The 50,402-nt window shown below is 62.5% G+C and carries 51 protein-coding genes; 25 read left to right on the top strand and 26 right to left on the bottom strand.

What is annotated here, in order from left to right; translation table 11 throughout:
- Positions 1-186: 186 nt before the first annotated feature.
- Positions 187-525, bottom strand: a complete 339-nt coding sequence (locus NKI41_RS27415) for a co-chaperone GroES (RefSeq protein WP_352685912.1) — start codon at positions 523-525, stop codon at positions 187-189.
- A 242-nt stretch (positions 526-767) separates the two neighbouring features.
- Between NKI41_RS27415 and NKI41_RS27410 the strand changes: the two genes are divergently transcribed.
- Together NKI41_RS27410 and NKI41_RS27405 are read left to right on the top strand one after the other, a co-directional pair.
- Positions 768-1,040: a hypothetical protein gene (locus NKI41_RS27410; protein ID WP_352471005.1), complete on the top strand. Its 273-nt coding sequence runs from the start codon at positions 768-770 to the stop codon at positions 1,038-1,040.
- Positions 1,037-1,303 carry a DUF1488 family protein gene (locus NKI41_RS27405; protein ID WP_254819951.1) on the top strand — a complete coding sequence of 89 codons (267 nt, stop codon included), beginning with the start codon at positions 1,037-1,039 and terminating at the stop codon, positions 1,301-1,303. Before NKI41_RS27410 ends, NKI41_RS27405 begins: the two co-directional genes overlap by 4 nt.
- A gap of 30 nt (positions 1,304-1,333) precedes the next feature.
- Here the strand turns inward: NKI41_RS27405 and NKI41_RS27400 are convergent, their stop codons facing one another.
- Positions 1,334-1,525 (bottom strand): hypothetical protein, encoded by a 192-nt coding sequence (locus NKI41_RS27400; RefSeq protein WP_352471006.1) that lies wholly within the window; start codon positions 1,523-1,525, stop codon positions 1,334-1,336.
- Between the two features lie 43 nt (positions 1,526-1,568).
- Positions 1,569-1,784: a hypothetical protein gene (locus NKI41_RS27395; RefSeq protein WP_352471007.1), complete on the bottom strand. Its 216-nt coding sequence runs from the start codon at positions 1,782-1,784 to the stop codon at positions 1,569-1,571.
- Between the two features lie 276 nt (positions 1,785-2,060).
- Between NKI41_RS27395 and NKI41_RS27390 the strand changes: the two genes are divergently transcribed.
- From NKI41_RS27390 to NKI41_RS27325, 14 genes are all read left to right on the top strand, one after another.
- Positions 2,061-2,471 carry a DUF3168 domain-containing protein gene (locus NKI41_RS27390; protein WP_352471008.1) on the top strand — a complete coding sequence of 137 codons (411 nt, stop codon included), beginning with the start codon at positions 2,061-2,063 and terminating at the stop codon, positions 2,469-2,471.
- A 380-nt stretch (positions 2,472-2,851) separates the two neighbouring features.
- Positions 2,852-3,151, top strand: a complete 300-nt coding sequence (locus NKI41_RS27385) for a hypothetical protein (RefSeq protein WP_352471009.1) — start codon at positions 2,852-2,854, stop codon at positions 3,149-3,151.
- Positions 3,152-3,215: 64 nt separating this feature from the next.
- Positions 3,216-3,881, top strand: a complete 666-nt coding sequence (locus tag NKI41_RS27380) for a response regulator transcription factor (RefSeq protein ID WP_023718390.1) — start codon at positions 3,216-3,218, stop codon at positions 3,879-3,881.
- 10 nt (positions 3,882-3,891) lie between these two features.
- The gene (locus NKI41_RS27375) at positions 3,892-5,319 is read left to right on the top strand and encodes an ATP-binding protein (protein ID WP_352471109.1); all 1,428 of its coding nucleotides are present in this window, start codon (positions 3,892-3,894) and stop codon (positions 5,317-5,319) included.
- Between the two features lie 121 nt (positions 5,320-5,440).
- Positions 5,441-5,875 (top strand): RT0821/Lpp0805 family surface protein, encoded by a 435-nt coding sequence (locus tag NKI41_RS27370; protein WP_352471010.1) that lies wholly within the window; start codon positions 5,441-5,443, stop codon positions 5,873-5,875.
- 276 nt (positions 5,876-6,151) lie between these two features.
- Positions 6,152-7,288, top strand: a complete 1,137-nt coding sequence (gene ccmI / locus NKI41_RS27365; protein WP_352685910.1) for a c-type cytochrome biogenesis protein CcmI — start codon at positions 6,152-6,154, stop codon at positions 7,286-7,288.
- A 3-nt stretch (positions 7,289-7,291) separates the two neighbouring features.
- The gene (gene ccmE / locus NKI41_RS27360) at positions 7,292-7,735 is read left to right on the top strand and encodes a cytochrome c maturation protein CcmE (protein ID WP_352471012.1); all 444 of its coding nucleotides are present in this window, start codon (positions 7,292-7,294) and stop codon (positions 7,733-7,735) included.
- Positions 7,736-7,749: 14 nt separating this feature from the next.
- Positions 7,750-9,738, top strand: a complete 1,989-nt coding sequence (locus NKI41_RS27355) for a heme lyase CcmF/NrfE family subunit (RefSeq protein WP_352471013.1) — start codon at positions 7,750-7,752, stop codon at positions 9,736-9,738.
- On the top strand, positions 9,735-10,199 hold the full coding sequence (locus NKI41_RS27350; protein ID WP_084641257.1) for a cytochrome c-type biogenesis protein: 465 nt from the start codon (positions 9,735-9,737) through the stop codon (positions 10,197-10,199). The genes NKI41_RS27355 and NKI41_RS27350 overlap by 4 nt, the downstream gene beginning before the upstream one ends.
- A gap of 116 nt (positions 10,200-10,315) precedes the next feature.
- Positions 10,316-11,872, top strand: coding sequence for a Do family serine endopeptidase (locus tag NKI41_RS27345; protein WP_352471015.1), 1,557 nt, complete (start codon positions 10,316-10,318; stop codon positions 11,870-11,872).
- A gap of 399 nt (positions 11,873-12,271) precedes the next feature.
- Positions 12,272-12,946 carry a response regulator transcription factor gene (locus NKI41_RS27340; RefSeq protein WP_254819962.1) on the top strand — a complete coding sequence of 225 codons (675 nt, stop codon included), beginning with the start codon at positions 12,272-12,274 and terminating at the stop codon, positions 12,944-12,946.
- 6 nt (positions 12,947-12,952) lie between these two features.
- Positions 12,953-14,422: a sensor histidine kinase gene (locus tag NKI41_RS27335; protein WP_352685908.1), complete on the top strand. Its 1,470-nt coding sequence runs from the start codon at positions 12,953-12,955 to the stop codon at positions 14,420-14,422.
- Complete coding sequence (locus tag NKI41_RS27330) at positions 14,422-17,388, top strand: bifunctional [glutamine synthetase] adenylyltransferase/[glutamine synthetase]-adenylyl-L-tyrosine phosphorylase (RefSeq protein WP_352685906.1); 2,967 nt, start codon at positions 14,422-14,424, stop codon at positions 17,386-17,388. The genes NKI41_RS27335 and NKI41_RS27330 overlap by 1 nt, the downstream gene beginning before the upstream one ends.
- 145 nt (positions 17,389-17,533) lie before the next feature.
- Positions 17,534-18,013, top strand: a complete 480-nt coding sequence (locus NKI41_RS27325; RefSeq protein WP_352685904.1) for an EF-hand domain-containing protein — start codon at positions 17,534-17,536, stop codon at positions 18,011-18,013.
- Positions 18,014-18,063: 50 nt separating this feature from the next.
- On the opposite strand, the gene NKI41_RS27320 is transcribed toward NKI41_RS27325, so the two are convergent.
- Entirely contained in the window at positions 18,064-20,391 is a 2,328-nt protein-coding gene (locus tag NKI41_RS27320) for a PAS domain-containing sensor histidine kinase (protein WP_352685902.1), read from the bottom strand.
- Between the two features lie 188 nt (positions 20,392-20,579).
- Entirely contained in the window at positions 20,580-23,225 is a 2,646-nt protein-coding gene (gene pepN / locus NKI41_RS27315; RefSeq protein WP_352685900.1) for an aminopeptidase N, read from the bottom strand.
- 154 nt (positions 23,226-23,379) lie between these two features.
- Between pepN and NKI41_RS27310 the strand changes: the two genes are divergently transcribed.
- On the top strand, positions 23,380-23,604 hold the full coding sequence (locus NKI41_RS27310) for a hypothetical protein (protein WP_352685916.1): 225 nt from the start codon (positions 23,380-23,382) through the stop codon (positions 23,602-23,604).
- Positions 23,605-23,624: 20 nt separating this feature from the next.
- Positions 23,625-24,578: a DMT family transporter gene (locus tag NKI41_RS27305; RefSeq protein ID WP_352540752.1), complete on the top strand. Its 954-nt coding sequence runs from the start codon at positions 23,625-23,627 to the stop codon at positions 24,576-24,578.
- Here NKI41_RS27305 and NKI41_RS27300 read toward each other — a convergent pair whose 3' ends face one another.
- The 3 genes from NKI41_RS27300 to NKI41_RS27290 form a co-directional block, all read right to left on the bottom strand.
- Positions 24,579-25,394 carry a helix-turn-helix domain-containing protein gene (locus NKI41_RS27300; protein WP_352685898.1) on the bottom strand — a complete coding sequence of 272 codons (816 nt, stop codon included), beginning with the start codon at positions 25,392-25,394 and terminating at the stop codon, positions 24,579-24,581.
- A gap of 105 nt (positions 25,395-25,499) precedes the next feature.
- A complete protein-coding gene (locus NKI41_RS27295) occupies positions 25,500-26,381 on the bottom strand; it encodes a uracil-DNA glycosylase (RefSeq protein ID WP_352501793.1) in 882 nt (293 codons plus the stop codon).
- 37 nt (positions 26,382-26,418) lie between these two features.
- Positions 26,419-27,063: a hypothetical protein gene (locus NKI41_RS27290; protein ID WP_352501794.1), complete on the bottom strand. Its 645-nt coding sequence runs from the start codon at positions 27,061-27,063 to the stop codon at positions 26,419-26,421.
- On the opposite strand from NKI41_RS27290, the gene NKI41_RS27285 reads away from it, so the two are divergent.
- From NKI41_RS27285 to NKI41_RS27275, 3 genes are all read left to right on the top strand, one after another.
- Positions 27,014-27,196, top strand: a complete 183-nt coding sequence (locus NKI41_RS27285) for a hypothetical protein (protein ID WP_198023574.1) — start codon at positions 27,014-27,016, stop codon at positions 27,194-27,196. The genes NKI41_RS27290 and NKI41_RS27285 overlap by 50 nt on opposite strands.
- A gap of 105 nt (positions 27,197-27,301) precedes the next feature.
- Complete coding sequence (locus NKI41_RS27280) at positions 27,302-28,981, top strand: electron transfer flavoprotein-ubiquinone oxidoreductase (RefSeq protein ID WP_352471023.1); 1,680 nt, start codon at positions 27,302-27,304, stop codon at positions 28,979-28,981.
- Between the two features lie 111 nt (positions 28,982-29,092).
- The gene (locus NKI41_RS27275) at positions 29,093-29,689 is read left to right on the top strand and encodes a DUF922 domain-containing protein (protein ID WP_352501795.1); all 597 of its coding nucleotides are present in this window, start codon (positions 29,093-29,095) and stop codon (positions 29,687-29,689) included.
- Positions 29,690-29,719: 30 nt separating this feature from the next.
- Here the strand turns inward: NKI41_RS27275 and NKI41_RS27270 are convergent, their stop codons facing one another.
- The 5 genes from NKI41_RS27270 to NKI41_RS27250 all read right to left on the bottom strand — a co-directional run bounded on the left by NKI41_RS27270 (position 29,720) and on the right by NKI41_RS27250 (position 33,364).
- A complete protein-coding gene (locus NKI41_RS27270; RefSeq protein WP_352501796.1) occupies positions 29,720-30,757 on the bottom strand; it encodes an endonuclease/exonuclease/phosphatase family protein in 1,038 nt (345 codons plus the stop codon).
- A gap of 80 nt (positions 30,758-30,837) precedes the next feature.
- The gene (locus NKI41_RS27265) at positions 30,838-32,340 is read right to left on the bottom strand and encodes an AMP nucleosidase (protein ID WP_352685896.1); all 1,503 of its coding nucleotides are present in this window, start codon (positions 32,338-32,340) and stop codon (positions 30,838-30,840) included.
- A gap of 80 nt (positions 32,341-32,420) precedes the next feature.
- Entirely contained in the window at positions 32,421-32,615 is a 195-nt protein-coding gene (locus NKI41_RS27260) for a hypothetical protein (RefSeq protein ID WP_352454349.1), read from the bottom strand.
- 41 nt (positions 32,616-32,656) lie between these two features.
- A complete protein-coding gene (locus tag NKI41_RS27255; protein WP_023677802.1) occupies positions 32,657-32,809 on the bottom strand; it encodes a hypothetical protein in 153 nt (50 codons plus the stop codon).
- Between the two features lie 210 nt (positions 32,810-33,019).
- On the bottom strand, positions 33,020-33,364 hold the full coding sequence (locus NKI41_RS27250; protein WP_352645826.1) for a DUF2147 domain-containing protein: 345 nt from the start codon (positions 33,362-33,364) through the stop codon (positions 33,020-33,022).
- 459 nt (positions 33,365-33,823) lie between these two features.
- On the opposite strand from NKI41_RS27250, the gene NKI41_RS27245 reads away from it, so the two are divergent.
- Complete coding sequence (locus NKI41_RS27245; protein WP_010915070.1) at positions 33,824-34,090, top strand: SEL1-like repeat protein; 267 nt, start codon at positions 33,824-33,826, stop codon at positions 34,088-34,090.
- A 388-nt stretch (positions 34,091-34,478) separates the two neighbouring features.
- Complete coding sequence (locus tag NKI41_RS27240) at positions 34,479-35,600, top strand: branched-chain amino acid ABC transporter substrate-binding protein (RefSeq protein WP_352471026.1); 1,122 nt, start codon at positions 34,479-34,481, stop codon at positions 35,598-35,600.
- A gap of 98 nt (positions 35,601-35,698) precedes the next feature.
- On the opposite strand, the gene NKI41_RS27235 is transcribed toward NKI41_RS27240, so the two are convergent.
- The 12 genes from NKI41_RS27235 to NKI41_RS27180 all read right to left on the bottom strand — a co-directional run bounded on the left by NKI41_RS27235 (position 35,699) and on the right by NKI41_RS27180 (position 45,616).
- The gene (locus NKI41_RS27235; protein ID WP_352685894.1) at positions 35,699-37,687 is read right to left on the bottom strand and encodes an acetyl/propionyl/methylcrotonyl-CoA carboxylase subunit alpha; all 1,989 of its coding nucleotides are present in this window, start codon (positions 37,685-37,687) and stop codon (positions 35,699-35,701) included.
- Positions 37,688-37,798: 111 nt separating this feature from the next.
- Positions 37,799-38,185 carry a hypothetical protein gene (locus NKI41_RS27230; RefSeq protein WP_352685892.1) on the bottom strand — a complete coding sequence of 129 codons (387 nt, stop codon included), beginning with the start codon at positions 38,183-38,185 and terminating at the stop codon, positions 37,799-37,801.
- A gap of 30 nt (positions 38,186-38,215) precedes the next feature.
- Positions 38,216-38,596, bottom strand: coding sequence for a hypothetical protein (locus NKI41_RS27225; RefSeq protein ID WP_245274740.1), 381 nt, complete (start codon positions 38,594-38,596; stop codon positions 38,216-38,218).
- A 29-nt stretch (positions 38,597-38,625) separates the two neighbouring features.
- Positions 38,626-39,000 (bottom strand): hypothetical protein, encoded by a 375-nt coding sequence (locus tag NKI41_RS27220; protein ID WP_352685914.1) that lies wholly within the window; start codon positions 38,998-39,000, stop codon positions 38,626-38,628.
- Positions 39,001-39,116: 116 nt separating this feature from the next.
- The gene (locus NKI41_RS27215) at positions 39,117-39,647 is read right to left on the bottom strand and encodes an O-acetyl-ADP-ribose deacetylase (protein WP_352540759.1); all 531 of its coding nucleotides are present in this window, start codon (positions 39,645-39,647) and stop codon (positions 39,117-39,119) included.
- Between the two features lies 1 nt (position 39,648).
- Positions 39,649-41,256: a carboxyl transferase domain-containing protein gene (locus NKI41_RS27210; RefSeq protein WP_352540760.1), complete on the bottom strand. Its 1,608-nt coding sequence runs from the start codon at positions 41,254-41,256 to the stop codon at positions 39,649-39,651.
- A 4-nt stretch (positions 41,257-41,260) separates the two neighbouring features.
- A complete protein-coding gene (locus NKI41_RS27205; protein WP_023677795.1) occupies positions 41,261-41,644 on the bottom strand; it encodes a type II toxin-antitoxin system VapC family toxin in 384 nt (127 codons plus the stop codon).
- Positions 41,641-42,033: an AbrB/MazE/SpoVT family DNA-binding domain-containing protein gene (locus NKI41_RS27200; protein ID WP_352540761.1), complete on the bottom strand. Its 393-nt coding sequence runs from the start codon at positions 42,031-42,033 to the stop codon at positions 41,641-41,643. Before NKI41_RS27200 ends, NKI41_RS27205 begins: the two co-directional genes overlap by 4 nt.
- A gap of 82 nt (positions 42,034-42,115) precedes the next feature.
- On the bottom strand, positions 42,116-43,279 hold the full coding sequence (locus NKI41_RS27195) for an isovaleryl-CoA dehydrogenase (protein WP_352685890.1): 1,164 nt from the start codon (positions 43,277-43,279) through the stop codon (positions 42,116-42,118).
- Between the two features lie 47 nt (positions 43,280-43,326).
- Positions 43,327-43,989 carry a TetR/AcrR family transcriptional regulator gene (locus NKI41_RS27190; protein WP_352540763.1) on the bottom strand — a complete coding sequence of 221 codons (663 nt, stop codon included), beginning with the start codon at positions 43,987-43,989 and terminating at the stop codon, positions 43,327-43,329.
- A gap of 145 nt (positions 43,990-44,134) precedes the next feature.
- Positions 44,135-44,413: an acylphosphatase gene (locus NKI41_RS27185; protein ID WP_352501806.1), complete on the bottom strand. Its 279-nt coding sequence runs from the start codon at positions 44,411-44,413 to the stop codon at positions 44,135-44,137.
- A gap of 90 nt (positions 44,414-44,503) precedes the next feature.
- Complete coding sequence (locus tag NKI41_RS27180) at positions 44,504-45,616, bottom strand: pyridoxal phosphate-dependent aminotransferase (protein WP_352685888.1); 1,113 nt, start codon at positions 45,614-45,616, stop codon at positions 44,504-44,506.
- Between the two features lie 119 nt (positions 45,617-45,735).
- On the opposite strand from NKI41_RS27180, the gene NKI41_RS27175 reads away from it, so the two are divergent.
- Positions 45,736-47,388 (top strand): tetratricopeptide repeat-containing sulfotransferase family protein, encoded by a 1,653-nt coding sequence (locus NKI41_RS27175; protein ID WP_352685886.1) that lies wholly within the window; start codon positions 45,736-45,738, stop codon positions 47,386-47,388.
- An 80-nt stretch (positions 47,389-47,468) separates the two neighbouring features.
- A complete protein-coding gene (locus NKI41_RS27170; protein ID WP_352685885.1) occupies positions 47,469-49,121 on the top strand; it encodes a tetratricopeptide repeat-containing sulfotransferase family protein in 1,653 nt (550 codons plus the stop codon).
- Between the two features lie 160 nt (positions 49,122-49,281).
- Here NKI41_RS27170 and NKI41_RS27165 read toward each other — a convergent pair.
- On the bottom strand, positions 49,282-50,402 hold a 1,121-nt coding region (locus NKI41_RS27165; RefSeq protein ID WP_352685883.1), incomplete at its 5' end, for a porin.

The following is a 50,402-nucleotide window of genomic DNA, read 5'->3' as shown; positions in this document are numbered from 1 at the left end:
CCTTGACGGCGTTGTTGAGGATTTCGACGCCGCGCAGCATGCGGTCGCGCGCGTCGGTGGAGAATTTGATTTCCTTGGCAGACATGATCTTTTCCAGTTCGGTTGTCGTGGCAAGGCGCTTGCAGCGCCTGAATCAAAGCTCGGAGCGTCCTTTGCGCGCGCGCGGGAGGGCGCGCGGCCTTCCAATCAGGCGGCCTTCTTGGCAGCCACGGTCTTGTCGATGATGCCCGTCTCGCTTTTTTCGATGACGCCCATGATGTCGGCCTCCTTCATGATCAGAAGGTCCTCGCCGTAGATCTTGACCTCGGTGCCCGACCATTTGCCGAACAGGATCAGGTCGCCGGCCTTGACGTCGAGCGGAACAAGCGCGCCGCTTTCGTCCCGCGCGCCCGGCCCGACAGCGATCACTTCGCCTTCCTGCGGTTTTTCTTTGGCATTGTCGGGGATGATGATGCCGCCCTTGGATTTGGTGTCGCTTTCGGCGCGCCGAATGACGACGCGATCGTGGAGTGGCCGGAATTTCATGGGGACTCTTTCTGGGGCCAGCTTAGGCGGCCGCCCCTCTCTATAGGCGCCCTGGCACTCGATTGATAGGAGCGCCAAAAAATATTCATAGGGCACATGAAATATTGAACGTATTATCTTGCCTGGTTATCCCCTGGTGTTCGGGCCTTGCCGAATATTAATGAAATTGAATTTCTATCTTTGAACACCTATTTTATGGTGAATTCACATTCACGACTTTCGCTGCAAGGGAGATTTTACCGATGGCCGAAGGCAATCAGAACATCATGGAAAAAGCTCAGGCCCGCTTCATGGAAAATCAAAAGAAGACGGCGGAGCGGAACAAAGCAACTGCCGAATATCTCTCGGAAGCCAAGGCGAGGAGCATCAAAACGGCAAGGCTGAGGGAATTGCGACTGGCCAAGGAAGAGGCGGACCGCGCGGCGGAAGCTCTGAATCCGGTCGCACCAAAGAAGAAGCGGGCGTCACGGGCAGTCAAGAAGGCCGTATCTGCATCGACGGAGGCGAAATCATGAGCCTGACATTTCCCAATCCCAGCCGCAGCTACGACGAGGCAAGCAAACGCATCCGCTTCGTCGGCCATGACGGGATGTTCCAGATTTCCTTCTCTGTCGCAACCGATGCCATCTCCAAGATGCAGCCGGGAACGGCGGCCTCAGAAGCTACCTACCTGGCAGCCTTCGACACGGCTTCCAACTCGATCCACGATGTCGCCAGGAATGCCTATGCCCGCACCCGCAGGAGCATATATGTGCTGACTGCGGCCGATTTTCGCTAGTCCGTCGCGATCCGTCCACAAGACGCTTTGTCAGGGCTTCCGGTCCGCCTTCGCTCGCCGCTTGACGTCGCGACCGTTCAGCCGGTCGACCATCGCGTCCGCATCGCGCGTGTTCAAACTGGCCGTGAGTTGCTGCTTGAGCTCGGCCGGCTGGCCGGTGAAGACGTCGAAGACGGTCCAGCTGTGAGGATGTTCCATACGGAGCGCGTAGCGCTTTGCCATCTTGGGTCCTTTCGTTTCCGCCCAATCAATGAATGTCGCTCGATCAGGCCTGGGCGATGAAGAATACTGCCGCCACGACAAGCACCGTCCACAAAACGACGGACAGCTTCAGGGCCAGGCTACCGTACGCCGAGAGCACCTCCCGAGTGTGGTTGACCAGACTCTTGACGGTCATCGACATGGTCGACGCCGCAATCGCGACCGGCGGCGCCTTGGCCCCAAGCTTTCCGAAGACAGGCAGCAGCGACGGCTCGCGCACGAAAAACGACCTCGAATGTCTGGAAACCAGACATCGTCATAGCATCCTTTTTTCGAACTCCTGCATGCCAAATGACTTCGCGCAGGTTGGCATCACCCTCAAGGGTCCGTGGCGCGGACGGCCGGGGCGTCGCGCATTCCAGGAGCAGGGCTTATTGCCGAGATCATGAAGGTTCATAATCCGCATGAGACGCGCTGATTCGCGCTTTGGCGGGATGCCTTCATGCAACGCAGCTACGCAGCCGGGAGGTCGACGCGACGGACGAAGGGAAAGACGATGACCGCGCCGGCCGTCGAATTGCAGAAGGCCATATTCGAGGCAGTGAATGACGATCCCGATTTATCGGCGGCACTGGGCGACGCACGATTGTTCGACCGTGCGCCGGAAAATGTTGCGTTCCCCCACATGACCTTCGGCCGCACCAGCGTCTACGATTGGGCAACGGGAATGGAGAACGACGCAGAACAGTTGCTGACGTTGCATGTCTGGTCGAAATCAGAGGCCAGCAAGGAAACCAATGACATCATGGACCTTGTTAGCACCCGCCTGCGCGATACGGCTCTCTCGCTCGGCGAACATCGCCGCGCCTACCTCAAGCTCGAATTCGCCGAAGCCCGCTACGACGAGGACCTTTCGGCCCATCACGGGCTGCTGCGCTTCCGCGCCGTGATCAAGGACGAGGGCTGACCACCGGGCATTTTTTACAATCCGGCAATTTTGTTCTTGCTTTGTGCCGGCAGCTATGCTACTAATTCGCCTATGGTGCTGATGGCGCCAGCGACCCGCCGCAGAGGCGGGTTTTTATTTCCGGTCGGTTCGCCTGAATCTGCCTTCGGTTGCCGGATCGATTATCGAAGTCGGGGCAAACCTGAAGCGATTGCCTTTCACTGCCAAACGATGCCCGGTTGTCGGCGAAGGATCGGAGGGCTAGGTTAAACTTGGCAATTTCGCGGGATGGGCGGCGAAATGGCAATCCGGTAATCTCGCGCTTCAGGGGTGTGGCGGGCATGCATTCGAGCGTTCACCGTTCATATCACGTTCAGCACCGGCGCGTTAGAACGCTGACCATGAAAACCCTTCGCTCCCACTTCCGGACCGCGGCACTGGCGCTGTCAGCCGCCGGTCTGCTTGCGTCGCAGGCGATGGCGATCCCCGTTGTCGTGCCCGAGCAGCCCCAACCGGTCGTCCTCGCCGCCTCCGACTGCTATGCGATCGGCCAGCAGGTGGCCGAGCAGAATGGCGGCACCTTGGCCAAGGCCTCGCAGTCGACACGCGGCGGCCAGCCCGTCTGCGTCATCGTCGTGCTGGTTCCGGGCAAGGAAGGGCAGCGTCCGCGTCGCTCGGAGATCGTCGTTCCGCTGAACTGAACCGTGCCGTTTCCCAGACTGCCGGAATCGGCCTATATCTGAACAGCTTCAACAGGCCTTCCGCATGCGCGTACTCGTCGTCGAAGATGACAAGGATCTCAACCGGCAGATCGGCGACGCGCTGGTCGATGCCGGCTATGTCGTCGACCGCGCTTTCGACGGCGAGGAAGGGCACTTTCTCGGCGACACCGAGCCCTACGATGCCGTGGTGCTCGACATCGGCCTGCCGCAGATGGACGGCATCAGCGTGGTCGAGCGATGGCGGCGCGGCGGCCGCAAGATGCCGGTGCTGATCCTGACGGCACGCGACCGCTGGAGCGACAAGGTTGCCGGCATCGACGCCGGCGCCGACGACTACGTCACCAAACCCTTCCACATCGAGGAAATCCTGGCCAGGGTGCGGGCCTTGATCCGGCGTGCTGCCGGGCACGCTTCGTCCGAACTGACCTGCGGGCCGCTCCGCCTCGACACCAAGGCCTCCAAGGCCGACGTCGACGGCGTGCCGCTGAAGCTGACCTCGCACGAATTTCGCTTGCTTGCCTATTTGATGCACCACATGGGCGAGGTGGTGTCCCGGACCGAGCTGGTCGAGCATCTCTACGACCAGGATTTCGACCGCGATTCCAACACGATCGAGGTCTTTGTCGGACGGCTTCGCAAGAAGATGGGCATCGACATGATCGAAACTGTTCGCGGCATGGGCTACCGCATGCGTAAGCCGGAGGCGTAACGCGGAACCGCTGCCTACAAAACCCGCCGTCTCGAACACGCCGTCGCTGCGGTCATGGCCGCGTTCGGTGGCGTTTCGCGTCATCGCCTTTTCCACGGTCTGGGCGATCCTCACTCTGGTCGTCATCTTCACCTTGATCACCACGCTCTATCGCCAGGCCAGCGAGCGCGGTTTCGACAGCCTGCTTTCGGCGCATCTGTTCAACCTGATCGGCTCGGTCGGCGTTTCTGAAAGCGGCCAATTGACCGGCGCCCCCGACCTTGGTGATTTGAGGTTCTCGGAACCGAATTCCGGCTGGTACTGGTCGGTCGAGCCTGCCTCGGAAGGCGTGCACGGCGATCTCCATTCGTCGTCGATGACCAAGGCGATCCCGTCGCCAAGCGTTGCCGAGGTGCCCTTCAATGCCAGCTTCCAGCGCAGCTATTCAGCGGACGGCATCGAAGGCGAGCAGTTGGAGGTGTTCGAGAGCGAGTTCGTGCTCGATGCGAAAAACCGCGCCGCGCGCTTCCGCGTCATGGGCAACCAGACCGAGCTCGAGCAGGAAATCGCCACCTTCCAGCGGCGCCTTTTGACCTATCTGTCGCTGTTCGGCGTCGGCATGATCGCCATCAATGCGATTGCCATCCTGCTCGGCCTGCAGCCGCTGCGCCGGGTCAGGAATGCGCTTGCCATGGTGCGCGAAGGAACCGCGCAGCGCCTAGATGGCCGTTTCCCGGCCGAGATCGAGCCGCTCGCCAACGAGACCAATGCGCTGATCGAGAACAACAGGCGTATCGTCGAGCGGTCGCGCACGCAGGTCGGCAACCTCGCGCACTCGCTGAAGACGCCGCTTGCCGTGCTGCTCAACGAGGGACGGGCGCTGGGTGGCGCCAAGGGCCAGCTGATCGCCGAGCAGGCCGCTTCCATGCAAAAGCAAGTGGACCATTATCTGCAACGTGCCCGCGTCGCCGCGCAGCGCGACAGCGTCGTCTACCGTACGCCGGTGGCGCCGCTGGTCCAGCGCATGGTTCGGGTGCTGCAAAAGCTCAACCCGCAGACGGCGCTGTCGCTGTCGCTGCCGGCCACCGACATCGTCTTTGCCGGCGAACGCGAGGACCTGGAGGAGCTGCTCGGCAATCTGCTCGACAATGCGATGAAATGGGCAAGGAGCGCGGTCGCCGTTTCGGTCAAGCCAATCTCCAGCAAAGGTGGCGCTGGCACGGAAGGCGCAGCCAACCTGTTCGAGATCAGCATCGAGGATGACGGCCCCGGCATTCCCGACGACAAGGCGCGCGAGGTGTTGCAGCGCGGCCGGCGGCTCGACGAGACAAAACCGGGCAGCGGGCTCGGACTTGCCATTGTCGCCGACCTTGTCAACGAGTATGGAGGCTCTCTGGCGCTGGAACGATCCATCATGGGTGGATTGAAGGCGATGGTTCGATTGCGGAGCCTTCAGTAATGCTTTTCCAGATTGCTTTTCCAGGTGGCTGGCTGCGGCCAAATTTCCGACAAACATCGACATTATGGCCGCGCCAGCTGCTGACAGCGCGGCGGTCCAGCTCAAGAAAGCCGGTATTGGCATGAAGATTCGCGTCGCGCTCGTTTCCGCCCTGCTCGCCGTCTCCGGCTGCACGACGCTCGGCAAGGGCCCGGCCGTTACGGTGACGCCGGCCTTGACGCCCCCCAGCGGGGCCAAGGTGGCGACGACGATCATCTCCGCCATGGGCGGCGGCCTCGTCGGCGGCTCTATCGGCGCCGGCCTGAGCGAGACCGAGAAGCGCAGCGCGCTCGAGGCGGAATACAAGGCGCTTGAATACACGGCGAGCGGCCAGAAAGTGGCTTGGAAGAGCGACAGTTCGGCCCATCGCGGCGAAGTGGTCGCCGCCCAGCCCTATCGCGTCGGCTCGCAGGACTGCCGGCAATACACCCATACGGTGTTTACCGGCACCGCCGGCGCCACCGCGCGCGGAACCGCCTGCCGTAATGCCGACGGCAGCTGGACGCCGCTGACGTAGAGCAATTCCAGGAAAAGTGTGAAACGGTTTTCCGTCCGGAATTGCGCAACAAAGACGCCCGGCCGTCGATCCGCCGATACCGATCCGGCACTAAAGCGCGTCGCGTTCGACCGTCGTCATGCGACGCGCTATAGGTTCTTGTTTTGATGCATGGTCGTTATCGCAAAACCGCTGCACACTTTTGCGCGACATGCATTATCGATCGGAGCGGCCCCGCCAAAGCGTCGCAGCACGCTTGTGTTGGCAGGGCAAGGGTCTCGTTCTATTGGAAGAGCCATGCTGTTTTGGGTCATAGCCGCACTCCTGACGCTGGGCGCAAGCTTGGCGGTGCTGCTGCCGTTGGCCGGCGGATCGAAGAACGCGTCCGCTGCCGGCGATCACGACCTTGAAGTCTATCGCGACCAGCTGGCCGAGCTTGACCGCGATATGGCGCGCGGCCTGATCCGGCCAATGGAGGCCGAAGAGGCACGCGCCGAAATCGCCCGCCGCATCCTTCGCCTGAGCAATGCCGGCCACGCCGACGAGACGGCGACGCAGCCGTCGCGGTCGACAAGGCTGGTGGCGACGGCGGCCGTGCTGCTGGTTCCGCTGGTCAGCTGGGGCCTCTATGGCCAGCTCGGCTCACCCGACCTGCCGTCGCAGCCGCTCAGCGAACGCCTGGCCAAGAACCCCGCCGACAGCTCGGTCGACGAGCTGATAGCCCGCGCCGAGGCGCACCTGGCGGCCAACCCATCCGATGGCCGCGGCTGGGACGTGCTGGCGCCGGTCTATCTGCGCATGCAGCGATACGCCGATGCGGTGACCGCCTATCGCAACGCCATCCGCCTCGACGGCGACAGCGCCGCCCGCCAGGCGGGTCTTGGCGAGGCGATCGCCAATGCGGCCGGCGGCATTGTCTCCGCCGAAGCGCAGGCGGCTTTCGAGGCGGCGTTGAAGCTCGATCCGGCCAATCCGAAGGCCGCGTTCTATCTCGCCATGGGCATGGCACAGGAAGGCCGCATAGCTGAAGCCACGGCGGCCTGGCAAAAGATGCTTGCCGCCTTGCCGCAGAGCTCGCCGTGGCGCGGCGCCGTCGAGCAGGCGCTGGCCGAATCCGCCGCCCGCAGCGTCGCTTCTGAGGCGCCCGCGAAAGGGCCGAGCGCCGAGGATATCGATGCTGCCTCCTCGATGTCGCCGCAGGACCGGCAAGCCATGATCAGCACCATGGTTGCCGGCCTCGACGAAAGGCTTCGGCAAAATCCGCGCGACGAGGAAGGGTGGATGCAGCTCGTTCGTTCCTATGCCGTGCTGGGCAAGACAGATCAGGCGCGTGACGCGCTCAATCGCGGTATCGCCGTCTTTGGCGCGGACAGTGACCAGGCCAGGAAATTCACCGCCTTTGCCGCCTCGCTTGGCGTGACGGCGACGGAGTAGACGATGACGCGCAAGCAGAAACGACTGTCGGTGATCGCAGCGGGGCTGGGGTTTCTCGGTGTTGCCACGGGGCTGACCTTCTATGCGCTTGGCCAGAAGGCCTCCTATTTCTACATGCCGGCCGATCTGGCCACCGCCAGCCTTCAGCCGGGCCAGCGCATAAGGCTCGGCGGTCTTGTCGAAAAAGGCACGGTCGAGCGTGGCCAAGGCGCCACCGTCGCCTTTTCGGTGACCGACAACCAGAAGGACGTCAAGGTCACCTATACCGGCATTCTTCCCGACCTCTTCCGGGAAGGACAGGGCGTGATCACCGAAGGCTCGTTTGGCCCTGACGGAATCTTTGTCGCCGACAGCGTGCTGGCCAAGCATGACGAGACCTATATGCCCAAGGAAGTGGCCGACGGCCTCAAGGCCAAGGGCGTATGGCAGGAGAGCAAGAGTGACTAGCGGGTGCGGTGACAATGGTTGAAACCGGACATTTCGCCCTGGTCCTGGCGTTTGCGCTGGCCCTGGTGCAGACGATGGTGCCGCTGTTCGGTGCGCGCACCGGCAACCACAAGATGATGGCCGTCGGCGCACCGGCCGCGCTGACCGGCTTTGCCTTGACGGCGCTGTCTTTCGTGGCGCTGGCAACCGCCTACGCCGGCTCCGACTTCTCGGTTGAGAGCGTCTGGGAGAACTCGCATTCGCTGCAGCCGCTGATCTACAAGATCACCGGAACCTGGGGCAATCACGAAGGTTCGATGCTGCTCTGGGTGCTGATCCTGACCTTCTTCGGCGCGCTCGTCGCCGTCTTCGGCGGCAATCTTCCGGCGACGCTCCGGGCCAATGTGCTTGCCGTGCAGGGAGCGATCGGCGCCACTTTCTTCCTGTTCATCCTGACGACGTCGAACCCGTTCGTCAGGCTCAATCCGGCGCCTATCGAGGGCCGCGATCTCAACCCGATCCTGCAGGACCTCGGCCTCGCCATCCATCCGCCGCTGCTTTATCTCGGCTATGTCGGTTTCTCGATCTGCTTTTCCTTCTCTGTCGCTGCCCTCATCGAGGGCCGCATTGACGCTTCGTGGGCGCGCTGGGTAAGGCCGTGGACATTGGTTGCCTGGATGTTCCTCACCGGCGGCATCGCCATGGGCTCCTACTGGGCCTATTACGAGCTCGGCTGGGGCGGCTTCTGGTTCTGGGATCCGGTCGAGAACGCATCCTTCATGCCGTGGCTGGCGGGCACGGCGCTGCTGCATTCGGCGATCGTCATGGAAAAGCGCTCGGCGCTGAAGATCTGGACGCTGCTTCTGGCGATCCTGACCTTCTCGCTGTCGCTGCTCGGCACCTTCCTGGTGCGTTCCGGCGTGCTGACCTCGGTGCACGCATTCGCCACCGATCCGACGCGTGGCGTGTTCATTCTCTGCATCCTGACGCTGTTCATCGGCGGCTCGCTGGCGCTGTTTGCCTTGCGCGCCTCCCGGCTGACGGCCGGCGGCCTGTTTCACCCGATCTCGCGCGAAGGCGCGCTGGTCCTGAACAATCTGTTCCTGACCACCGCCACCGCCACCGTGCTGGTCGGCACGCTCTACCCGCTCGTCGTCGAAGCCCTATCTGCCGACAAGATTTCGGTCGGCGCGCCGTTCTTCAACCTGACATTCGGCCCGCTGATGGTGCCGCTCTTGGTCGTCGTGCCGTTCGGGCCGCTACTCGCCTGGAAGCGCGGCGACATTTTCGCGGTCGCCCAGCGCCTGATGGCGGCTTTCGCGGCGGCGCTGCTCGCGGTGCTGGTGACGGCCCTGTTCATCGATGGCGCTTCGGTGTTGGCGGCACTCGGTGTCGGCCTTGCCTTCTGGCTGATCTGCGGCGCGCTCACCGATCTCGCCGTCAAATCCGGCTTCGGCACCGTCGCGCCCGCCACCATGCTCAGGCGCTTCGCCGGCCTGCCGCGCTCGGTCTTCGGCACAGCGCTTGCGCATCTCGGCCTCGGGCTGACAACGCTCGGCATTGTCGGCACGCTTTGCTTCGGGACCGAAAAAATCCTGTCGATGCATGCCGGCGAGACCGTCGAACTGTCCGGCCACAAGCTGCGCTTCGAGGGGCTCTACCCGGCCCAGGGGCCGAACTACAGTGAGGATCGCGGCCGCTTCGCCCTGCTTGGGGCCGACGGTAGCGTCGCAGGCGAGATCACCTCGGCCAAGCGCTCATATCCGGTGCGCCAGATGACCACAACCGAATCCGGCATCAGGACGATCGGCTTCAGCCAGCTCTATCTTTCGCTTGGCGACGAGGGCAGCGATGGCTCTGTGGTCGTTCGTCTGTGGTGGAAGCCGCTGGTGACGCTGATCTGGGGCGGCGCACTGGTGATGATGGCGGGCGCGGCGATGTCGCTGCTCGACCGCCGCCTGCGCGTCGGCGCACCGTCGCGCCGCAAGGCTGCGGCCGGCGTGCCATCGGCGAGCCCGCAATGAAAAGGGTCACGCTGGCCTCGCTGGTCCTGCTGCTGGCGCTGTTGTTCGCCGGCGCCGCGCAGGCGGTCAAGCCCGACGAGGTGCTCGCCGACCCGGCACTCGAGGCGAGGGCGCGCGCTTTGTCGGAAGGCCTGCGCTGCATGGTCTGCCAGAACCAGTCGATCGACGAGTCCGATGCCGACCTCGCCCGCGACCTGCGCATCCTTGTGCGCCAGCGCCTCGTCGCCGGCGATACCGACCGGCAGGTGATGGACTATGTCGTTTCGCGCTACGGCGAATTCGTGCTGCTGAAGCCACGCTTCAATCTGCGCAATGTTTTGCTCTGGGGGACGCCAGTTCTTCTGCTGCTCGTTGGCGGGACATTCATCCTGCTGGCCGCCCGCTCGCGCCGTTCGACGGTGACCGCTGCATTAACTGCCGAGGAACAGGCGGCGCTGGACAAGATGCTCCGCCGCGATTGATCGATACATTACGAAAGTTTCATGTACCGGAAATGGCGCCGTAATGTGCGGCTCTCTATTTCCTTTATCGAGGATGCCAATCAAGGGGCGTCCCTTGAAAAGAGGATACGAGAACCATGAATGTTGCCCCCAATTCATATCTGCGCACCCGCAAACGCCTGCTGGCCGCAGCCGCATCCCTGGCCATTGCCGGCGCGATCGGCTTTGGTGCTGTTGCCACCGGGACAGCCCCGGTGCTGGCCGACGCCGTGCGTGTCGAGGCACCGCAGGTCCCGAGCTTCGCCGATGTGGTCGAGCGCGTTTCGCCGGCGGTCGTCAGCGTGCGCGTCAAGGCCAAGATCCAGTCGACGGCCGATGACGGTTCCGGCCAGATGGACGACGAGGACGGCTTAGGCAATCTTCCCGACAACCCGCAGCTGCGCCGGTTCTTCCGCGAATTCCGCGGCTTTGGCGATCAAGGCGGCGATCAAGGCCCGAACGGAATGCGCCGTTTTGGACACCGTGACCGCAACAACGACCAGCCGCGGCCGGTGGCGCAGGGATCCGGTTTCTTCATCTCCGATGACGGCTATCTCGTCACCAACAACCATGTCGTCGAGGAGGGCACCGCCTTCACCGTGGTGACCAATGACGGCAAGGAACTCGACGCCAAGCTGATCGGCACGGACCCGCGCACCGATCTTGCCGTGCTCAAGGTCGATGACGGCAGCAAGTTCACCTATGTCGACTTCGCCGACGATTCCAAGGTTCGCGTCGGCGACTGGGTGGTGGCTGTCGGCAATCCGTTCGGCCTCGGCGGCACGGTTACCGCAGGCATCGTTTCGGCCCGCGGCCGCGATATCGGCGCCGGTCCCTATGACGACTTCATCCAGATCGACGCCTCGGTGAACCGCGGCAATTCGGGCGGCCCGACCTTTAACCTCAACGGCCAGGTTGTCGGCATCAACACCGCGATCTTCTCGCCCTCGGGCGGCAGCGTCGGCATTGCCTTCGACATTCCCGCTTCGACCGCCAAGCAGGTCGTGCAGGATCTGATGAAGAACGGCACCGTGCAGCGCGGCTGGCTCGGTGTCGAGATCCAGCCGGTCACCCCCGAAATCGCCGAGTCGCTTGGCCTTGGGTCCGGCAAGGGCGCGCTCGTTGCCAGCGCGCAGGACACCGGTCCCGGCAAGAAGGCCGGCATCACCGCCGGTGACGTGATCACCCAGGTGGACGGCAAGGACGTTGCTTCGCCGAAGGAACTCGCCCGCCTGATCGGCGCTTATCCGCCCGGCAAATCTGTCGATGTCACGGTGTGGCGCAACGGCAAGAGCGAGGCGGTCAAGGTCGATCTCGGCAAGCTGCCGTCGAGCGACAAGCAGGCCTCGGCCGACCAGCAGCCTGCCCCAGCGCCGAAGACCGACACGCTCGCCGATCTCGGCCTGACCGTCACCAAGTCTGACAATGGCAAGGGCCTTGTGGTGACCGATGTCGACCCCGACAGCGATGCCGCCGATCGCGGCATCCAGCCCGGCGACGTCATCACCTCCGTCAATTCGGCGGAAGTGAACGGCGCCGGCGACGTCGACAAGGCGATGGCCGACGCGGTGAAGTCCGGCCGCAAGGCGGTGCTGATGCAGATCACCCGCGACGACAGCAACCGCTTCGTCGCACTGCCTGTCGCCAAGGGCTGAGCGCATGACCCCGAACACGTATTCCGTTTTCGGAAAGGCTCATGCGCCGATTCAAGGTGCTAGAGCGCCCTTTGCGCGTTCAAGAGGACGCGCGGCGCTCTAGTGGTCGACTTTTCCGGTGCGGCGGTTTTCAACACCCCCGAGCCGCCGCACGGGAAAGCACGGGGCCTGAATACGTTCGTCAGTCATCGTGTTCCGCCCCAGCGGCAGCGGGCTTCCCATCGCCCGCTGCCGCTCGAACATGCCGCTCAAGGCGTGAAGCGGTTTTAGGCTACGACATGCTAAAACAAAGACTTACCGCGTATCCCTGAATCAATTTGTTCGCGATACGCCATGGAGAAGGCCACGATGCATATGCCGGCCACTCAATCTTCCAGCGAAATCGCGTATAACGGTTCTATGAAGATTCTCGTCATAGAAGACGATCGCGAGGCAGCCGACTACCTGCAGAAGGCGTTCGCCGAGGCCGGCCATACCGCCCATGTCGCCGGCGACGGCGAAACCGGCTTCGCGCTCGCCGATTCCGGCGACTATGACGTCATGGTCGTTGATCGCATGATGCCGCGCCGCGACGGCCTGTCCGTCATTGCCGGGCTCAGGTCCCGGGGCAATACGACACCCGTGCTGATCCTGTCGGCGCTCGGCGAAGTCGACGACCGGGTCACCGGTCTGCGCGCCGGCGGCGACGACTATCTGACCAAACCCTACGCCTTTTCGGAACTGCTCGCCCGCGTCGAGGTGCTGAACCGCCGCGCCAGCGCCAGGGAAGCCGAAACCGTCTACCGGGTCGGTGATCTCGAACTCGACCGGCTGTCGCACTCGGTGCGCCGCGCCGGGCGCGAGATAACGCTGCAGCCGCGCGAGTTCCGCCTGCTCGAATATCTGATGCGCCATGCCGGCCAGGTGGTGACGCGCACCATGCTGCTCGAGAATGTCTGGGATTACCATTTCGATCCGCAGACCAATGTCATCGACGTTCATATCTCGCGGCTGCGGGGCAAGATCGAGAAGGGCTTCGACAAGCCGATCCTGCACACGGTTCGCGGCGCCGGCTATATGCTGAAAAGCGGCTAGAACCCCATGGCTCTTTCCGTGCCGGCCATCATGAAGACGACGGCAGCGCGGCTTTCGGCGCTCTACCTCCTGCTGTTCGCCATCTGCGCGGTGCTGCTCGTGTTCTACATGACCTCGCTGTCGGCGCGCATGCTGACCGGCCAGACCCAGGACACGATCAACGACGAGGTGCTCGGCCTCGCCCGCGCCTATCAGCGCGGCGGCCTCCCGTTGCTGGTCCGCGTCGTCGAGCAGCGCTCCCGCCAGCCCGGCGCCAATCTCTATCTGATCGCCGATGCCAACGGCCAGATCCTGACCGGCAACGTGCAGAGTCTGGAGCCGGGCGTGATCGAGGCCGAGGGCTGGACCACCGAGCCGTTCTCCTACCGCCGCTTCGGCGAGGGCGAGCTCGAGCGGCAGCGCAACCCGGTCTCCGACCCGAACGAGCCCGCCCAGAGCGAAGTACAGGCCGAAGGCGAGAAGGGCCATAACGCCATTGCCCTGGTGCTGCGCCTGCCCAACCAGATGATCATGCTGGTCGGCCGCGACCTCGGCGAGCCGGAGCGCTTCCGCGCCGTCATTCGCCGCGCTCTGATGCTGGCGCTCGGTATGATGGGCGTCGGCGGGCTGCTGATCTGGTTCTTCGTCGGGCGCGCGGCGCTGAAGCGCATCGACAGCGTGTCGGAGGCGAGCCGCCGCATCATGGGCGGCGATCTTTCCGGCCGGCTGCCGGTCACCGGCGCCGGCGACGAGTTCGACCGGCTGTCGGAAAACCTCAATTCCATGCTGGCCAGGATCGCCACGCTGAACGAGGGCCTGAAGCAGGTCTCCGACAACATCGCCCACGACCTGAAAACGCCGCTCACCAGGCTGCGCAATCGCGCCGAGGCGACGCTTTCCGGCAAGCACAACACCAGCGACTACCGGCAGGCGCTGGAAGGAACGATCGCCGAATCCGATCAGCTGATAAAGACCTTCAACGCCATCCTGATGATCTCGCGACTGGAAGCCGGCTATTCCTCGGAAAGCACCACCAGGGTTGATCTGGCCGCTGCCGTGCACGACGTCGTCGAACTCTACGAGCCGGTAGCGGAGGAGGCGGGCGTGACGCTCGAAACTTCGGTGCAAGGTTCCTTCGCCGTCAACGGCAATCGCGAGCTGATTGGCCAGGCGCTGTCCAACATCGTCGACAACGCGATCAAATATTCGACCGACTCGACCTCCACGCCTATGGTTCGCGTGACGCTGGAGCGTGTCGGTAGCGAGATCAGACTCGCCGTCTCCGACAACGGCCAGGGCATTCCCGACGATGTCGACCGCGCCAGGGTGACCGAGCGTTTCGTGCGGCTGGAAAAGAGCCGCTCGCAGCCGGGTTCCGGCCTTGGCTTGAGCCTCGCCAAGGCGATCATGACATTCCACAATGGACGGCTTGAGCTTCTGCCCGGCAATCCCGGATTGTCGGTCGTCATGAGTTTTCCCGGGCGGGAGGATCGCTGATGGTTGCGAGGATGGCAGTGCGACGCCTCGAAACGGACTGGCTGTTGAAGCCAGCGGTAGAGCTCGTTCCGCTGGATGCAAGCCGCGCCAGGCAGGAATTGTCGGAGACCGCCGACGCCGCGCGGCAAAAGGAACTGCCGCGACTGGCGAAATTTCTCGCCGGCAAGGGGGTCGTCCAGGATTTCCTCGCCGCCGTGTTCGACCTGTCGCCGTTCCTGCGCGATACCGCGCGCCGCCGGCCACGGATACTCGATGCGCTTTTCGACGGGAGCGTCGAGGCGCGGCTGTCATCGATCGGCGCCGCGGTCGACACGGCAGCACGCGTAGAGGCCGTCTCCGAAAGCAGCCTGATGATGGAGCTGCGCCAATGTAAGGCGGAGGCGCATTTCCTGATCGCCTTGGCCGATCTCGCCGGCGAGGCCGAGACCTCGCTGACGGTGCGGCGACTGAGCGACCTTGCCGACGCCTGCACGCGTGCGGCTGTCGATTTCCTGCTCCGCGACGCGCATGAGCAAGGCAAGCTCCGATTGCCGGATGCCAAAAATCCGGCGCGACACTCGGGCTGGATCCTGCTCGGCATGGGCAAGCTCGGCGCGCATGAGCTGAACTTCTCCTCCGACATCGACCTCGTCGTCTTCTTCGACCCCGATGCGCCTGCCGTCGTCGATCCGCTCGATGCCACAGAGCTGTTTTCGCGCCTGACCCGCCGGCTTGTCCGTATCCTCCAGGACCGCACCGAGCACGGTTACGTCTTCCGCACCGATCTCAGGCTTCGTCCCGACCCCGGCTCGACGCCGCTGGCGATCCCGGTCGAGGCGGCGCTGCGCTACTATGAGGCGCGCGGCCAGAACTGGGAGCGCGCCGCCATGATCAAGGCCCGCCCGGTGGCCGGCGATTTTGCCGCCGGCGCCGCGTTCCTGAAGGAACTGCAGCCCTATATCTGGCGCAAATACATGGACTATGCGGCGATTGCCGACGTCCATTCGATCAAGCGCCAGATCCACGCCCACAAAGGCCATGGCGAGGTCGCGGTCAAAGGCCACAATGTCAAGCTCGGTCGCGGCGGTATCCGCGAGATCGAGTTCTTCGTCCAGACCCAGCAGCTTATCGCCGGCGGCCGCTTTCCCGAACTGCGCGGCCGCGAGACCGTGCCGATGCTGGGCGAGCTCGCCGCGCGCGGCTGGATCACCGCCGACGCGCGCGATGCGCTCACCAGGCAATACTGGTTCCTGCGCCGCGTCGAACATGCCATCCAGATGGTTGCCGACCAGCAGACGCATATCCTGCCGGAGGACGAAGAGGGGCTGGAGCGCGTCGCCCGCATGCTGGGCTTTGCCGATGCGGCAGGCTTTGCCGAAACGTTCCGCGCGGCGCTGCACCAGGTCGAGCGCCACTATGCAGCGCTGTTCGAAACCGCGCCGGAGCTTTCGGCCGGCATCGGCAATCTGGTCTTTACCGGCGACGTCGACGATCCCGATACCTTGCAGACCTTGCAGCGGCTCGGCTTCCAGCGGCCGAGCGACATCTGCCGGGTTATCCGCGGCTGGCACTTCGGCCGCTACCGCGTCACCAGGTCGGCGGAAGCGCGCGAGCGGCTGACCGAACTGACGCCGGCGCTGCTGCAAGCCTTCGGCCAGACGCGGCGGGCGGACGAGGCAGTGATCCGCTTCGACGAATTCCTTGCCGGCCTGCCTGCCGGCATCCAGCTGTTTTCGCTGCTGCAGTCGAATCCGGCTTTGCTGAAGCTGATGGCGACTATCATGGGCGCGGCACCGCGGCTGGCCGCCATCATCACGCGCCGGCCGCATGTCTTCGATGGGCTGCTCGATCCGGCGCTGCTGAGCGAACTGCCAAACCGCGCCTATCTGTCGGCGCGCCTTGCCGCCTTCCTCGAAGGCGACAGAGCCTATGAAGACGTGCTCGACCGGCTGCGCATCGTTGCTTCGGAGCAAAAATTCCTGATCGGCGTCAGGCTGCTTGCCGGGTCGATCGACCCGCCGCGCGCCGGCCGCGCTTTTTCCGATCTCGCCGACCTGACCATCGAGGCAGCATTGCAGGCGGTGATGGCGGAATTCGCTTTGCGTCATGGCTATATTGCCGGCGGCCGGGTCGCGCTGCTCGGCATGGGCAAGCTCGGCAGCCGCGAACTGACGGCGGGCTCCGACGTCGACCTCATCCTGCTCTACGATCACGACGCCGATGCGGAGGAGTCCGACGGCGACAAGCCGCTTGCCCCGTCGCATTACTACAGCCGGCTGACACAGCGGCTGATCGCCGCCGTTTCCGCGCCGACCGCCGAGGGCGTGCTCTACGAGCTCGACCTTCGCCTGCGGCCGTCCGGCAACAAGGGGCCGGTGGCCACCCATGTCGACGCCTTCAAGAAGTATCAGCGCCAGGACGCCTGGACATGGGAGCACATGGCGCTGGCGCGCGCCCGCGCGATCGGCGGCGATGCCGAGCTCTGCCGCGAGGTCGAGGGAGAGGTTGCCGCAGTGCTCGCTCTGCCGCGCGATCCAGCCAAGGTGATGGCCGAGGCATCCGAGATGCGCGCCATGGTCGACAAGGAGAAGCCGCCGCGCGATCCCTGGGACATCAAGCTGATCCCGGGCGGCCTCATCGATCTCGAATTCATTGCCCAGGTTGCGCTGATCACCGGAAAGATCGAGGCAGGCCGCAGGGCCACCGGCACGGCTGAGGTCCTGTCGCGCCTGGCGCCGGATTTCGCCAGCGCCCAGGTCAGGCAGGAACTGGTGGATGCCTATTCGCTCTATCTGGCTCTGACCCAGATGATACGGCTTTGCCTCACCGGCGCGTTCGAACGCGACGATGTTCCGCCAGGGCTTTCGGATCTGCTTCTGGCCGTCACCGACCTGCCGGATTTCGGGGTGCTTGAAGCGCATCTCGGGGAGACGTCGCAGAAGGTCAGAAAGGATTTCGACCTTCTGCTTCGTGCGAAAGAACCGTGACGGCAACCAGCCGTACGGGCGAGAGCATTGGGCCCAAAATTGCGACCTGCTTTGGGAGGTTCCGATGTTCAATCAAAGAGATAGAGCGGGGGATTGAAGGTCCGCCGCTCTAGCATCGGGGGTGACGATGCAACAGGAGAAGACCATGAGAAAGACAACCAGACTTGCACTCGTTTTCGCAGCCCTGGCCGGCGCCGTCGGCACCGCTGCCTATGCAGACGAGCACTCCGGGGCCGGGCCGCGCGACGGCACGATGATGCGCCTCGGCAAGGTCATGAACGACAATGACGGCACCATCACCTTCGACCAGTTCTCCGACGCCATGAACGCGCGGCTGAAGAAGATGGTCGCCGACAATGGCGGCAAGCTGACCGTGGCACAGCTCGCCGACGCGCTGGAGAAAGCACGCTTCGAGCAGATGGCCAGGCGCATCATCGCCCGTTACGACACCAAGGGCGACGGCACGCTGACCGCGGATGACATCACAACCCGCCAGAAGAAGGTCTTCGCCATGCTCGACCGTGACAATGACGGGAAAATCGAGAAGAACGAACTGCCGAAGGGTCCCGGCGGTCACCGCCAATGGGACGGCGAGGGCAATGATGGCAGTGACGGCATGCAGTGAGAATTGATAACGCTCCGGCGGTGCGAGCCGCCGGAGCGTTATTTTGTCATTCAGGCAGCGGCCCTGACCGCCTGCGGGGCTTTCTTGATCGGGATGCGTACCGAGACGATCGTTCCGACGCTTTCGGTCGAGCGGATCTTCAACGCGCCACCCTGAAGCTCGGCCAGCGAGCGCGAGATGGCGAGGCCGAGGCCGGAGCCGGCATGGCTCTTGGAGAACTGGTTTTGCACCTGTTCGAATGGCCGCCCGAGCTTGCTCAACGCCGCCTTCGGGATGCCGCAGCCATTGTCCTCGATCGTCAGGATCAGCGCGCTGGAAATGCTGCGGGCTCTGACCGAGATGTGGCCGCCTTGCCCGGTGAACTTCACCGCATTGGACAGAAGGTTGATGAGGATCTGCTTGATCGCCCTGCGGTCGGCGAACAGCGTCAGCGAATCGGCGATGCGGGTTTCGACGGTGATCGACTTTTCCGCCGCCTGCAGAGAAACGACGCGAACCGTCTCCCTGATGAGCGGGCAGAGATCGATTTCTTCCTGATCCAGGGCGAACTGGCCGGCCTCGATCTTCGACATGTCGAGGATGTCATTGATCACACCGAGAAGATATTTGCCGCTGCCGTTGATGTCGGTGGCATACTCTTCGTAGCGCGGCGAACCCAGCGGCCCGAACAGCCGCCGTTCCATCAGTTCCGAGAAGCCGATGATCGCGTTGAGCGGGGTGCGCAACTCGTGCGACATGTTGGCCAGGAATTCGGATTTAGCCCGGTTCGCCGCTTCGGCGCGCTCGGTTTCCTTCATGTATTTGCGATTGAGTTCGACGAGCTCATGAGCCCGTTCTTCTTCCGCGCGGCGGGCAAGGCTGAGGTCATGGATTGTCGCCATCAGCCGGCGCTCGCTGTCGACCAGCTTCTCCTGGTGCAGCTTGATCTGGGTGATGTCGGAGCCGACGGAGACGGTACCGCCGTCCCTTGTCCGCAACTCGTTCACCTGCAGCCAGCGGCCGTCGGCAAGCTGGCGCTCGAAGGTCACGCCTCCCTGCGGTCCGTTGGTGTTGGCAAGCCGCCGCTCCGAGGCGAAGGCCAGCATGCGTTCCTCCAGAACGGCGCGCGGAGCGCCCGGCATCACGTCGCGATCCAACAGGCCGTTGTCCTGCTGGTATTTGGAATTGCACATGATCAGGCGCTCGGACGAATCCCACAGCACGAAAGATTCGTTGATGTTTTCGATGGCCGTCCTCAGGCGCAGGTCCGCCGCTTCGGAGCGCAGCGCCAGATGCCGCTGCTCGGTGACGTCGACGGCGATGCCGATCAGCTGGATCTCCGGCGCTTCCGGGTCGATAACGTGTGCTCTTGCGCGCATCCAAACCCATTGCCCGTCGGCATGGCGCATCCGGAACACCTGGTCGATATGGTCGATCTCGCGTGCGACGATCCTGTTGGCGAGTTCGAACAAATCGCCGTCCTCGGGATGAATGATTTCATCGACTTCGCCGAACGACAGCATCGTGTCACAAGGCTCGTAGCCCAGCATGTCGTACATCGAGCGCGACCAGTACATCTTGCCGCGCACCATGTCCCAATCCCACAGGCCGCAGCGGCCGCGCACCAGCGCCATGTCGATGCGCTGGTGGGCTTCGAGATAGATGCGATCGGCGGCCTGGGCGCGCGCCGCCTGGCCGAAATAGGCGTAGAGGATGATGATCAGCACACCGGCCGTCAGCACGAACAGCGTGACGTTGAGTGAGACCGTCTTGCGCCAGGCGTCAAAAACTGCCTCCCGCGGCACGAACGCTGCCGCGGCACCCTTTCGGCCGTTCGCCAGGCTCACTGCCGCGTACCAGTCCTGTCCGCCGATGCTGACCTCCATCACCCCGGCGCGGTCGCCGAACATGAACAGCGGCTGCCCGCCCTGTACGACGCCATCGAGCGACCGGCCCTCCCAGTGCATCGACTGCGGCGATACGGCAATGATCTTGAAGGCGCTATCGGTGATCGCCAGTACGTGGCTTCGGCCCATCGCGCCCTGACGACCGGTGCTCTCCAGCAGGTCCTGGATCGCGCCGGGCGTGGAACCCATGGTCGCATCGGCAGCGATCGAACTGGCCAGTTGGCCGGCGGCCAGCGCAAGGATCGCCTTGGCGTCGCGCTCGATCTCGTCGCGCTCGTTCATCAGTGACAGAAAGCGCAGTACTGCGATGATCAACAGAAACATGATAATGAGGGCCGGTATCGATCGCCGCAACAGCGGCTCGGCTGCCAGCAGCCGTCGGTAGGCAGGTTCGGCGATGAGCCGCGTATTGCCCGCGAGACCGTCGCTTCGCGCCTCGCGCCGCCCAAAAGCCGTCCCACCGGGCGCGCCCCACGCGTCCGCCTTCGCCATAAATGGCACTCCCCGATTTTCTGTCCCGCTTGACGATCCGGCAACGCCGCACTTCCGAATCGTCACTAAAGAATCAAAGGTGATTCGCCTTGTCCAGAGGCGCGGCGAAAAAAGATTAAAAATCGACTAAAATAACTGGGTTTTCGGGAGGTCTTCCCTTTTTCCCACAAGGGGACAACGGAGGTCGCTTACGCCAGGGTGCGCTCGACGATGTCTCGCAAATCGGCCGACAGCTTCTCGGTATTGGCGATCGAAAGCAACGCCTCCCTTGCCTTGGCCTGCCGCACCGGTTCGAGCGAGCGCCACGACCTGAGCGCCGTCGCCAGCCTGGCGGCCACCTGCGGGTTGCGTTTTTCGACCTGCAGCACCGTTTCGACGAAAAGCCGGTAGCCTTGGCCGTCGGTGCGATGGAAGCCGGTCTGGTTGGCGCTGGAAAACGTGCCGATGAGTGCCCGTACCCGGTTCGGGTTGGCCATCGAGAACGCAGGGTGGCCTGTCAAGGCGCGCACCGCGTCGACGGTTTGCGGGCCGGGCACGCTGGCCTGGATCTGGAACCATTTGTCCATGACCAGCGGATCGGTTGCATATTTCGCCTCGAAATCCGCCAGCGCCTTGGTCGCCTCCGGTGAGCCATGGTGACGGTGCGCAAGCACGGTCAACGCCGCGGCCCGGTCGGTCATGTTGGTCGCCGACTGGAAGTGCCGGGCAGCGAGTTCCGCACCTCCCGGCAGCAAGCACAGATAATCCAGCAGGACATTGCGCAGCGCCCGCCGCCCGGCACTGGCCGCATCCGGGCTGAACGGACCGTTGTCGGCGAGCCGATCGTAAAGTTTGGAGAATATCTCGCGGTTGGTCTCGGCGATCGCAACCGCCAGCGCCTCGCGCGCCGCGAAAATGGCGTCGGGGTCGATGTTCTTGCCGATGTCGCGGGCGATATCGGCCTCGCCGGGCAGCGCCAGCGCCAGTGCCCGATAGGCGGGTTCGAGCGCTTCGTCGCCGCCTATTTTGCCGGCAAGCCCGGTCAGCCGGGCGCTGAACTCGGGTTGCTTGTGGTCCAGGATCTGGCGGAAGGCTGCAATCAGCGCATCGGTCAAAAGCGAGTTGAACGACTGCCAGCGCGAGAAGGCGTCGCTGTCGTGGCCAGCCAGAAAAAACTGGTCGTCGGGCCGCTGCTCGACCGAAAGTGTCACCGGCGCCGAAAAGCCGCGGTTGAGCGACATGGCTGGACGCTCGGCAATCCCGGAAAACCTGACGACATGGCGGCGTTTGCGGATATGGATGACACCGTCCTCGACGTTCGCCCCTTCGGCGCCGCTGTGGGCTATCGCCTCGCCACCGGCGCCAACCAGGCCGAAGGCAAGCGGAATGTGCATCAGCCGCTTGCGGCTTTCCGACGGCGTTGGCGGCACCGACTGCTCGATTTCGAGCGTGAATTCCCGCGCTGCCGGATTATACGCCGAACTGACGGTCAGGTTCGGCGTACCGGCCTGATGATACCACAGCGAAAACTGCGACAGGTCGCGACCCGAGACGTCTTCGAACACTTTGATGAAGTCTTCGATCGTCGCCGCCTGGCCGTCGTGACGTTCGAAGTAGAGGTCCATGCCGGCGCGGAACGTCTCGGCGCCGAGGATGGTATGGATCATGCGCACGACTTCCGAGCCTTTTTCGTAGACCGTCGCCGTGTAGAAATTGTTGATCTCGCGGTAGCGGCGAGGCCGGACCGGATGCGCCAGCGGCCCTTGGTCCTCGGGAAACTGATGGGCGCGCAGCGTACGAACCTCGGCGATGCGCTTGACGGCGCGCGAGCGCTGATCGGCGGAGAATTCGTGGTCGCGGAAAACCGTCAGGCCTTCCTTCAGGCAAAGCTGGAACCAGTCGCGGCAAGTGATTCTGTTACCTGTCCAATTGTGGAAATACTCATGGGCAATGATGGCCTCGATATTGGCGAAATCGGCGTCGGTCGCGGTTTCCTGGTCGGCCAGCACATATTTGTCGTTGAAGATGTTGAGACCCTTGTTCTCCATTGCGCCCATATTGAAGTCGGACACGGCGACGATGTTGAAGACATCGAGGTCGTATTCGCGGCCGAATGCCTCCTCGTCCCATTTCATCGACCGTTTCAAAGCGTCCATGGCGTAGCCGGCGAGCCTCTCCTTGCCCGGTTCGACATAGATTCCGAGCTCGACCCTGCGGCAAGACAGGGTGACAAAACTGTCCGAGATCTTGCCGAGGTCGCCCGCCACCAGCGCAAACAAATAGGACGGCTTGGGGAAGGGGTCGTGCCAGACCGCATAGTGCCAGCCGCCGGCAAGCTCGCCGCTGCCGGCCGGGTTGCCGTTGGACAAAAGCAGCGGCGCCTCATTGCGCTCAGCTTCGATACGCACCGTATAGACCGACAGGATGTCGGGACGGTCGAGGAAATAAGTGATGCGGCGAAAGCCTTCGGCCTCGCATTGCGTGCAATAGACGTCGCTCGAGCGATAGAGGCCCATCAGCGCTTCGTTCTGCGCCGGCGCCAACACGGTTTCAATTCTCAGCTGGAAGCGCCTTGTCGCAGGGGGGCTGATGATTGTCAGTTGATCGGGCGTGACGAGAAAATCCGCAGGGCTCGGCTCCTGGCCGTCGATGGCGATGCCGCGGAGCGTCAGCCCGTCGCCATCCAGCACCAGTGGCACCGACGCCGCAATCCCGTCGCGGCGTTCGACCGTCAGCACGGCGGTCACATGCGTTGCTTCAGGCGAAAGGCGGAAAGTCAGGCTGGTTTCCGGAATGAGATAATCACTGGGGCGATAGTCTTCGAGCTTGAAGACCTGGCCGGTATCTGTGCGCATTCCTTGATTTTTCCTGTCGATCCGGGTGCGGCGGGCGGGTCCGCTGGTCCAAATAATTTGAAGTCTGCGCTCTTTATACGAAACGCTCCCTCGACAAAACTGCAGCGACGTCTATTTCAGGCGATCATTTCCCAAGCATCATCGCGAGGCTTCCATGACCGTCGTCACGCCGAAATTCGGAACGAGCGCCTCTTTGTCGCGTCGCGAGGATATGGCCTTCATCAAGGGCGCGCGGGAGGCGGGTACGATCGGATCGACGCCTGCCGCGCTCAATGCGGTGACCGACGCGCTCTACCGCACCTACGGCATCAGGCATATCGACATGCCGGCAACGCCGGCGTGCATCTGGGCGGCGATCGAGGAAGCAAAAGGGGCGTGACAGCCAGACCGGATTTGCCAGTGCTTGCAGCTGGCGACCTTGCCGGCGAGCACAGCACGCTGACCGGGATCTTGCTCAAGATCGTATCGGTGGCGGTCTTCGTCGGCATGTCGTCCTGCATCAAGGCGGCAGGCACCGTGCCGGCGGGCCAGATCGTCTTCTTCCGCTCCTTCTTTGCCATTTTTCCGATCATCGCCTTCCTCGCCTTCCAGGGAAAACTCGGAACCGCCTTTTCGACAAAGCGCCCGCTCAACCACATTGCGCGCGGCGTCGTCGGTGTCTGTGCCATGGGGCTCGGCTTCTTCGCGCTGACGCGGCTGCCGCTGCCGGAGGCGATCACACTGAACTACGCGCAGCCGCTGCTGGTCGTGGTGTTCAGCTCGATCTTCCTCGGCGAAGCCATCCGCATCTATCGCTGGAGTGCGGTTGCCGTCGGCCTGGTCGGGGTGCTGATCATCTCGTGGCCGGAACTGACGCTGCTCAGTTCGGGCGCTGCCCTCGGCGATCAGGAGGTGCTTGGCGTCATCGCCGCCCTCATAGCCGCGGCGATCTCGGCCATCGCCATGCTCCTGGTTCGCAACCTCGTCCAGAGCGAGCGGACGGCGACCATCGTGCTGTGGTTTTCGGTAACCGCGAGCGTCATGGCGCTGCTTTCGCTGCCATTCGGCTGGCAGGCGCTGACGCCAGCGCAGGCGGGGCTTCTGATTGCCGCGGGTTTTTGCGGCGGGCTTGGCCAGATCCTGATGACCTCGGCCTATCGCCATGCCGAGGCTTCCGTCGTAGCACCGTTCGAATACACTTCGATGATCCTCGGCGTCGTCGTCGGCTATCTGGTCTTTGGCGATATCGCCACGATCAACATGCTGGTCGGCGGCATGATCGTGGTTGCGGCGGGGATTTTCATCATCTGGCGCGAGCGCCAGCTGGGTCTCGAACGCACCCGCACCCGCAAGGCCGTTGCGCCGGAAGGGTGATCAACCCGCTGCGTCGGTCCGCTCTTTCGCCAGCCGCATCAGCACCGCCCGCGTCTGCTCGTCGGCGGGGAAAAAAGATTCGATCGCCAGCTCCGCCAGCGTCACGTCGAGCGGCGTGCCGAACACGGTGATGGTGCTGATGAACGACAGCACCGCGTCGCCATGGGCAAGCTTGAGCGGATGGACAATCGCGTTCGGTTCGACCGGCGCCGGCCGGCTGCCTTTAAGGCCGGACGGATAGGCCCGAAGCTCGCGCTCGAGCTCGACCAGAACCGGATCGGCGGCAGCGTCGTTCTGCCGCTTCAGGCGCTCCAGAAGATGCGTCCGCCATTCCGCAAGATCGACGATGCGCGGCGCGATGCCGCCGGGATGCAGGCTGAGACGCAAAACGTTGACCGGCGGCTTCAGCAGTGAGGCGTCGGCGACATTGGCGAGGAACGGGCCGATGGCGGCGTTCGCCGACACCAGGTTCCAATGCCGGTCGACGGCAAGCGCCGGGAACGGCTCGTGCGCCTTGAGCACGGTCTCGACCGCCGCCATCGCCGGTGCCATCGAGGCATCGTCAAGTGGTCGTTCGCTGAAGCTCGGGGCAAAGCCGGCGGCCAGCAGCAGCTGGTTGCGCTGCCTGAGCGGGATCGAAAGCTGCTCCGCCAGATGCAGCACCATGTCACGCGAGGGTGCGGCGCGGCCGCTTTCAACGAAACTCAGATGCCGCTGCGAGATCTCGGCCTCCATGGCGAGGTCGAGCTGGCTCATGCGCCGGCGTGTACGCCATTCGCGAATGAGACTGCCGGCGGAAATCTGGGCTGCTGTCATAACGAGATGACTAGGCCGGCAGTGGGCGCATTTCAATTACCTGCGAGATCATGATGCCGCCCTTCCTTCCTCGCAAGGGGAGGACGGAAGACGCGTTCTGCACCGTTACCCAAGTGCCCGCAACTTCGCCTTCACTTCGAGGAAATCCCGCCACGCCAGCTTCTTGTGCGCAGGCGTTCTCAACAAATAGGCCGGATGCAGGGTCGGCATGGCGGGAATGGCGACGCCAGACGGGGTCGTGTGGACGCGCCAGTTGCCGCGCAGCCGCAATATGCCTTCGGAGGTGTTGAGCAGGGTCTTTGCCGACGGGCCGCCGAGATTGACCAGCACCTTCGGATTGACCAGTTCGATCTGCCGCTCGATGAACGGCCGGCAGATCTCGGTCTCGTGCGGCGTCGGCGTGCGGTTGCCCGGCGGCCGCCAGGGAATCACGTTGGCGATGTAGGCAGATGTCCGGTCAAGACCGATCGCGGCCAGCATGCGGTCGAGCAACCGGCCCGAGCGGCCGACGAACGGCAAGCCCTCTATGTCCTCGTCGCGGCCCGGCGCTTCGCCGACCAGCATCACCGCGGCAGTCGGATTGCCGTCGGCGAACACCAGGTTCTTGGCGGTGAATTTAAGATTGCAGCCGTCGAATGCCGCCATGTGCTGGCGAAGCTCGTCGAGGTTTGCCGCCGATCTCGCCAGTTGCCGCGCCAATGCCGCCTGCGCCTCGTCGGGCACCGTTGACATGGCCGGGGACGTTCGCACTGCCGGTGCCGTATTCGGTCTCTCGCCCATTTCGCCGCGCGACACGCTCGTCGAGCGATGAGGCGATGCATTTTCACCGGCCGGCAGAGCGGCCGCCGCAGGCACCCGCTCCGGCGGCCTGGCTTCTGCAAACCTGTTTACCGGCTGTTCTTCAAGTGCCTCGTCGACGCCAGCGCTGGCGTAGAAGGCCAGCAGCTCGGCGAGATCGGCTCGGCTAGTGTGGGGGGCGGCAGTCATGGTTTCACATTCGGCCGCGGAGCTTGAATTTGCAAGTTCAGCTCGACGGTATGCGCGGATCCTGCACCAGATAGAACGTCCAGCGCGGCGTGTAGTCGGTGATCAGGAAATAGAAGCTGGCGGTCTTCAGCGGATCGATCTTGCCGTTCTTGAACAGCAGGCGGTCATACGGTTCGAAATTGCGGTCGAAATCGGCGTAGCTGCTCGACCAGATATTTTCGGGCGTTTTGTTGCGCTGGTCGAACGACAGGCCGTCGCCGAACACGCTCGGCTGGTCGAGGATCTCCTGGAGTTCGAACTGGAACTCGACCCAGGCTTGGCCGCTATTGTTGAGCACGTCGATGCGCATATACATCAGACCATTGGCGAAGTCTCCCGCCTTGCCGAACGGCTGGATCGGCCTTGTCGTGCGAATGGCCAGCGTTACCGGCGTCGCTGAATTCAGCTCTTCGGTGATGACCAGCGGATCCTCTTTCGTGCCGATGCCGGAAGCCCCGGTGATGCGGAAACCGCCGCGCTCGTCGGAAAAGGAATAGGCGCCGGTCGCCCAGACCAGTTGCTGCTCGGCACGGGCATCGAAGGCCGTCAGTGGCAGAAGCGCCAAGAGCGTCGCACGGCAAAACCGGCCGGGCGTGAAAAAAAAGCGCGTCGATGAAAAGCCAGCCGGCCCGAATATGCGCATGGCGGGAAGTATGGCCGATAAGCAAGCCGTCGAACAATTAAAAACATCAGTGCGACATATCTGTGCAAACGGAATAGGATTGAAGATTGATGCTCGTCACCGCGAATCTGTGCGGCAGGACGCGACTTTTTGACGAAATCGGTATTGTCACGTCCGCGCCGGTTTCCCGTCGCTATTTGATGCGCTATGCAGCGCGTGAGCCAGCAAGATGCCGGAATTGCGAGCCAGTGAGGGATCGATGAGCGATATCGAACGCGAAAGCATGGAATTCGACGTGGTCATCGTCGGCGCCGGCCCGGCCGGCCTCGCCGCCGCGATCCGTCTCAAGCAGGTCAATCCCGAGCTTTCCGTCGTCGTGCTGGAAAAGGGCGGCGAAGTCGGCGCGCACATCCTGTCCGGCGCCGTCGTCGATCCGATCGGCATCGACCGGCTGCTGCCCGGCTGGCGCGAAGAGGAGGGTCATCCCTTCAGGACACCGGTCACCGACGACCATTTCCTGGTTCTCGGCCCCGCCGGTTCGTTCCGTCTGCCCAATATCCTGATGCCGCCGCTGATGAACAATCACGGCAACTATATCGTCTCGCTCGGCAATGTCTGCCGCTGGCTGGCGACCAAGGCCGAGGCGCTGGGCGTCGAGATCTATCCGGGCTTTGCCGCGGTCGGCCTGCTCTACAACGAGGCCGGTGCGGTCACTGGCGTCGTCACCGGCGACATGGGCGTCGAGAAGGACGGCACGCACGGTCCGGGCTTTGCGCCGGGCATGGCGCTGATGGGCAAATATGTCTTGATCGGCGAGGGCGCGCGCGGCTCGCTGGCCAAGCAACTGATCGCCAAATACCACCTTTCCGACGGTCGTGAGCCCGGAAAATACGGCATCGGCCTCAAGGAACTCTGGCAGATCAAACCGGAAAACCACCGGCCGGGCCTTGTCCAGCATTCCTTCGGCTGGCCGCTCGATTTGAAGACCGGCGGCGGCTCCTTCCTCTACCATCTCGAGGACAACCAGGTGGCAGTCGGCTTCGTCGTTCACCTGAACTACAAGAATCCCTATCTGTCGCCCTTTGACGAGTTTCAGCGCTTCAAGACCCATCCGGCGATCCGCGGCACCTTCGAGGGTGCCAAGCGGCTGGGCTATGGTGCCCGCGCCATCACCGAAGGCGGCTGGCAGTCGGTGCCGAAACTGTCCTTCCCTGGCGGTGCGCTGATCGGCTGCGCAGCCGGCTTCGTCAACGTGCCGCGCATCAAGGGCTCGCACAATGCCGTGCTCTCCGGAATGCTGGCGGCCGAGCATGTCTGTGATGCGATAGCCGCCGGCCGCACCAATGACGAGCTGGCCTCCTACGAGGCCGCCTGGCGCGCCACCGATATCGGCAAGGACCTGAAGAAAGTGCGCAACGTCAAGCCGCTATGGTCGCGCTTCGGCACCATTGTCGGCGTCGGCCTTGGCGGCCTCGACATGTGGCTGAACACGCTGTTCGGCTTCTCGCCCTTCGGCACGATGAAGCACGGCAGGGCCGACTATGCGACGCTGGAACCGGCCGCCGCGCACCAGAAGATCGCCTACCCGAAGCCGGACGGGGTGCTGACCTTCGACCGGCTGTCGTCGGTGTTCCTGTCCAACACCAACCACGAGGAGAACGAGCCGGTGCATCTGCTCGTCGCCGACATGGACCTGCAGAAGCGCTCTGAGCATGACGTCTACGCGGGACCCTCGACGCGTTACTGCCCGGCCAGCGTCTACGAATGGGTCGACAAGGATGGCAATGCCGCCGCCGATCCTGCGGCCAAGGATGTGCGCTTCGTCATCAACGCGCAGAACTGCGTGCACTGCAAGACTTGCGATATCAAGGACCCGAACCAGAACATAAATTGGGTGCCGCCACAGGGCGGCGAGGGCCCGGTCTACCAGAACATGTAAGTCACAAGGTTTGCTCCGGACTAAACAAGATGAGGAGCAGCGCAACCGTAGGATTGTTGAATAAACCGCCTGCCTGTGTTTCCTTTCTGCGGCGACAGGGAGGAAGGAAAAATGCGCCTGGCAGTTCTGACGAGCGTTGTGGCGATCGGGGCATTGTGCGCCCCTGCAGCCTTGGCCGGCACTAAGGTGCTGGTCAAGACACGAACTTACAACATTGCCGGAACCACCGGCGCGGCCCTGATCGAGGCCATGGATCGCAGTGGGCCGAAGCACGGCTTCATGACCCACGCCATCGCGCAGACCGGCTACAGCGTCGATGATTGGACCTTCGACGCCCAACGGGAAAACGGCGTCTGCCGCCTGCGCCAGGCCAACGGGACGCTCAATCTCTTCTATACCTATCCCAAACTAGTCTCAGCCACGTCGCCTGCGCTGCAGAAGCGCTGGAAGCGGTTCTTCGCTGGCGTTCGCGCCCATGAAGAGACCCATGGCCGCATCGCCAGACAGATGATGCGGGCCACCGAAAAGTCGGTTCGAGGGCTGACAGTCGGTGATGACCCGCACTGTTTCGAGGCACGTCGCGAGGCAAAGCGCCGGATCAATGCCATCTATGCCGAATACGAGGCAAAGCAGATCGCCTTCGATGCGCACGAGCATCGCGACGGCGGCCCTGTCGAGCACCTCATCCGCGCTTTTGTGGGCCAGTAATAAGCCAGGTCGAGATTGGACTGCGGATTTTCAGCTTCGCGTCCCGCCAGGCAGCGCCGCAAGCGCGGTCGCCGTCTGGTGCTCGTCGAGCGGCTTTTGTTCATCCGACCGAAGCGAAAACTCCACCAGCACCGGCAGATGGTCTGAGCCGGTGTCCTCAAGGGTCGACGCCGAATGGATAACAATGGCGCCCTTGCTGAAGACCTGGTCGATCGGCAGTCCGGCGAAGCGCAGGAAATCCGGCAGCCTTCTGTAGAGCCAGGTCGGCCCGACCGACGGCATTACAGTCAGCTTGCCAAGCGATGCGACGCGCCGGACGGCGGCGCTCCATGGCGCTGCGTTGCAGTCGCCTGCCAGGATTGACGTCTCGCCAAGCGAGGCGATTTCGTCAGACAACCCTCCAATCTGCCGTGATTGGTTGTGTGGCCATGGCCAGGTGAGGTGGATGGCGGCGACATCGACGTCGGTTCCGCCGAAATCGACCGTGGCGATCGCCATCGCGCCGCGGCTGTCGCAGTGCGGCTCCGTGCCCATGGCAAACGGTCGTCTGGACAGCAGCGCAACGCCGAACACGCCATTGGGATATGGGCAGAGGATCCGGTGGGGATAGGCGCCTGATAGCAGCCCAAGCTTTGCCTTCCACATCTCGGACACCTCGTCGAGGGTGATCACATCAGGCTGGGTCCGGCCGATCAGCGACAGCACCTTCTCAGGCGTTGGATTGTTGAACCTGAGGTTCATCTGCAGCAGGCGGTAGACTGGCTCGTCACCGGGTTTGGCTTCGTAGGCGGCCTGCACCTGCCATAGCCGCGAAAGCGGCAAGGCATTCGGCGTGGTAGCAAAGGAGGCTATCGCAAACAGCAATGCGGCCGCGGCCTGCAGGCGAAACGAGGTGGCGAGCAGCGGCAGCGCGCAAAGCGCCATCAGCACCGAAAAATGGACGCGGAAATGAGCAAAGGAATCGAGGGCCGGATGCAGCGATCCGAAGAACCCGGCCACCAGCGCGGCCGAGAGTGCAAGCATTGCGACGAATGCCAGCGCAACCGTCATGTCCCGAATACGTGCCATCGCTTTGTCTATCGGCAGAAGTGCGGCTCAATCAAGATGACGAAATGTCCTGACCTGGACCGACACATGCGATTCGGCATTTACTGGAAGGCAGTTTCCGAAAAGCTCCTGAGTTTGCGCGAATGCAGTCGGTCCATCGGCATTTCAGCCAGCTTCTCCATCGCCCTGATGCCGATGGTCAGGTGCTGCGCTACTTGCCGCTTGTAGAAATCGGTCGCCATGCCCGGCAACTTCAATTCGCCATGCAGCGGCTTGTCGGATACGCAAAGCAGCGTGCCATAGGGCACCCGGAAGCGGAAGCCGTTGGCGGCGATCGTCGCCGATTCCATGTCGAGCGCGATCGCCCGCGACTGCGACAGCCGCTGGACCGGCCCGCGCTGGTCGCGCAGCTCCCAATTGCGGTTGTCGATAGTGGCGACGGTGCCAGTGCGCATGATGCGCTTGAGATCATATCCGGAAAGCCCGGTGACCTCGGCGACCGCTTCCTGCAGAGCCACCTGGATTTCGGCTAGCGGCGGGATCGGCACCCAGACCGGAAGATCGTCGTCGAGGACATGGTCTTCTCGTACATAGGCATGGGCCAGCACATAATCCCCGAGCGCCTGCGTGTTGCGCAGGCCGGCGCAATGGCCGAGCATCACCCAGGCATGCGGCCGGAGCACCGCAATATGGTCGGTGATCGTCTTGGCGTTGGAAGGCCCAACGCCGATATTGACCATGGTGATGCCGCCATGATTCGGCTTCTTCAGATGATAGGCCGGCATCTGCGGCAGGCGAGGCGGCGCAGCACCCTCACCGGGCGCGCCGTCCCCTGCTTTGGTCACGATGTTGCCCGGCTCGACGAACTCGACATATCCATCACCGCCATTGGCCATCAATTCGCGTGCACGGGCGACGAATTCGTCGATGTAGAATTGGTAGTTGGTGAACAGCACGAAGTTCTGGAAATGCTGGGGACTGGTCGCCGTATAATGCGACATCCGGTGCAGCGAATAGTCGATGCGTTGCGCGGTGAACGGCGCCAGCGGCCGTGCCTCGCCCAATGCCACTTCGAACGTGCCGTTGGCGATCTGGTCGTCGGTGCCGTCGAGATCCGGCACGTCGAACAGGTCACGGATCGGCCGTTTGATGCGCTCGGCAGCAGTCCCGTCGACATGCGTGCCTTCGAGGAAGGCGAAATGCAGCGGGATGGGAGTGGTCGATTCCGAAACCGTGACGGGAACGCCGTGGTTGCGCATGATCAGCCGAAGCTGTTCGGTGAGGTAGCTTTCGAAAAGAGCAGGCTGGGTGACGGTGGTTGAGAAATGCCCCGGCGTCGGCATGTGGCCATAGGCCTGCCGCGAGTCGATTTGCGTGAAGGAACTCGTGGTGACGCCGATCTCCGGATAGAAAGCCCGGTAGCGTTTGTTGTTGTCGCCGCCCGCGGCGAGCGCGGTAAATGAATCGCGCAGGAACTTGGTGTTGCGGTCGTAAAGCACCTGTAGGGCGGCGACCGCCTTCTTGGCGTCGTTGAAGCTCTGCCGGCCAAACGGCTCCGGCGTGACCACCGATTCAATGGCTTGGGGATAGATTCGCTTTTCCATGGCCCAATATAGAGAGTTGGACGCGCGGTTGGGAGGGGGTAAGGCGGCCTCAATACGCGCTGTCGGCGTTTTTCGGTCTGCTAACCGCGCTGCAGGCTAACCAGCAGCACAAAGCCGAGGCCTGACTTCCTCAACGCAGGCGCTTCGATCGTCGAGCCGGCATTGGTGCGCATCGTCGGCACGGCCAGTACCGGTACCGAAAGAACAGTCAGGATGAGCGCCGCGCGCGGCAGCAGCCGAAGCGTCTTGAGGGTGTTGGCGGCGAGGCGGTTCATTGGCGTTTTGCTTTTCTCTAAAGGTTCAGCTCTTTGTCGTTTCAGTGGTGAAGATGGTTCAAGCAACCGAGTCGGCAGGAACTGGCGACGTCCCAGGAGCGGGACGGCCGGCCGGCTTCGGCGACAAGGACGGCGAACAACATGCCGAACAGACTCATCAGCAGGCAGACGATGGTGAAGCGGCGGGCAAGCATTGCGCGGTGTCTCCTTCAACACGCATGACAATGCCTTGCCCCGGCTGAACCGGCTCTGATCCCGGCGTTCATCTGCGGTTCAAAAATGGTTGATGATCTCTGAGAGGGTCCGCTGTGAGTGCAGCGACCCATGGCGACACCATGGCTGCGAGACCGATAACATGAAAACGGGGCCGACTGGCCCCGCTCACCCCGGCAGGAAGGGCACGATCAGAGCTTGTGCCAGGTCTGGCTCTTGCAGATCAGCCCGCCGAGCACGCAGCCGCTCATCTTGAGAGAACTGCCGGAAAGCGAAGCCTTGCCCGAATAGGTCTTGTCGGTTTCCGGGTCGGTTATCGTGCCGGCATATTTGTTGTCGCCGGCAATCTTCAGTGAACCGATGTTCTTGCCGGCAAATTTGCCGGATTTGAGCGTAATCGAAAATGCCCCGCCGCCACCCGAAATGGCGGCAGTCGATCCGGCTTGCGTTTTCCAATTGCCTTCGATCGGATCGGCCCATGCCGCGCCGGTCATCATTATTGCGGCCGCGAGGGCCAGGCTCACTTGTCGAAACATGTCTTTCCTCCCTCAGGTAAGTCCAATCGGGCTCCGTCCCGGGTGTCTGCCCCTTACGCAAACGTAAGCTAGTCCAGCTCCCGGAAAAACAAAAGCGGTGCCGCCACGGAAGGGTTGCGGGTTTTTGCCCGCTCCCGAACGGCCGCGCCGGCGAAAAATGAAACGGGCCGCACACGTCTTTGTCTTCTGTGGTTAGCGGAGTCTTGATCCGCGCCTCGCAAGTTTTCTTCAAATCTTGTGCAAACCGGCGCGATTGCTGGCTTTGTATCCTTAACGAATTTTCGTGTTTACCTCTTGTTTTAGCTTTGTTTTCCTCAAATTAAGCACGCCATTTAACGACGGATTCAAGCCTCCGGGGCATTCTCGAAAGCATCGAAAGAGCGGCCGCCCCCGACGGTAATCAAGGACACCGAGGGACATACGGAGACAGCTCTCGGGAGCCAGAACAGGGGATTTGAAATGGCACGTTTTGAAATGCTTGAAGCCGGCTTCGGCGCCATGGGGGCAACCGCCCAGGCCGATATTCTTTTCGAGTTGGGCATGATGTATGCGACTGGCCGCGATTGCGAGACCGACGTCGTCGCCGCCCACAAATGGTTCAACATCGCCGCGATCAAGGGTTCGGCCCGCGCCGCGGAACTGCGCTCCGAATTGTCTGCCGCCATGTCGAAGGTCGAGATCGCCAAGGCGCTGCGCGAAGCTCGCGAATGGATGACGATGCACTGAATTCGCCGGCATCGACCTCACAAGGGGTACTGACCTCACGACAGGGACGCTTCGGGTCAAGGCCGCGCAGAGGGCCGGGCCCGAAAAATCAAGGCCGCGCAAGACGGCCGGGCCAACAAGATCAAGAACACGGCGGACGAGCCGCGCCATAAACCGTACAAACAGGGAAGGCGAGCGGATCCTGGGGGATACCTCGGGAACTCGATGAGAAAAGCTGCGACCGGCCGGAACAAGGCTGGCGCGGCTTTGTCTTTGGAACAGCGCATTACAGGCCCAATCGAGCGCCGACGATGCGTCTAGACAGCTCCGGTGAAGGATGAAATTCTCCCGCCATTCTGGAAGAGGCGCGGCCGGGATGGTCGCGCGAGAGTGGAGGAGTTGTGTCACCATGAAGAAATTCAGTATTTTCAGCGCAGCCATATTTGGCCTGATGATGACCGCGCCGGTCGCCTTCGCCGATGACATCACCTTTTCGGTGGTCGGACCGATGACCGGTCAGCTTGCCAACATCGGCGATCAGTTTAAGCAAGGCGCGCAAGCCGCCGCCGACGCGATCAACGCGGCGGGCGGCGTCGACGGCCGCCAGATCAAGCTCGACATCGAGGATGACCAGTGCGATCCGAAGCAGGCGGTTTCGGTCGCCAACCGCATCATCGCCAACGGTGTCAAGTTCATCGATGGCCACGCCTGCTCGGGCTCCAGCATCCCGGCCTCCGCTGTCTACGCCGAAGCCGGTGCGCTGATGATGAGTCCGGCTTCCTCGAACCCGGTGTTGACCGATGCAGCGGCGAAAGCCGGCTGGCCGACGATCATGCGCCTCTACACGCGCGACGATGCGCAGGGCGCTTTCATCGGTCCCTGGATCGCCAAGAAATATGCCGGCAAGAAAGTCGTCATCCTGCACGACAAGAGCGCCTATGGGCAGGGCGTGGCCGATGCCGTCAAGGCAACGATGAACCAGAACGGTCTCAATGAAATCCTCTACGAGGGCATCAACGCTGGCGAGAAGGACTATTCCGCTCTTGTTACCAAGCTCAAGGAGCTGAAAGCCGACGTCGTCTATTTCGGCGGCTATCACCCCGAAGCCGGCCTGATCCTGCGCCAGTCGGCGGAGCAGAACCTCAAGTTCCAGTTGATCATGCCGGACTCGATCGCTTCGCCGGAATTCTGGCAGGTTGCCGGTCCGGCCGGCGAAGGCACCATGTTCGTCTTCCCATCGAATCCGCAGGCGAAGCCCGAAGCCAAGGAGGCCATCGCCAAGATCAAGGCCGGCGGCTTCGTGCCTGAGGGCTTCACGCTGTTTTCCTATGCGGTGATCCAGGCCTTCGCCGAAGGCATCAAACGCGCCGGCAGCGACGATCCGGCAAAAGTCGCCGAAGCGTTAAAGAACGGCCAGCCGATCAGCACGGTTGTCGGCTCGGTCACCTTCGACGAGAAGGGCGACCTCAAGAACGCGAGCTACGACATCAACCAGTGGCATGACGGCAAATACGCGCCGATCCAACCGTGATGGCCGCGGCGCCGCAAGACGCGCTGCTGTAATCGAACATGGCCGGGGGTCAAACCCGGCCACATTTTTTTGGCGACGCCTTTGTCACGCGTTCGAGATCACTTCGTGGATAGGGAAACAGCAGTCAACTGAGGTTCCTCGACAAAGCGAACCAGCACGGTGCCGTCGGTTACCTGCGCGCCTTCGGCAGCAATCTCGGCGATAACCCCGTCATGGGGCGCGGCAATGGTGTGCTCCATCTTCATCGCCTCCAGGATCAGCAGCGGCTGGCCCTTGATCACGGACTCGCCTTTGCCTGCACGCACCAATTTGACCAGGCCGGGCATTGGAGCGCGCAGGCTGACGGAAGCGGCGGCGGCTTCGTCGGCTCGGGCCAGCGGATCCGGCACGGCAAAACCGTAGCCGATGGCGCCATCGAAGACCGTGACGTGGCCCGGCCAGCGGGCGAGGCGAGGCGCCGCGCGGAGATCCCGCGAATTGACGCTGTCATAGGGCGCATCCAGCGCCACCTCGAACCGCCCGTCCGGCCGCACCGACACGCGCGCGCCGATCTCCTGCTCGCCAAACTTCAGCAGGGTGCTCCGCGCTACAGCGTGGAAATGCGCATAGCCGGCCAGTGACGACCAGGGATCGTCCGAGGACGGCAAGTCGCGCGCACCGGACGCGGCAAGTGCCGCGGCGGCAATCGTCTCACCGCTCGGCGGCGGAACCGCCGTCAACGCCTGCTGGTGCCTGGCGATCAAGCCGGTATCGACATCGCCCGCCGCAAAATCCGCATCAGCGGCCAGCGCGGCAAGAAAGGCAGTGTTGACCGTCGAGCCGGCGATTTCGGTCTGCGACAGCGCTGCGCCAAGTGCCGTGAGCGCCGCCCGTCTGTCCTTGCCGTGGATGACCAGCTTGGCGATCATCGGATCGTAAAACGGCGAAATCGCATCGCCAGCGCGCACACCGGTTTCGACGCGCATGGTCGCACCCTCCGGTGCCGGCTGCGGAAATTTCAGATGGTGCAAGGTGCCGGTCGCCGGCAAAAACCCTCTTGCCGCGTCCTCGGCATAGATGCGCGCCTCGAAGGCGTGGCCGGAGAGCGCGATCTCGCTCTGGGTCTTCGGCAGTTTTTCGCCGGCGGCTACCCGCAACTGCCACTCGACCAGGTCGATGCCGGTAACCATTTCGGTGACGGGGTGCTCGACCTGCAGACGGGTGTTCATTTCCATGAACCAGAAACGGTCGGCCTTCAGACCTTGCGAGGCATCGACGATGAACTCGATGGTGCCGGCGCCGGAATAGTGGATTGCCTTGGCGGCTTTCACCGCCGCCTCCGTCATCGCCTTGCGCAGTGCCGGCGTCATGCCCGGGGCAGGCGCCTCCTCGATCACCTTCTGGTGGCGGCGCTGCGCCGAGCAGTCGCGTTCGTGAAGATGCACGGCGTTGCCGAAATTGTCACCAAACACCTGCACTTCGATGTGGCGCGGCTTGTCGACATATTTTTCCACCAAGACGCGGTCGTCACCGAACGCGGCTTTCGCCTCGCGCCGCGCGCCCGACAGTGCTTCCGAAAAATCATCGGGATGCTCGACGCGCCGCATGCCTTTGCCGCCGCCGCCGGCGCGCGCCTTGATCAGTACGGGGTAGCCTATCTCGCGCGCCTTGGAGGCGAGCAACACGATCTCCTGCGCTTCGCCATGATAGCCCGGAACGACAGGCACGCCGGCCTTTTCCATCAGCCGCTTGGCCGCGTCCTTCAGTCCCATGGCACGGATCGAGGCCGCCGACGGCCCAATGAAGATCAGCCCCGCCGCGACCACCTGGTCGACGAAATCGGGGTTTTCCGAAAGAAAGCCGTAGCCCGGATGGATGGCCTCGGCACCTGTGGCCAAGGCCGCCGCGATGATCTTGTCGCCGCGCAGATAGCTTTCGTTGGCGGGAGAGGCGCCGATATGCACCGCTTCGTCGGCCATTTCGACATGCAGGGCGTGAGCGTCGGCGTCGGAATAGACGGCGATGCTGCGCACACCCATCCTGCGTGCCGAGCGGATCACCCGGCAGGCGATCTCGCCACGGTTGGCGATCAGGATCTTGGCGAACATCGGGCCTCCGCAGGCAGAGCTGCCGCCAACGGCGCGAATTCTCGTCACGCGAACTGCGGCAATGCCCTGCTTTGTAGTCTGGCGCTCAAAGGATAGGCAAGCGAGGCCTGCCTACTTTGAGGCCGCGATTTCGCAAGCTCCCCCGGTCGTGACCCTGTAACGGTCGCGGGTGACCTGGCAGGATTTCATCGCCATATCCTCGGCAGCCTTTTGCGAGGGCGCATTCAAGCGCGAGCCGCACAGGATGTACAACGAACGCACCCGGGAATACGGAGTGGTCGCATAAGCTGAATGGCCGCTGGCCGCCACATAGGCCTTATATGCCTTGGTGCATGGCCGATCCGCGGTCGCCGGAAAATACGGGTAGAAGCGGACGTCGCCCTTGCTTCCAGCCAGCGATTCCGCCGCGCCGACATTGGGGCTCGAAATTAGAAGCAACCCGGTTATCAGCGAGAAGACTGCTTGTTTAACGCTTATAGATTTCATTTTCCCACCCATTGAATACGTCGAAGGCCGACGAGTGTCGGTCTATTTGGAGGCAGCTATGGCGCAGGCCCCTGCAGTCGTGACCTTGTACTTGCTGCGCGCGGACTGGCAGGATTTCAACGCCAGCGCCTCCGCAGCCTTCTGGGATGTTGCATTCAGATAAGCACCGCAAATAGTGAATTCGGTTGCCCAGTTGAATGGCGTCATCGCATAGGCCGAGTGACCGCCAGCCGCCACATAGTCCTTGTAATTCTTGCCGCAGCCTCCGATTGTACCCGGTGCAAAATAGACCGGAAAACGGCTGTCGCCCTTGCTTCCCGCCAGCGATTCGGCGGCGCCGACATTCGGTGCAGAGGCCACAAGCAGTGCAAGTACCGACATGGTGGCTCGCTTGATTGATAAAGATTTCATTGCCAAACCCATTTGAACCCCAAACACTGAAATATATTCGCCTACTTGGAGGCAGCGATTTCGCAGCCGCCGCCTGTTGTAACTCTGTAACTGTTGCGGGCGGCCTGACAGGATTTCAACGCCAATTCTTCGGCAGCTTGCTGTGACGGTGCATTCAAGCGCGAGCCGCAGATGATGTACAGAAAACGCACCCGGGAATACGGAGTGGTTGCATAGGCTGAATGGCCGCCGGCCGCTACATAGGCCTTGTAGGCCCTGGTACACGGATCCTTCGGGCTCTGCGGCAAATAGGGATAGAAACGGGTCTCGCCCTTGCTTCCCGCCAGCGACTCCGCTGCGCCGATGCCAGGCGTCGCTAATATAAGCAACGCCGCAAGTATATGCGCAGTTGTTCTCTGAAAAACCTGCCGCCTCATCTTCGCCCAATCCCCATTGGTATTTGCGATGATCAATAGCCGTGATTCTTTCGTCTGGCCAGATCGAGAAGCAAAAAATAGTCTGGAGATGTGGTGGGGTTGTCTCCCGCGCAGGGTCACACCCTGCCGAGTGCAGCAACGACCCGCTGATACAATTCGGCCGTCGGCTCGTCGAAGCAGCAGAAAATGACGGTTTCCGGAACGATGTTCTGGCCGATGAAGGCGCTCACGGTCCCGACAGCAATTTGCGTCGCCTGATCCTTCGGATAGCGGTAGGCCCCGGTCGAGATCGCAGGAAACGCCACCGTCCGGCAGTCCTTTGCGGCGGCGATTTCGAGCGACCGGCGATAGCAGGAGGCGAGCAGTTCGGCTTCTCCTTTGCTGCCGCCTTGCCAGACCGGCCCGACCGTATGAATGACGTAGCGCGCGGGCAGCCTGTAGCCCTTGGTGATTTTTGCGTCTCCGACCTTGCAGCCATGCAAGGTCCGGCATTCTGCCACAAGCTCGGGGCCGGCGGCGCGGTGGATAGCGCCGTCCACGCCACCGCCGCCGAGAAGCGAGGTGTTGGCGGCGTTGACGATGGCATCGACCGCCAGCTTCGTGATGTCGCCGGTTTGAATGCGAATCCTCTGGCCGATTTCGCTCATCTCACATCCTGAACACGCCGAATTTTGTCTCCTCGATCTCGGCGTTGAGCGCGGCCGAAAGGCTGAGCGCCAGCACCTCGCGGGTCTTGGCCGGGTCGATGATGCCGTCGTCCCAGAGCCTTGCCGACGAATAGAGCGGGTGTCCCTCGTGCTCGTACTTCATCAGGATCGGCTTCTTGAATTTCGCTTCCTCCTCAGCGCTCCATTCCCCGCCCTTGCGCTCGATGCCTTCGCGCTTGACCACGGCCAGCACCGTTGCCGCCTGCTCGCCGCCCATCACCGAAATGCGGGCATTCGGCCACATCCACAGGAAGCGTGGCGAATAGGCGCGTCCGCACATGCCGTAATTGCCGGCACCGAACGAGCCGCCGATGATCACGGTCACCTTCGGCACCTTGGCCGTTGCGACCGCCATGACCAGCTTGGCGCCGTCCTTGGCGATGCCGCCGGCCTCGTATTTTCGCCCGACCATGAAGCCGGTGATGTTCTGCAGGAAAATCAGCGGGATCTTGCGCTGGCAGCACAGCTCGATGAAATGCGCGCCCTTCAGCGCGCTTTCCGAAAACAGCACGCCATTGTTGGCGACGATGCCGACCGGCATGCCGCTGAGATGGGCAAAACCGGTGACCAGCGTGGTGCCATAATTCTGCTTGAACTCATCGAACTCGGAGCCGTCGACGGTGCGGGCGATTACCTCGCGCACGTCGTAGGGCTGGCGCAGATCCGTCGGCACGATGCCGTAGAGTTCATGTGGATCGTGAAGCGGCGGAATCGATTTCTGCAAGGCCAAGCTTACATTTTTGTTCCGATTCAGGTTTTTGACGATACGCCGGCATATGGCCAGCGCATGCTCGTCGTCGAGCGCATAGTGGTCGGCAACGCCGGAAAGCCTTGTGTGCACGTCGGCGCCACCGAGGTCCTCGGCGGTGACGTCCTCGCCGGTGGCCGCCTTCACCAGTGGCGGCCCGCCGAGAAAGATGGTTGCCTGGTTGCGCACCATGATTGTCTCGTCCGACATCGCAGGCACATAAGCGCCGCCGGCCGTGCACGAACCCATGACGCAGGCGATCTGCGGAATGCCGGCGGCCGACATGTTGGCCTGGTTGTAGAAGATGCGGCCGAAATGATCGCGGTCGGGAAACACCTCGTCCTGGTTGGGCAGATTGGCGCCGCCGCTGTCGACCAGATAGACGCAAGGCAGATTGTTCTGCAATGCGATCTCCTGTGCACGCAGATGCTTCTTCACCGTCAGTGGATAATAGGTACCGCCCTTCACCGTGGCGTCATTGACGACGACCATCACTTCGGTGCCTTCGACGCGGCCGATGCCGGCGATGAGGCCGGCCGAAGGGATGTCCTCGCCATACATCGACCATGCCGCGAACTGGCCGATTTCGAGGAAGGGCGAGCCTGTATCGAGCAATTGGGCAAGGCGTTGCCGCGGCAGGAGCTTGCCGCGGGAGACGTGCCGCTCACGCGCCTCTTCCGCGCCACCGCCCTCGATGGCGGCGGCTTTTTCAGCAATATCGGCGACCAGCGCCCGCATGCGCTCGGCATTGGCGCGGAAAATATCGGAGGCGGGCGACATCTGCGAGGTGAGGGGGGCCATGGCGCTACCGGATCAACTCGATCTTGCAGCCGACATCGAGGTCGCCCCAATCGCGATCAGCGGTGACGGCAATGGCATTCTCGCGAATTGCCAGCGCCAGGCAAGCCCGATCGCCCAGCGACAAGCCGCGATGCCGCGTCAATTGGCGAAGCTGCCCGGCGGCGATGCCCATCGCGTCGTCGAAAACGGCGATCGGCATGCCGAGACTGGCGAGGTCGTCCGCAGCCTGTTCCATGCTGCGTCCCTTGTCGATCAGTTTGGCGATGATTTCGGCCGCATTGACCGAACTGCATTGTGCATCCGGCGCGAACCCCAAAGCATTATCGGTGCCTTGCTCGTTGAGCAGGATTGCGAGCGCCGCCGAACTGTCCATGACATAGGGCTTCATTTCGTCCGCTTTCCCGTCGTCCCTTCGGCGTGAAGACGGTCGAGACGCTTGTCGCTTCGACGCTGCTCTTCCCGTCGCTCTTTCAGAAATTCGTCGACGACGCTTTCACCGGGCTGTTTCAACGCTGACAATTCGGCCTGGACGCGTCGCAGATTCTGCAGCCACGATCTTACCCGCAGCTCGCCGTTCTCGACATGCAGGATCATATCCTCGCCAGGCTTCACGCCCATCTGCTCGCGCATCGCGGCAGGGATGACGAAGCGCCCGCCCTCGCCAAGCTTGACACGCTCGCGTTTCGCCGGAAGCCGAAACGGCGCTTTGCGAGCGCCGGCATCGAACCGTGCTTGCGGGTCTTCGTCAAATCCGGACTTTCCCGTTCTGCCAGCCATGGTCCGTCTCGCCTGGATTGTGGCACATTACCCCATGTATGCCACATCGTGCGGCTTCTGGCAAAATCTCAAAAAGACGCCATCAGGCGCCCTCCGCCATGATTTCTCGTCCGATCAGCCAGCGACGGATTTCGCTGGTGCCGGCGCCGATCTCGTAGAGCTTGGCGTCGCGCAAAAGCCGGCCGGTCGGGTAGTCGTTGATGTAGCCGTTGCCGCCCAAAAGCTGGATGGCGTCGAGCGCCATCAGCGTTGCCTTTTCGGCGGCGAAGAGAATACAGCCGGCAGCATCCTTGCGGGCCGTCTCACCGCGATCGCAGGCGGCGGCTACGGCATAGACGTAGGCGCGCGCCGCGTTCATCGTCGCATACATGTCGGCGAGTTTGCCTTGCACCAGCTGGAATTCGCCGATCGGCTGACCGAACTGCCTGCGTTCATGCACGTAAGGTATCGCCACGTCGAGGCACGCTGCCATCAGCCCGACCGGCCCGCCGGCCAGCACGGCGCGTTCGTAGTCGAGGCCCGACATCAACACCTCGACGCCGCGCCCTTCCTCGTGCAGCACATTGTCGAATGGCACTTCGACATTCTCGAACACCAACTCACCGGTGTTCGAGCCGCGCATGCCGAGCTTGTCGAGCTTTTGCGCCACCGAAAAACCGGCAAAGGCTTTTTCGACGATGAAGGCGGTGATGCCGCGCGAATTGAGTTCCGGATCGGTCTTGGCGTAGACGACCAGCGTCTCGGCATCCGGCCCGTTGGTGATCCACATCTTGGTGCCGTTGAGCACATAGCGGTCGTTGCGCTTTTCGGCGCGCAGACGCAGCGACACGACATCGGAGCCGGCACCCGATTCCGACATCGCCAGTGCGCCGACCTTTTCGCCGCTGCAGAGCGATGGCAGATACTTTTCCTTCTGCGCCTGCGTTGCCCAGCGGTTGATCTGGTTGACGCAGAGGTTGGAATGGGCGCCGTAGGAGAGGCCGACCGAGGCCGAGGCGCGCGAAATCTCCTCCATGGCCACGACATGGGCGAGGTAGCCCATGCCGGTGCCGCCGAAATCGGGATCGGCGGTGATGCCGAGCAGGCCGAGCCCGCCGAGCTCCGCCCACAGATGTGCCGGGAATTCGTTCGAGCGGTCGATCTCGGCGGCGATCGGTGCGATCTTTTCCTGGGCGAAGCGCCGCACCAGGTCGCGCAGCGCCTCGATGTCTTCGTCAAGCCCGAAGTTGAGCGTATGCGTGTACATGCCGTTCCTCCCGGCGCACGATCCCGAAATCGGGATCATGCGCGAAATCAAGTTGCTAGAGCGTCCTTTGCGCGCCCGAATAGAGGCGCGGCGTCGTAGCTCGTTGACGCGCCATCGCTCTTTGCTCCAACAAGGCGCATTGTCATTGCTAGATATGTAGCGGTGACTTCGGCGATCGACAGCCGTTCGCCCGGCCGGAACCAGACGATGACGCCGGTCATCATCTGGATCAGCGCCATGGCGGTGAGCCCGGTGTCTTCGATGCTGAATAACCCCGCTTCGACGCCGTCGCGCAGGATGGCGCGCAGCTCCTTCTCGTAGGCCGTGCGCATGCGCAGGATCTGCGTGAGTTTTTCATGCGACAGGCTGCGCAGCTCCATGTTCGAGACATGGGTGGAGTGGCGGCGTTCGATATGGAAAGCGATGTGGTTTTCGACATAAGCGGCAAGCCGCGCTGCCGGATCAGCGCCGACAGGGCGTGTTGCGCGCCACGCCTCGATCAAGCCTTCCATATGCTCACGCATCAGCATGAACAGAAGGTCCTGCTTGGTCGGGAAGTAGCGGTACAGCGCCGCTGCCTGGACGCCGACCTCGGCCGCCAGCTGGCGCATCGACATCGCCTCGTAGCCGAGACGCGCAATCAGGCTGACTGCCGCCTCGCGGACCGCAGCTTCGGTCTTCTCTCCGTCGGAACCGGTCGTACGCGCCATGACAAGCCGCCTTTTCGCGAAAAATAAAACAAACGTTCAATTAATTCAAGAGGCGCGTCCGAGCAGGGCAATGGCTTCAGATTTGCTCTATCTGCACCCTCGAGAACTTTGTGCGATGGAAGCGAATGAGCAGGACCATGCCTTGCTAGGCAACAATCCTGAAATCGGCCGACGTGTCGCGAGCCTCGATCTCTTCGACATCGACCTTCGAAACCGCTGCCCCTGGCGGCCCTTGCCAAAGCCGTTCGATCATTGTCGAGACCGCCGCACCGGTCCCCGCAATCAAGGCTGTCACCGAGCCGTCAACTTCGTTGCGCACCCACCCGGCAAGGCCAAGCGCCGACGCCTCGCGCCGCGCCCAAACCCGGTAGCTGACGCCTTGCACCTTGCCGTAAATGCGTACCTGCACAGTCCGGTCGGTCATCACGCTCTCCATCCTCTGAGTCGAGTCTGGCGCATCGCCGTGCAAATTCAACCGCGTTGCCGCCGGTCAGCCACATAGGGCGAAGGCTCTTCAGTTCCCCCGCGCTGCCGCCAGCGCGCCAGGCAGTTCCTCGGCAAAGATGTCGAGTTCGTGGTCGAGGCCGACACTGACCCGGATGCAGCGGTCGAGAACCGGCACCATCGGCTTGCGGATGAAGACGTCGCGTGACAACAGCGCCTGCAGCACTTTTAGTGCGAAAGCGCCGTCGCGGCCGCAGTCGATGGTGACGAAATTGGTCGCCGAAGCCAGCGGCTTCAGCCCGTTCGCTTCGGCTATTGCGGCAATGCGTCGACGGCCGGCGGCGACCCGCGCCACCACGCTCTCCAGCCAGGCCTGATCGGCAAGCGCCTCGACACCGGCGATCTGCGCCATGCGGCTGACGCCATAGTGGTTGCGGATCTTGTCGAAGTCCCGAATCACCTGGGCCTCGGCCACCGCATAGCCGCAGCGTATGCCGGCCAGCCCATAGGCCTTGGAGAAGGTGCGCATGCGGATGACGTTCGGCCGCGCCATATCGATCGGTGGCAGCGCTGAGGCTGGCCCTAATTCGCCATAGGCTTCGTCGAGTACCAGCATCGTGGTCTCCGGCAAGGCTTCGATGAAGCGGCTGAGCTCGGCGGCTTCCCACCAACTGCCCATCGGATTGTCCGGATTGGACAGGTAGACCAGTGGCGCCTTTTCCTTGGCCACTGCCGCCAGCAGGCCGTCGAGGTTTTCCCGATCGTTCTGGTAGGGCACTGCGACCAGCCGGCCGCCGACGCCGGCAACATGAAAGTTGAAGGTCGGATAGGCGCCGCGCGAGGTCACCACCGCGTCGCCGGGCGCCACATACATGCGCGCCACCAGGCTGAGCAGCCCGTCTATGCCTTCGCCGATGACGACGTTTTCGGCGCCGACGCCGAGATGCCTGGCGGCAGCTACCTTCAAATCGTGATTATCGGGGTCGCAATACATCCACATGTCGCCGGCAATCTCAGCCATGCGGGCAATGACGCGCGGGGAAGGGCCAAAACTGCTCTCATTGGCGCCGATGCGGGCGCGAAAGGCGCGGCCGCGATCACGCTCCTGCGCCTCCGGGCCGACAAACGGCACCGTGGAGGGAAGCGCGTCGATGAGCGGCGTAAGGGGAGGGCGCAGGCGCATGATAGGGCTCGTTCGAAAGGGGGCCTTCTTGCTAGCCTGCCGGCTTGGCCTGCGCAAGTTCCGCGGCAGGCAGGAACGTCAGGCTGGATTCTCCCGGATCATTTTGCTAGCGAGACATGATGAGCAACCGACTGCCACCCGCTTGGTCCAAGCACATAAAGTCCCGCCCGGCGCCGAACGTGGAACCGCCGAAAGCCAAACCATTGTCGCGGGCGCAGGCCGACGACATGCTGCTGAAACAGGCATATGACTTTCAGCAGGCCAAGCGGTTGGCCGAGGCTAAGGAACTGTGCCGTCGCGTGCTGGAGCGCACGCCCAACCATCCCTTGGCATTGTATATCATGGGCACGCTATTCATCGGGCTCGACGATGAAATTGCATTGCGATATTTGGCGTTAGCCGTCGGCGAGGAGCCTCGAAACCCATATTACCACCTTAGTCTGGGTGAAACCTATCTGAAGGTCAGCGAATATTCGCCCGCAATCACGCATATCCAGCAGGCCTTGAAGTTGAAGCCGGATTTGCTGGAAGCGCTTTGCGCGTTGGGACGCGCTTACGTCGAATTCGACAAGGCTGACATGGCTCTGCCGCTTTACGAGAAAGCGCTCAAGATCAACCGCGATCATCCTCGCGTTCGGACAGGACTGGCCAGCGCACTCGCCGGTCTCGGTCGCGTGGACGAAGCCGAAGTCTATCTGAAAGAAGCGATCGAACGTCGCATCGCGATGCCCGCTGCCTATAACGAGCTTGTGCATACGCGCAAATTCACCGAAGAGCCGGCCGAACTTAAGTCCATCCTGCGCGAACTGGGCTACCCAAAGCTTGACCCCGAAAGTGCGATGAGACTTCATCACGCAGCCGGCAAGGTGCTGAACGACCTTGGGCGTTACGAAGACGCGATAGATCATTTCAAGAAAGGCAAGCAGGCCGCAGGCTATAGGTTTGATCTGGAAGCCTATCGCCGCTGGGTCGACTCTACGATCGAGCTCTTCAACCCGGACATGGTGGCTGCCAACGCGGGCCATGGAAGCCCATCGGAATTGCCCGTGTTTGTATTGGGAATGCCCCGGTCGGGGACCACCCTGACCGAGCAGATTTGCGCGAGCCACCCGGATGTTCACGGCGCAGGAGAACTTAAAAAGCTAAGGCGAGCCGCAAATGCTACCGGCCTCACCAGGCTTTCGGCACGGGCTTTGGGCCAATCGATGGTGCCGATCACCCCTGACCTGTCCAAAATCCTGGCCGAGGAGCACCTGTCCTACCTTCGTGAGCGTGCGCCGACCGCACGTCGCATAGTCGACAAGATGCCCCGGAATTTCGAACTGATAGGCCTCATAGGCCTTCTCTTTCCCAACGCGCGGATTATTCACTGTCGCCGCGACGCCATCGACAATTGCCTCTCGTGTTTTTTCCAGAATTTCTCCAAGGGACACAGCTACATCGCCGACCTGCAGACGCTCGGGCTGTACTACCGTGAATACGATCGTCTGATGCGGCATTGGGACAAGGTTTTTCCAGAACGCATCTTCGAAAATCGCTACGAGACGCTGGTTGCGGATCAGGAGGCACAATCGCGCCGTCTGATCGATTATCTTGGATTGCCCTGGGACGATGCCTGCCTGCGCTTCTTCGAGAAGGGCGGATCGGTCAACACGGCCAGTCGCTGGCAAGTCCGGCAGCCGATCTACAGGTCATCTGTCAAGCGCTGGAAAAATTATGAGGGCAAGATCCAGCCGCTGATCGACGCCTTGGGCGACCTAGCTGAACTTTGAACAAGGAGGGCGCCCGACAGGATATGCCAGCCCTTCAGGCCAGGCTGGATTCTCCCGGACCATTTTGCTAGCGAGACATGATGAGCAACCGACTGCCGCCCGCTTGGTCCAAACACATAAAGTCCCGTTCGGCGCCGAAACTGCAGCCGTCGAAAGTGAAATCGCCCTCGCGCGCGCAAGCTGACGACATGCTGCTGCGACAGGCGCTCGAACTTCAGCAAGCCAAGCGGCTCCCGGAGGCGGAGGAATTATGCCATCGCGTTCTCGCCCGCACGCCCAACCACCCGCTTTCGCTCTACATCCTCGGCACGTTGGGGCTCGGTATCGACGACGAGTTGGCTCTCAAATATTTTGCGCGGGCAGTAAGCCAGACGCCTCAGAATCCATATTTCCACCTTAGCCTGGGAGAGGCCGGTCTGAAGCTTGGCGACAGCTTGCTTGCGATCAGGCACCTGCAGCGCGCCTGCGAATTGAAGCCCGACCTGGTGGAAGCGCTTTGCGGACTGGCGCGTGCCTACGTCAACTTCGACAAGGCCGAGATGGCTTTGCCCCTTTACGAGAAGGCGCTAAAGATCAACGGCGACCATCCCATGGTCCGGATTGGTCTGGCTGGTGCGCTCACCAGCCTCGGCCGCATGGACGAAGCCAGAGCCTATCTCGATCAGGCAATAGAACGTCGCGTCGATGTTGGGGCAGCCTACAATTACCTGGTCGACACGCAAAAGTTCACCGAAAAACCTGCCGAGCTCGATTCTATCCTGCGCGAACTGTCCAATCCCAGGCTCGAACCGGTTGCTGCATCGCAGCTCCATCACGCGGCAGGCAAAGTGCTGAACGATCTTCAGCGCTATGAAGAGGCGATGGATCACTTCAAGAGGGCGAAAAAGGCGGCTGGTCACGATTTCGACCTGGAGTACTACCGCCGAAGCGTCGATTCCATGATCGAGATATTCAGCCCGTCACTATTGGAAGCCAAGGCTGGCCACGGCAGTCCGTCTGAAGTGCCTGTATTTGTGCTGGGCATGCCCCGGTCGGGGACGACGCTGACCGAGCAGATCTGCGCGAGCCATCCGGATGTCCATGGCGCCGGGGAGCTTACGAAGCTGCGGCGAATCGCGAACTCGATGGGCTTTAGAACACTGTCGGATGAGGACCTGCGCAATTCGATCATGTCGATGACGAGGGATCAGTCGAGGGCGCTGGCCGAAGAATACCTGTCCTATCTGCGCCAGCACGCGCCTGGCGCGCTCCGCATCGTTGACAAGATGCCGCACAATTTCGAGTTTATCGGCGTGATTGGAATTCTTTTTCCCAACGCGCGTATCATTCATTGCCGCCGCGATGCCATCGACAATTGCGTGTCCTGCTTCGTCCTGCATTTCACCAAGGACCACGGCTACAACGCCGACCTTGAGACACTCGGCCTATACTACCGCGAATATGATCGCTTGATGCGGCATTGGAACAAGGTTTTTCCCGGACGTATTTTCGAAAGCCGCTACGAGACGCTGGTTACGGATCAGGAGACACAGTCGCGCCGTCTCATCGATCATCTCGGCTTGCCTTGGGACGAATCCTGCCTGCGCTTTTTCGAGAGGAGCGGGTCGGTCAATACCCCCAGCCGCTGGCAGGTCCGGCAGCCGATCTATACATCATCGGTCAAGCGCTGGAAAAAATATGAGAGTACGATCCAGCCGCTGATCCAGTCGCTTGGCGATCTCGCCGAGATTTGATTTGGAGTTGGCGGTCCACATTGCGTGGATCGTGATATCTGAACCGCGCAGGCTTACGGCTGATTTCCAGCGTGCGGCTCACGCGGCTGGTAGTGGAGTCGCCTCGATACGAAAACCCGGCGGTTGCCCGCCGGGTTCAATCTCAATCTAGCTCGGACTGTTAGAATGAGCGCTGGAAGCGGAGCATGCCGCCGACGCTGTCCTTGTCGTCGGCATTGGTCCAGTTGCGATCGTAGGCTTTGTCAAACTGACCGTCGCGGGCCCAATCGACTTCGGCAGTGATCGTGAGACCGGGAACGATATCGTAGGCAATGTTCGCAGCGACGCCGTAGTTTTTGTCATCGTCAGCCGAGGCCTGGAGATTGAACGAGGTCTTCTCGTTGATGGTGTAGGTGCCACCACCCCAGACTGCCCAGTTGCCGCCCCACTGCTTGTAGAAGTTGCGGTCGATGTTGTCGTCAGAGCCGTAGCCGGCCATGATGAACAGTGTCAGGTTCTGTATCGGCGTAACGTCGACGCGAACCTTACCGGCCCACTCTTCCCAGGTGCTGTCATAGGCGGCGACACCGGTGATCGAGCCCCAGCCCTGCGTGTATTTGATACCGCCGACAACATACGGGACATAGCTGTCGATGGAATCATTGCCGCTGTTGCTGTCTTGGAAAATGCCAGGATCAGCGGCGGCACTGCCCGAACCGGTTTCCAACGAAGCCACGGCCGAGAAGCCGTTTCCGGCATCGAAGTAATACTGGACGACGTTGGTGTCGAAGCCGCCGTAGGGGACCAGCGTATCCTGGATGACGTTGCCGGCGTAGCCGATGAAGGTATCGAACGCCGATTCGTCCTTACCGACGCGCAAACCACCGAGCTGGACCCAGGCAAAGTTCAGCGAAACGCTCGTACCGCCATTGAAGTTGTCATCAAGGTAATCGTTGTGGTTACCCCAGTTGAAGCGTGTCTCGGTGTAGGTCTTCAAGGTGCCGAGCTCGGTTTCCTGGCCGGTCCAGGTCTTGAGCGTGAAGCGGGCGTGCTTGTAGTAGGTATCCTGCGAGTCGCCGTCCTGCTGATCGGTAGTCTTTGCACCGTCAAATGAGCCGACGTCACCGATGCCGATGTCATAGCGGACGTAGCCGCCGATGCGCAGGCAGGTCTCGGTGCCGGGGATGTAGAAGTAGCCGGCGCCGTAGACGTCGCAAATCTTGACGTATTCAGCGGGTTCCGGCTCGGCGACGACGACGGCGTCGGCGGCGCGCGCACCGGAAACTGCGATCAGTGCCGCAG

This window comes from Mesorhizobium sp. M0601, assembly GCF_040320845.1.
Taxonomy (GTDB): domain Bacteria; phylum Pseudomonadota; class Alphaproteobacteria; order Rhizobiales; family Rhizobiaceae; genus Mesorhizobium.
This window is presented reverse-complemented; position numbering and strand designations above follow the sequence as displayed.

What these genes read in the sequence shown, in the direction of transcription:
- NKI41_RS27415 (WP_352685912.1), bottom strand. Translation starts at nt 525, where the DNA reads ATGAAATTCCGGCCACTCCACGATCGCGTCGTCATTCGGCGCGCCGAA.
- NKI41_RS27410 (WP_352471005.1), top strand. Translation starts at nt 768, where the DNA reads ATGGCCGAAGGCAATCAGAACATCATGGAAAAAGCTCAGGCCCGCTTC.
- NKI41_RS27405 (WP_254819951.1), top strand. Translation starts at nt 1,037, where the DNA reads ATGAGCCTGACATTTCCCAATCCCAGCCGCAGCTACGACGAGGCAAGC.
- NKI41_RS27400 (WP_352471006.1), bottom strand. Translation starts at nt 1,525, where the DNA reads ATGGCAAAGCGCTACGCGCTCCGTATGGAACATCCTCACAGCTGGACC.
- NKI41_RS27390 (WP_352471008.1), top strand. Translation starts at nt 2,061, where the DNA reads ATGACCGCGCCGGCCGTCGAATTGCAGAAGGCCATATTCGAGGCAGTG.
- NKI41_RS27385 (WP_352471009.1), top strand. Translation starts at nt 2,852, where the DNA reads ATGAAAACCCTTCGCTCCCACTTCCGGACCGCGGCACTGGCGCTGTCA.
- NKI41_RS27380 (WP_023718390.1), top strand. Translation starts at nt 3,216, where the DNA reads ATGCGCGTACTCGTCGTCGAAGATGACAAGGATCTCAACCGGCAGATC.
- NKI41_RS27370 (WP_352471010.1), top strand. Translation starts at nt 5,441, where the DNA reads ATGAAGATTCGCGTCGCGCTCGTTTCCGCCCTGCTCGCCGTCTCCGGC.
- ccmI (WP_352685910.1), top strand. Translation starts at nt 6,152, where the DNA reads ATGCTGTTTTGGGTCATAGCCGCACTCCTGACGCTGGGCGCAAGCTTG.
- ccmE (WP_352471012.1), top strand. Translation starts at nt 7,292, where the DNA reads ATGACGCGCAAGCAGAAACGACTGTCGGTGATCGCAGCGGGGCTGGGG.
- NKI41_RS27355 (WP_352471013.1), top strand. Translation starts at nt 7,750, where the DNA reads ATGGTTGAAACCGGACATTTCGCCCTGGTCCTGGCGTTTGCGCTGGCC.
- NKI41_RS27350 (WP_084641257.1), top strand. Translation starts at nt 9,735, where the DNA reads ATGAAAAGGGTCACGCTGGCCTCGCTGGTCCTGCTGCTGGCGCTGTTG.
- NKI41_RS27345 (WP_352471015.1), top strand. Translation starts at nt 10,316, where the DNA reads ATGAATGTTGCCCCCAATTCATATCTGCGCACCCGCAAACGCCTGCTG.
- NKI41_RS27340 (WP_254819962.1), top strand. Translation starts at nt 12,272, where the DNA reads ATGAAGATTCTCGTCATAGAAGACGATCGCGAGGCAGCCGACTACCTG.
- NKI41_RS27335 (WP_352685908.1), top strand. Translation starts at nt 12,953, where the DNA reads ATGGCTCTTTCCGTGCCGGCCATCATGAAGACGACGGCAGCGCGGCTT.
- NKI41_RS27330 (WP_352685906.1), top strand. Translation starts at nt 14,422, where the DNA reads ATGGTTGCGAGGATGGCAGTGCGACGCCTCGAAACGGACTGGCTGTTG.
- NKI41_RS27325 (WP_352685904.1), top strand. Translation starts at nt 17,534, where the DNA reads ATGAGAAAGACAACCAGACTTGCACTCGTTTTCGCAGCCCTGGCCGGC.
- NKI41_RS27320 (WP_352685902.1), bottom strand. Translation starts at nt 20,391, where the DNA reads ATGGCGAAGGCGGACGCGTGGGGCGCGCCCGGTGGGACGGCTTTTGGG.
- pepN (WP_352685900.1), bottom strand. Translation starts at nt 23,225, where the DNA reads ATGCGCACAGATACCGGCCAGGTCTTCAAGCTCGAAGACTATCGCCCC.
- NKI41_RS27310 (WP_352685916.1), top strand. Translation starts at nt 23,380, where the DNA reads ATGACCGTCGTCACGCCGAAATTCGGAACGAGCGCCTCTTTGTCGCGT.
- NKI41_RS27300 (WP_352685898.1), bottom strand. Translation starts at nt 25,394, where the DNA reads ATGACAGCAGCCCAGATTTCCGCCGGCAGTCTCATTCGCGAATGGCGT.
- NKI41_RS27295 (WP_352501793.1), bottom strand. Translation starts at nt 26,381, where the DNA reads ATGACTGCCGCCCCCCACACTAGCCGAGCCGATCTCGCCGAGCTGCTG.
- NKI41_RS27290 (WP_352501794.1), bottom strand. Translation starts at nt 27,063, where the DNA reads ATGCGCATATTCGGGCCGGCTGGCTTTTCATCGACGCGCTTTTTTTTC.
- NKI41_RS27280 (WP_352471023.1), top strand. Translation starts at nt 27,302, where the DNA reads ATGAGCGATATCGAACGCGAAAGCATGGAATTCGACGTGGTCATCGTC.
- NKI41_RS27275 (WP_352501795.1), top strand. Translation starts at nt 29,093, where the DNA reads ATGCGCCTGGCAGTTCTGACGAGCGTTGTGGCGATCGGGGCATTGTGC.
- NKI41_RS27270 (WP_352501796.1), bottom strand. Translation starts at nt 30,757, where the DNA reads ATGGCACGTATTCGGGACATGACGGTTGCGCTGGCATTCGTCGCAATG.
- NKI41_RS27265 (WP_352685896.1), bottom strand. Translation starts at nt 32,340, where the DNA reads ATGGAAAAGCGAATCTATCCCCAAGCCATTGAATCGGTGGTCACGCCG.
- NKI41_RS27260 (WP_352454349.1), bottom strand. Translation starts at nt 32,615, where the DNA reads ATGAACCGCCTCGCCGCCAACACCCTCAAGACGCTTCGGCTGCTGCCG.
- NKI41_RS27255 (WP_023677802.1), bottom strand. Translation starts at nt 32,809, where the DNA reads ATGCTTGCCCGCCGCTTCACCATCGTCTGCCTGCTGATGAGTCTGTTC.
- NKI41_RS27250 (WP_352645826.1), bottom strand. Translation starts at nt 33,364, where the DNA reads ATGTTTCGACAAGTGAGCCTGGCCCTCGCGGCCGCAATAATGATGACC.
- NKI41_RS27245 (WP_010915070.1), top strand. Translation starts at nt 33,824, where the DNA reads ATGGCACGTTTTGAAATGCTTGAAGCCGGCTTCGGCGCCATGGGGGCA.
- NKI41_RS27240 (WP_352471026.1), top strand. Translation starts at nt 34,479, where the DNA reads ATGAAGAAATTCAGTATTTTCAGCGCAGCCATATTTGGCCTGATGATG.
- NKI41_RS27235 (WP_352685894.1), bottom strand. Translation starts at nt 37,687, where the DNA reads ATGTTCGCCAAGATCCTGATCGCCAACCGTGGCGAGATCGCCTGCCGG.
- NKI41_RS27230 (WP_352685892.1), bottom strand. Translation starts at nt 38,185, where the DNA reads ATGGGTGGGAAAATGAAATCTATAAGCGTTAAACAAGCAGTCTTCTCG.
- NKI41_RS27225 (WP_245274740.1), bottom strand. Translation starts at nt 38,596, where the DNA reads ATGGGTTTGGCAATGAAATCTTTATCAATCAAGCGAGCCACCATGTCG.
- NKI41_RS27220 (WP_352685914.1), bottom strand. Translation starts at nt 39,000, where the DNA reads ATGAGGCGGCAGGTTTTTCAGAGAACAACTGCGCATATACTTGCGGCG.
- NKI41_RS27215 (WP_352540759.1), bottom strand. Translation starts at nt 39,647, where the DNA reads ATGAGCGAAATCGGCCAGAGGATTCGCATTCAAACCGGCGACATCACG.
- NKI41_RS27210 (WP_352540760.1), bottom strand. Translation starts at nt 41,256, where the DNA reads ATGGCCCCCCTCACCTCGCAGATGTCGCCCGCCTCCGATATTTTCCGC.
- NKI41_RS27205 (WP_023677795.1), bottom strand. Translation starts at nt 41,644, where the DNA reads ATGAAGCCCTATGTCATGGACAGTTCGGCGGCGCTCGCAATCCTGCTC.
- NKI41_RS27200 (WP_352540761.1), bottom strand. Translation starts at nt 42,033, where the DNA reads ATGGCTGGCAGAACGGGAAAGTCCGGATTTGACGAAGACCCGCAAGCA.
- NKI41_RS27195 (WP_352685890.1), bottom strand. Translation starts at nt 43,279, where the DNA reads ATGTACACGCATACGCTCAACTTCGGGCTTGACGAAGACATCGAGGCG.
- NKI41_RS27190 (WP_352540763.1), bottom strand. Translation starts at nt 43,989, where the DNA reads ATGGCGCGTACGACCGGTTCCGACGGAGAGAAGACCGAAGCTGCGGTC.
- NKI41_RS27185 (WP_352501806.1), bottom strand. Translation starts at nt 44,413, where the DNA reads ATGACCGACCGGACTGTGCAGGTACGCATTTACGGCAAGGTGCAAGGC.
- NKI41_RS27180 (WP_352685888.1), bottom strand. Translation starts at nt 45,616, where the DNA reads ATGCGCCTGCGCCCTCCCCTTACGCCGCTCATCGACGCGCTTCCCTCC.
- NKI41_RS27175 (WP_352685886.1), top strand. Translation starts at nt 45,736, where the DNA reads ATGAGCAACCGACTGCCACCCGCTTGGTCCAAGCACATAAAGTCCCGC.
- NKI41_RS27170 (WP_352685885.1), top strand. Translation starts at nt 47,469, where the DNA reads ATGAGCAACCGACTGCCGCCCGCTTGGTCCAAACACATAAAGTCCCGT.